Source organism: Paracoccus ravus, assembly GCF_004522175.1.
Lineage (GTDB): Bacteria > Pseudomonadota > Alphaproteobacteria > Rhodobacterales > Rhodobacteraceae > Paracoccus > Paracoccus ravus.
In genome coordinates, this window is sequence record NZ_SDEB01000001.1 from 274603 (window position 1) to 331155 (window position 56553).

Below are 56553 nucleotides of genomic sequence, written 5' to 3' on the forward strand. Positions count from 1 at the left end.
GGTCGAGGGCGCGCGGAAATCTCCGATCACGCCACGCGCGATCAGCGCCTGCATCACCGCATAGGCGTTTTCATGCAGGAACGAGACCTGGCTTCCGCGGGCCTCGGCTTCGCGCGGGCTGTCCAGCGTCAGACCGAGGCCCGCGCATTGCGTCTCGACCAGACGGATGAAGAGATCGGTGAGCGACTGGCTTTTGCGCCGCAGCGCTTGCATGTCCACGTCATCCCAGATCGCCAGCGCGCCCTTGAGCGCCCGCAAGGACAGGATCGGCTGCGTGCCGCATTGGAAACGGCGAATGCCCGCATCACCCTCATAGCCGGGCTCGAAGGCAAAGGGCCGGGCATGGCCCCACCATCCGCTCAGCGGCTGCGCGACATGGCCGAGATGCCGCTGGGCGACATAGATGAAGGCCGGGGCGCCGGGCCCGCCATTGAGATACTTATACGAGCAGCCCACCGCGAAATCCGCCTTGGCGGCATCCAGTTCGACCGGCAATGCGCCAGCCGAATGGCACAGATCCCAGACCACCAGCGCCCCGGCCGCATGGGCGGCGCGGGTCAGCGCCGCCATGTCGCGCAGCGCGCCTGTCTTGTAATTCACATGGTTGACCAGAAGGACGGCGACATCATCGTCCAGCATATCCTCGAGCCGAGCGCCATCGCGGCCCTCGAGGCGGAGCGACATGCCGGGCAGGGTCGAGACCACACCCTCGGCCATATAGAGATCGGTCGGAAAGCTGCCCTCCTCGGCAAGGATCACCTTGCGGCCCGGACGCAGCCCGACCGCGGCATGCAGGGCCTTGTAGATGTTGATCGAGGTCGTATCCGCAACCACGACCTGTCCCGCAGCCGCCCCGATCAGCGCGCCGATACGATCGCCTAGTTCCACCGGCAGATCGAACCATCCGGCAGTGTTCCAACTGCGGATCAGATCGCGGGACCATTCCGCGCGCGCCGCGATGTCCAGCGCCGCCAGCGCATCGCGGCTGGCCACGCCGAGAGAGTTGCCGTCCAGATAGACCTCGCCCTCTGGCAGGATGAAACGGTCTCGCAGGGGGGCAAGGGGATCGCGTGCGTCAAGCAGCGCGATCTCTTCGGAAAGGGGGGCGGTCATGGGATCTCCTCGGGGTATTCGGCAAGGCCTTATCACCCCCGGCCCGGCCCGCGACAGACCCGCTAGCTCAACAGGGCGAAATTGTCGCTTTCTTGGTGATATTCCAGCAATGTCCCCTCGGCGATGTCATGCACGACGCCATGCAACGACAGGTTTCCGGCCTCGACATTCTCGCGCACGAAAGGAAAGCTCATCAGGTTTTCCAGCGAGACCAGCACGGCCTGACGCTCAAGCGCCGCGATCTGATCGGGTTGGGGCAATTCGCGCACCCGCTCATAGCCGGGGCGCAGAATGTCCATCCAGCGGCCGACGAAGCTGGTCTTTTCCTCAAGCTCGGGGGCCTGTCCGGAACACATGGCATGACAGCCCGCGACGCCGCCGCAATTGGTGTGTCCGACGACCACCAGATGCGCGACCTTGAGCGCGTTGACCGCGTATTCCACAGCCGCCGAGGTGCCGTGCTGCTCGCCATCCGGCAGGTAGGGCGGCACCAGATTGGCGATATTGCGATGGATGAAGAACTCGCCCGTATCCGCGCCAAAGATCGAGGTGACATGGACACGGGAATCGCAGCAGGCGATGACCATGGCGCGGGGATGCTGCCCGCCTTCGGCCAGCCGCCGGTACCAGCTGCGATTCTCGCCATAGGTGGTGGCCCGCCAGCCCTGATAGCGCTGGACAAGGTAATTCGGGAGCGGTCGAGCCTGTTTCATGGCATCCTCCTGGCGCGTTCGGATGTGTGATAGCATCGGAGAACGATAAAGTTCGAGTGGTTTTGCGGATCCAATTCAACCATTTCTTGAGGGAATGCTGCGATTCCTCGCATGCAGGTCGTATTGTTACGGGTTAGGCATATGGCAGAGATTGCGCGGCTGGCACTGGAAGAGCAGATGACGATCGACAGGCAGCGGCTCGACGCCATTGTGGCCGAGCTGGGAAATGTCGCCGCCATGCAGATCATCTCGGCCGCGCTTGAGCAGCTTGCATTGGCCATGACCCGCACGGTCGAGGCCGTGGACAAGGGCGATCTTGCCTCGGTGACACGGGATGCGGATCGGCTGGCGCGGCTTGCCTGGCAACTGGGTCTCGTGACCATGGCCGGGGTGGCCGTGGATGTCGGGCGCTGTGCCGAAGGGCGCGATCAGGCCGCCCTGCTGGCGACCGCGGCGCGGTTGCGCCGGATCGGCGGCCTGTCGCTGACCCGGATCTGGGACCCGCCCGGGTAATCCACCGCGTAATCGACCGGGGGGACTTGCGGTCAGAAGTCGCTGCGCTACCCTGCCGCCGACGACTGGATAGGCCCCGCATATGACCGAACTTGCGCAATTCGCATCGCCCTCTGACCTTGCCCTGCCACTCTGGCTTGTTCGCCCCGGCGCCGACGGTCCCGACCTGCCCGCCGAAATCGGCCAAGCCGCGACCCTTTGGGCGCAGGCTCAGGGCTTTGGCGGGAAAGCTGGCCAGATCTGTCTGTTGCCGACGCCGCAAGGCGCGATTGCCGGGGCGCTTTACGGCATCGGCCCCGCCGTACACGCTGCCTCGCGCCCCGCGCGCGAACGCCATGTGCTGGCCAAGGCCGCCGAAACCCTGCCCAAGGGCGATTGGTATCTGGCCAATGCTCCGCAAGGGTTCGACCTGTCCCTGGCGGCGCTTGGCTGGCTTTTCGCGCAATACCGCTTCACCCGCTACAAGGCGGGCGAGGCCGCCGCCGCAAGGCTGGTCGCGCCACAGGGCGTCGATGCCGCACGCGTGACCGCGCTGGCGGCAGGCGAATTTCTGGCGCGCGACCTGATCAACACCCCCGCCTGCGACATGGGGCCCGCCGATCTCGAGGCGGCGGCCCGCGCTCTGGCCCAACGCCACGGCGCGGAGATTTCCGTGATCGCGGGCGAGGATCTGTTGAGCCAGGGCTTTCCGATGATTCATGCGGTCGGGCGGGCCGGGGCGCAGGCACCGCGTCTGATCGACCTGCGTTTTCCGGGCAGCGGGCCCCGGTTGACCCTGGTCGGAAAGGGTGTCTGCTTTGATACCGGGGGGCTGGACATCAAGCCTGCCGCGTCGATGGCGCTAATGAAGAAAGACATGGGCGGCGCCGCCAATGCCCTTGGCCTGGCCGAGACGTTGGCCCGGCTGGGGCTGACCCGGAACATGCGGCTGCGCGTGCTGATCCCGGCGGTCGAGAATGCGATCTCGGCCAATGCTTTCCGCCCCGGCGACGTCCTGACCAGCCGCAAGGGCCTGACGGTCGAGGTGAACAATACCGATGCCGAGGGACGGCTGGTTCTGGCCGACGCGCTGACCTTGGCCGATGAGGAACAGCCCGCGCTGCTGATCTCGATCGCCACCCTGACCGGCGCGGCGCGGGTGGCTTTGGGCCCGGATCTGCCGCCGTTCTTCTGCGACGATGACGGCGTGGCGGAGGCGGTTCACGCGGCCGGGCGGGACAATGCCGATCCGGTCTGGCGCCTGCCCTTCTGGGAACCCTATGAGGCGATGATCGAGCCGGGCATTGCTGATCTGGACAACGCCCCTGGCGGCGGCTTCGCGGGAGCGATCACGGCGGCGCTGTTCCTGCGCCGCTTCACCGAACAGGCCCGCCACTACCTGCATTTCGACATCTATGGCTGGCAGCCCGCCGCCATGCCGGGCCGCAGCAAGGGCGGGACCGGTCAGGCCATGCGCGCGATTCTGCACGCTTTGCCGGAAATCCTGAAATGAGCGATCTCGCTTCGCCGCCTGCGGGGGGGTTCGACCGCCGCCTGACGCCCGCGACCGAGCGCGTCGCGCATGAAAGCCTGCGTGGCCGGATCGAGCGCCCGGCCTATACTGCCGGTCGCCACGCCAGGCTGTCCGCCGCGCTGGCGGATCTTTGCCGCGCCCCGGATGGTGCGCGCGACCGGCAGGTGAATTTCGGCGCGGATCTGACGGTGATCGACGAGTCCGGCGGCTGGGCCTTTGTGCAGGCCCATGCGGATGGCTATTGCGGCTGGCTGCGCGCCGATGCGCTGGGTCCGGACGATGCGCCGATCACCCACCGTCTGGCCAGTCCCGCCACCCATCTCTATCCTGAACCGAACATGAAACTGCGCGAGATCGGCAGCCTTTCGCTGGGCGCGCGGCTCTCGCTGGTCGAGTTCCGCGACGGTTTCGCCCGGCTTGCCACCGGCGGCTGGGTTCCGGCCCAGCATGTCAGCGACCGACCCGCCCCCGACCCCGCCGAGATCGCGCTGTCCCTGATCGGCACGCCCTATCTCTGGGGCGGAAACAGCCGCTTCGGGATCGACTGCTCGGGGCTGGCGCAGGCCGCGCTGGGGGCCTGCGGTGTGGCCTGCCCGGGCGACAGCGACATGCAGCGCGACGCCTTTGCGCCGGTCGAGGGGCAGATCCGGCGCAATGACCTGCTGTTCTGGCCCGGCCATGTCGCATTGGCGCTCGATGGCGCGCAGATGATCCATGCCACGGCTTGGCGCATGAGCGTGATCATCGAGCCCATTGCTGCGGCAATCGCGCGCATCGATGCGGCAGAGCAAGGACCGTTCCTGGGCGCGCGACGGCCCTCGCTTGTCCCGGACGCGGCCTTTCCCTAGCCCCGGATGTGAACGCAGGGGAAAGTAAATGACGCATCTCTGGATCCGATCCGAAAGCCGCGCGAACGAACGCCGCCTTGGCATCACCCCTGACGGGGTCCGCAGTTTACGCGCCCGGGGTTTCCACGTCACCGTCGAGGCAAGCCCGCACCGGATCATGCCGAGCGACGCCTATGCCGCCGCCGGGGCCGAGATCGCGCCCGAGGGAGCCTGGACGGACGCGCCGCCCGAGGCCTTTGTCTTTGGGCTCAAGGAACTGCCCGAAACCGGCGATCCCTTACGGCATCGCCACATCATGTTCGGCCATGCCTATAAGGGTCAGGCGGCGGGGCGCGTGCTGCTCGACCGGTTCCGGCAGGGCGGAGGGCGGCTCTATGATCTGGAATATCTCACCGGGCCCGATGGACGCCGACTGGCGGCCTTTGGCTATTGGGCAGGCTTTGCCGGGGCCGCGGTGACGATCATGGCCTGGAGCGCGCAGATTCGCGGCGGGATCTGCGGCCCGGTAAGCGTGGCAACATCGCAGCAGGCCATGACCGAGAACTTGCGTGCCGAGCTTGCAGAGGCCGGACGGCCCCTGCCCCGCGCGATCGTCATCGGGGCCAAGGGGCGGGTGGGTCGCGGGGCCTCGGACCTGATGGCGCGGCTCGGGATTCGGGTCACCGCATGGGACATGCCTGAAACAGCGCGCGGCGCGCCCTTTCCCGAGATCCTGGCCCATGAGCTTTTCATCAACTGCATTCTGGCCCAGCCCGGCGCGCCGGCTTTTGTCGCGCGGGCGGATCTTGCCCGGCCGCGCGCCTTGCGCGTGATCGGCGATGTTGCCTGCGATCCGACCAGCGATTTCAACCCGATCCCGCTTTACGACCGCCCCACCGACTGGCAGCGCCCGGTCTTGCGGCTGTCGGGCGAGCCCCCTCTCGACATCATGGCGATCGACAACCTGCCGTCGCTGCTGCCGCTGGAAAGCTCGCTGGATTTCGCGGATCAGCTTTTGCCGGTCCTGCAAGCCCTTGATCGCCCCGATGAGGACGCATGGGGCCGGGCAGGCCATCTCTTTGACAGCCATCTCGCCAAGCTCTGACGCCGGTTCACGTGAAACATCCGGCTTTCAGACCGGGTGGTGCAGATCGTCCTCGGCCTCTTCCGGGGAAATCCCCAGCGCCTCCATTCCGGCCTCGAGATAATCCGCAAGCCGCGGCTCGCCCATCAGGTAATTTTCCGTCGGAGAGCGGTTCTCGACCTTGGCCGTGTGTATGGCCTCGGCCAGATCTTCGGCCCCGAACGTGTCGCGGCCGATCCACATCACGGCGACGAGGCTGGCCTTTTCGTCCTCGTTGAGCGCGGCGATGAATTCGGCAAGCTCGGTTTCGGTGCCATGTCCGACGCGCTGGCCGGAATGCGCCCAAGCATTCACGCCGCTATCATATTCGCGGGCCCGGATGATGACATGGGCGATCTTGTCGGGGCTGATTTCGAGCATGGCAGGGCTCTCCTTTGGCCGAGTGTCGCGCCCCAGAGCGGCTGCGTCAATCCGCTATGAAACGATAGCCGAAACGGGCGATATCCTCGGCGGCGCTGGTGCCGAGTGGCGCGGCGGCTTCGGAGACGTGCCGGATCGGCACACCCATCTGAAGCAGGATCAGTGGGTGGGGATAAAGGCACGAAAATCCAGATTGCGCGACAGGGCGACCACCGGATGCGAGAAGGTCTGGAGCATATGGACAAAGACATATCTGTGCCGGTGCGAGATGATTATCCGCTGCGCCCGAAGAGCCGCTCGATATCGGTGAGCTTCAATTCGATCCAAGTCGGGCGGCCGTGATTGCATTGGCCCGATTTCGGCGTGCGTTCCATCTCGCGCAAAAGCGCGTTCATCTCATCGCCATTCATCCGCCGCCCCGAGCGGACCGAACCGTGGCAGGCCATCGAGGACAGGACCGCATCGACCCTTGCTCGCAGCCGGTCCGATTGGCCCTGATCGGCCAGATCGTCGAGAATATCGCGGATCAAGGCGGGCGCGTCGATGCGCTTGATCAGCGCCGGAACCTCGCGCACGGCAACCGCGCCGCCGCCAAACGGCTCGATGACAAGGCCCAGTTCGGCCAGTTCATCCGCGATCCCTAGGATGCGCGCGGCATCGGCATCGGAAAGCTCGACGATCTCGGGGATGAGCAAAGCTTGGCTCGGGATGGCTTTTGCGGTGGCCTGCGCCTTCAGTCGCTCATAGACGAGGCGCTCATGGGCTGCGTGCTGATCGACGATGACGATGCCCGTGGCGGTCTGGGCGATGATCCAGTTTTCATGCAACTGCGCGCGGGCCGCCCCCAGCGGCGCATCGGGTTCGACCAAGGTCTCGGGTTCGATACGGGCGGTCGGGGTCTCGGCGAAACCCGGCGCTTGGAAGGCAAGGCTCGCCGCGATGGCCTGCGCCGAGGGGCGCTGGATTTGGGGCCGGTAATCGGCCTGATAGGCGCGCGACTGGGTGGGTTCGGGCCGCGCCGCCTCGAGCGCCGCGCTGGCGACCGTGGTCGAAGACCGATGCCCCGCCCCCGCCAGCGCATGACGCAGGGCGCTGACCATCAGGCCGCGCGCGATATCGGGCTCGCGGAAGCGGACCTCGGCCTTGGCGGGATGGACGTTCACATCGACCTGATGCGGGTCGCAGGTCACGAACAGCACCGCCGCCGGGTGCCGCCCCGAGGCCAGCACATCCATATAGCCCGCCCGCAGCGCCCCGGTCAGCAGCTTGTCGCGGACCGGTCGGCCATTGACGTAAAGATGCTGCGCCACCGCCGCGCCGCGCGAATAGGTCGGTAGCGCCGCAAAACCGGTCAGGGTGATGCCGTCCCGCGTGGCGTCGATCGGCAGGGCATTTTCGATGAAATCGCGGCCCATGACGCGGGACAGACGGGTCTGCAGCGCGCCGAACAGCTCGCCCTGCTCGGCATCGGCGCGGAACAGCAGGCGGCCCTCATCCTCATCGGTCAGGGTGAAGCCGACATAGGGCTCGGCCATGGCGAGGCGGCGGATGATCTCGGCCACGGCCTGCGTCTCGGCCCGGTCGGTGCGCAGGAATTTGAGCCGCGCGGGCGTCGCAAAGAACAGGTCGCGCAATTCGACCACCGTGCCGCGATTGCCTGCCGCAGGCTTCACCGGACCGATTCGCCCGCCCGCGACGGTGATCTGCGCGCCCTCAAAACCCTCGGCGCGGCTGGTGATGCTCAGGCGACCGACGGCGCCAAGGCTGGGCAAAGCCTCGCCGCGAAAGCCGAAGCTTCGTATATCTAGAAGGTCGCTGCCGTCGATTTTCGAGGTGGCGTGTCGCGACAAAGCCAGCGGCAGGTCCTCGGCGGTCATGCCGCAGCCATCGTCGCTGACCCGGATCAGCCCCTTGCCGCCCTTCGCGATAGCGACTTCGATCCGTGTTGCCCCCGCATCCAGGGCGTTTTCGACCAGTTCCTTGACGGCCGAGGCGGGGCGCTCGACCACCTCGCCCGCCGCGATGCGGTTGGCGGCGGATTCGTCGAGTTGGCGGATGATGGGACGCATATTGGGGGCATGAGAATTCATGCCCCCAGATTTAGCAGTATCGGACATATCAGGAAAGGATTCGTCAGTTCGACGCAGCGATCCCCTGCGGACGGCCGACCAGCACGAAGCGGATCTGATCCGAATGCAGCAGGCGCTTCGCGACGCGCTGGACATCCTCGGCGGTGACGGCCTCGATCTTGGCGTTGCGGGTATTTACATAATCGGCGGGCAGGCCGATCAGCTGCATCCCCGCCAAAATCCCGGCGATCTTGCCATTGCCGTTGAAGCGCAGGGGATATTCGCCGGTCAGGTAGGTCTTGGCCTCATTGAGTTCCTTATCGGTGACGAGGCTCTCGCCGAAACGGTCCCATTCCTGTTTGATCAGATCAACCGCCTCGGCAGTTTTCTCATTGGCGCTTGCCATGCCGCCCACCCAGGTCTCGCCATAGACGGCATTCGAAAGGCCGGTGCCGACGCCATAGGTCAACCCGCGCTTGTCGCGGATCTCATCCATCAGGCGCGAGGCGAAGCCGCCACCGCCAAGGATATGGTCAGCGACGAAGGCCGCGAAATAATCCGGGTCCGACATCGGCAGGCCGGGTTGCGCAAAGCTCACCACGGTCTGCGGGCTGTCCCAGTCGATCAGCGTGACGCCACCGGTCAGTTGCAGCTTGGCCTGTTCGGGCAGCGGAACCGAGCCTTTTTCCGGCAACCCGCCAAGGATCTTGTCGATCAGTTGGCCCAGTTGCTCGGCATTGATATCGCCCGAGGCCGCCACCACGACGCGGTCCCGCGCCAGAACGCGGTTCTTGGCGTCGATCAGGTCGTCGCGGGTCAGGGCCGCCACGGTCTCCGCCGTGCCATTGACCGAAGACCCATAGGGATGATCGCCCCATGAGAGCTTCGCCATCGCTTTCGAGGCGATGGAGTTCGGGTCGGTATCCTCATTGCGGATCACCGACTGGACCTGCGCGCGGACCCGCTCGACGGCGTCCTGATCAAAGCGCGGCTCTGTCAAAGCCTGACGCAGCAGATCGGCCGCGGCATCGCGGTTCTCGGTCAGGAGGCGGGCGCTGACGGTCAGCGCATCATCGCCCGCATCGAAACGGTTCGAGGCACCCAGCGCCTCGATCGCCTCGGCATAGGCGACCGAATCCATTTGCGCAGAGCCTTCTTCCAAAAGCGCGGTCATCAGGTTGATCGCGCCGCGCTTTTCGGGCGCATCAAGGCTCGCGCCGCCCTTGAACATCAGGGAAAGCGCGGTGAAGGGGATCGAGTGATCTTCGACCAGCCAGGCCTTGATGCCACCGGGCGAGGTGATCTCTTGAATCTCGATGGCCCGGACGGGCAATGCGGCAAGGGCGACGAAGACAAAAGTGGCGAGCGCGCGGATCATTGGACGTCCTCGGCGGCGGGAAGAGTTGCGGTGGCAGCCTGAGCCTGGTCGGCGGCGGGCTCGGGCAGCAGCCATCCGGTGACCGATCCGGGACGGGCCAGGACAAGCTGGGCGGCGGCGCGGATGTCATCGGCCGTGACCGCGCCCAGAATATCGGGCCAGTCGTTCACATCCTCGACCGTCAGGCCCACCGACAGGCCCTGGCCATAGTCATAGGCCCGGCCATGGGCGGAATCCTGGGCATAGATGCGCGAGGCCCGGATCTGGGTTTTGACCCGTTCGAGCTGCGCGGCGTCGGGTCCGTCCTCCAGGAACTTCGTCAGCGCGGCGTCCAGCGCGGCTTCGGCATCGGCATTGCTGATCCCCGGCCCCGGCACCAGCGAGATCCCAAAGGTCGTCGGGTCCACCGTCAGCCCGTCATAGCGGGCATCGACATAGAGCGCCTTGCCGGTCAGCACCAGATCACGGGCCAGAACCGAGGTCTGGGCCGAGCCGGCCAGCAATTCGGCCAGCACGCTCAGCGCCGCGGCCTGTTTCTGCTCGCCGGCATTGCGTTCGGGCGCAAGGATGCTACGGGTCAGGACGGGCTGGGCGACGCGGGGATCGCTGCGTTCGATCCGGCGGTCGGCGCGCTGCTCGGGCTCTTGCGGCCGGGGTTTGCGGGTGGTGTTTTCCTTGGGCGGAATGGGACCGTAGAATTGCTCGGCCAGTTCCTTGGCCTTTTCGGCGGTGACATCGCCCGCGATGATCAGAACCGCGTCATTCGGGGCATAATGCGCGTCATACCAGGCGATGGCGTCGTCGCGGGTCAGCCCCTCCATCTCTTGACGCCAGCCGATGACCGGGCGGCCATAGGGGTGATTATAGAACTGGACCGCGCTGCGTTCCTCGGCAAATTGCGCGCCGGGATCGCTGTCGGTGCGCTGCGAGCGTTCTTCCAGCACGACCTGACGCTCGGCTTGCCAGTCATCCTCGCCGATCCTCAGATTCTGCATCCGGTCGGCTTCCATCTCCATGACCAGAGGCAGGCGGTCGGCGGCGATGCGCTGGAAATAGGCCGTGTAGTCGTAGCTGGTGAAGGCATTGTCCATGCCGCCATTGGCGGTGACGGTCTTGGAAAGCTCGCCTGGGCCAAGCTTGTCGGTGCCCTTGAACATCAGATGTTCGAGATAATGCGCGATGCCGGACTTGCCCGGCTGCTCATCGGCCGAGCCGATCTTGTACCAGACCATCTGGACGACGACCGGGGCGCGGTGATCCTCGATCACCACGGCCTCAAGGCCGTTATCCAGTTTGAAATGGCTGATCCCCTTGGGCATTTCGGCCAGCGACGGGGTCGCGGCCAGCGCCAGCGCAAGGGGCGAGAGGCGCATCAGGATATTCATAAGCAGGCTCCGGTTCCGGGTCGCGTGACCGAAACTGCCCCGTGCGGGGCTGCCGCGCAAGTCAGCAGCCCGTCATCACCTCGTGATCGGGATCAATCCCGCAAAAGCGACTCGGCCGAGGCCCGCGCGTCTTCGGACATGCGGTACTCTTCGGCCCGAGGCGGCGCTGCGGGCAGCCGCACCCCGGTCGGGCGCAAGCGCTGCTGTTCGGCCCAGCTGTCCAACGTCATCGATTCATAGGCGCGGTAATAGACATCCGTGCCTGCTAGGATCTCGAGCGCCCGGCGCGAATGGCGGCTACGCCAGTCCAGATCTTCTCGGGCGGCGATGATGCGGATCGCGGGATCGCGGCCAAAACGCGAGGCATGGTTGACCAAGGCCCCGTCCGCCGCACCAATGCCCTGCTGCGCCAAAGCGCCGGGGTTCCCGCCCAGGGCCGCTACGGCATCCGCCTCGGGGGTCGGGTCGGTGATGTTCGTGCCGCCCGGCGTAGGCGAGGGCAGCACGGCCAGATCCGGCGGCATCGACAAGGCCTTGGTCGGAAGGATCGAGAACTCATCCGGGCTGGAACGGCCCGACTGCGTGTTCATCAGCTGCGGATCGTTGCTGCAAGCGCCCAGAAGCAGCATGGTCATTGTCAGCGCGATCGCTCGCATTTCCGGTCCCTCGCCTTGGTCTTGGGCCGTGTTTAACGTGAATTCCCGGCCCCGTCACGCGGCTTCTGGCCTGGCTCGTCAAGCCCCAGCTTGCCCTGACCTGCCTCGGTCGCGGCATCAGGCTCGGTCTTGGCGCGCGGTGCGGGGGCCTTGGGCGCGCGGGCCTTGGGCGGCTGTCGACGCGCGGTTTTCTTCTCCGCAGCCTCGGGCGGTTGAAACACCAGTCCAAGCGCGCCGATGAAGATCGCGATATCGGCCAGGTTGAAGCTATAGGGATTGCGCCAGCCCGGCAGCGACATGTTCAGGAAATCCGCGACCGCGCCATAGACCAGCCGGTCCACCACATTGCCGAGCGCCCCGCCGATCAGAAGACCCGCCGAGATCCGCGCCAGCCGCCCGGTCTTGGCGCGGCCAAGCCAGATCGCCACCCAAAGGCAGACCGCGAGGGCGATGCCGATCAGCACCCAGCGCATCACATCGATCTCGCTGGAGAACAGGCCGAAATTCATCCCCTGATTCCAGGCCATGCGCAGGTTCAGCCAGGGGTCGATGACGTCGATCTCGCGCAGCTGGTCCAGATGCAGCAGATGCACGACGACATATTTCAGAAGCTGGTCGGCCAGAAATATCGCCGCAGCGGTGATGCTCACCACCCTCCACGCCGAGGGCGCGGGCTTGGTGCCCGCCCGCCGGCGCGGCGCGGTTGGCGATTTCCGCGGTTTGCTTGCGGGAGGCATGGCCATCAGTGACGGAAATGCCGTTGGCCGGTAAAGACCATGGCCAGACCCAGACGGTCGGCGGCCTCGATCACCTCGGCATCACGCATCGAGCCACCCGGCTGGATCACGGCTTTCGCGCCAGCAGCAGCGAGGGCCTCGATCCCGTCGGCAAAGGGGAAGAACGCATCCGACGAGACCGCCGAGCCGTTGGTCAGCGCCTCGGACAGACCCAGCGCCTCGGCCATGTCCTCGGATTTGCGCTTGCCGATGCGGGTCGAATCGACCCGGCTCATCTGGCCGGCGCCGACGCCCACGGTCGCGCCGTCCTTGACATAGACGATGGCGTTCGACTTGACGTGCTTGGCGACGGTCCATGCGAAAAGCAGGTCGTCCAACTCCTCGGCAGAGGGCTGGCGCTTGGTCACGACCTTCAGATCGTCACGCGAGACACGGCCATTGTCGCGGCCCTGCACAAGGAAGCCGCCCGCCACTTGGCGGAACGAGGTCCCCGCCGCCGCCGGGTCGGGCAGACCGCCCGTGGTCAGCAGACGCAGGTTCTTCTTCGCGGCAAAGATCTCGCGGGCTTCCTCGGTCGCGTCGGGGGCAATGACGACTTCGGTGAAGATCTCGGTGATGGCGCGGGCAGTATCGGCATCCAGCGTGCAGTTCAGCGCGACGATGCCGCCAAAGGCCGAGGTGCGGTCGCAGTCATAGGCGCGACGATAGGCCTCGACGGCGGTTGCGCCACGCGCGACGCCGCAGGGATTGGCGTGCTTGATGATCGCGACGGCCGGGCCTTCGGCCGGGTCGAACTCGGCGACCAGTTCGAAAGCCGCGTCGGTGTCGTTGATGTTGTTGTAGCTGAGTTCCTTGCCCTGCCATTGCTTGGCGGTGGCAACGCCCGCGCGCTCGGAGCCGTCCTTGTAGAAGGCAGCCGACTGATGCGGGTTCTCGCCATAGCGCAGACCTTGGGCCAACTCGCCCGAGAAGCTGCGGCGGCGCGGGTTTTCCTCGCCAATGGCTTGCGCCATCCAGCCGGAAACTGCCGCGTCATAGGCGGCGGTGCGGGCATAGGCGAGCTGCGCCTGACGCTGGCGGAAGGCATAGCGGGTGGTGTCGTCATTCGCGTCCAGTTCGGCCAGCACGGCAGCATAGTCCTGGACATCGACGACGACGGTGACGAAAGCATGGTTCTTCGAGGCCGCGCGGATCATCGCCGGGCCGCCGATATCGATATTCTCGATGCAATCGTCGTAATCGGCGCCTTTCGCGACGGTCTCTTCGAAGGGATAGAGGTTCACGACCAGCAGGTCGATCATGCCGATGCCATGCGAATTCGCCGCAGCCATGTGCTCGGCATTGTCGCGCAGCGCCAGCAACCCACCATGCACGACCGGATGCAGCGTCTTGACGCGGCCATCCATCATTTCGGGAAAGCCGGTGACCTGCGCCACGTCGATCACCGAAAGCCCTGCCTCGCGCAGCGCCTTGGCGGTGCCGCCGGTGGACAGCAGCTCGACGCCGCGCGCGGCCAGCGCACGGGCAAAATCGATCAGGCCGGTCTTGTCGGAAACGGAAATCAGCGCACGCTTGAGCGGAATGCGGTCGGTCATCGGTCGGAGGCCCCGTAATGGATCGCGGATTTGGCCAGTCACCTAGCGCCGGAACGCGCCAAGGTCCAGCCGATCTGGATGGCCCGGCCGTGCAAACGCGCCGAAAGCACGATCTGGCGCGAGGGCCGCGGCTCGGCCTGGCTGCGATCCAAGAGGCAACTGGCCTCCAGACGGGCCACACCGACGCCGTCATGGCTGAACTGCCAGTGGTCTCCGCCGGGCAAGGTCAGATGAATCAAATCGCCCTGCGCAAGCGCCTCGATATCGGGGTGAAGGTGAAAGCGGATATCAAATCCCAGCCCCTCGGACGTTCGGGTATGGTCAAGGCGCGACTGCGCACTGGCATCCAGCGCCGCCAGCGAATCCTCGCCCTGCAAGGTTGCGCCGTCAGGCGCGAGCCAAAGTTCGCGCAAATGGGTCAGGCCGTGGCTCTCAAGCCAGCCATCATGGCCCGAAAGCAGATGCGCGGGTTCGGTCGAATGGGCCGGGCCGCAATCGGGCGCGGTCAGGTTCCCCAGCGCGTCACAATCCCCCGCCCAGACCAGCGTCGGGCGCTCGGTCAGGATATCGGGCTCGCCCTCTTGCCGGTTGGGATTGAGCCGCGACGACGAGAGACCTTCGAGGCACAGCGCGGAATGGCAGGGCGTGGCGCGGCTGGCCTTGGCCCAAAGCGGGCCGAACCCGTCGCCGGGGCCGCAATTCACGATCAGCGGCTGGCGCGCCACGGTCAGTTCAAAGGCCAGGGTCGAGGCATGGGCGCGGAACGCCGCGGGTCCCGCGGGCGGGGCCGCGGCGTCAAGGATCAGCGTCGTGCGGGCGCGCACCATGCGGGCAAATCCCATTGCCAACCCGTGGACGGGCAGCGCCGCGCCTTCGGCCGCGCGCAGGCAGCGGTCGAGCCGACCCGCGGCCCCCCGACCGCCGCCGTGGAAACTGGGCAAGGCCCCATCGGCATGGCGCAATCCGCGCAGGATCGGCGCAAGCTGCGCGATGACGCTGCGCAATTCCGGGGGCGAGGCGTGCCCGGCCTCGTCGGCGGTCTCCTGCGCCCAGACCAGCAGGGCCATGGCCTCGAGCAGATCCTCGGGCGAGCGCGTGGCCGAGAGTGTCTCGACCCCCATTGCATCGGCCTCTTCGGCCAGCGCGATCAGGGCAGGTGCCGCCACTGCCTGCCGATCGCGCAGCGACATCGCCCCAATGGCCAGCCCCGCCAATGCCTCGAGCCGGGGCAGCCCGTCGGGGCAGTCATACCATGTCGCGCGCAGATGGGTCAGATGCTGGTCCAGGGCGCGGAAATAGGGTTCCGCCCCGTCGCGATCCAGGCCCGGCAGGATCATCCCGGCGTGAAAGATCCAGTGCAACACCCGCCGCCCTGCGACCGAGGCCTGCCATTCGGGCGCGTCGCCATGCGCCTGCCTGTGCCGCCTCAGCCAATGCAGGACATGGTGCTGCGCCACCGCGCGGGCCTTGGGCGAGCCGACCGCGGCCAGATCGTCGAGCCAGCCAAAGCCATGCAGCTCGTCCGCCACCGAGGGCGGCATGTCATTGTCGAAGAAACCGCCCGTCAGCGTCAGACCGCCCAGATGCAGCTTGCCTTCCAGGATCTCTTCGCCACGACCGGAATGGCCGATGGCCTTGGGCTCGGGCCGGCGCAGGAAACCGCGAGGGGAAGGCGTGTCATTCATCTGTGTCGCATTCGCTGGAACACGACAAGATTAGGACTTCTAAACGGATTTTCGCAAGCGCGCGATAAAGAACCCGTCCATGCCGCCGCGTTCCGGCCACAGGTCGGGGCGCAGCCGCAACCCGCCTTGCGCGGTCAGCCATTCCGGCGCAATGCCGGGCGCGGTGGCAGGCTCGGCGGTCACCTCGGGATGACGGGCGAGCGTCGCGGCCAGTTGCTCTTCGCCCTCGGCCGGATGCAGCGAGCAGGTCGCGAAGACCAGCCGCCCTCCGGGTTTCAAGAGGCTCAGCGCATGGTCGATCAGGCGGGCCTGCAACGCGGCCAGTTCCGGGATCGCGCTGCCGTCGCGGATCAGCGGCAATTCGGGATGGCGGCGGATCGTGCCGGTGGCGGAACAGGGCGCATCGAGCAGGATCGCGTCGAGCGGCGCATCGGGTCGCCATTCCAGCGCATCCCCGGCGACAAGCGTCGCCGAAAGCCCGCAACGCGCCAGATTTTCGGCCACGCGGGCAAGCCGGGCTTCGGAAATATCGAGCGCCGTGACATCGGCCCCGGCTGCCGCAAGCTGCAGGGTCTTGCCGCCCGGAGCCGCGCAGATATCGGCGATGCGCTCGCCCGGCTTGGGGTCGAGAACCCGCACTGCCAGCGCGGCAGCCGCGTCCTGCACCCACCACTCTCCAGCCTCATAGCCATCGAGCGCGGTGACCTGCGTGCCCGCAGGCAGGCGGAACGAGCCGGTCGGCAGCGCCTCGCCCGGCGCGATGCCGGATTTCGCGGTCAGGTCCAGAGGCGCGCCAGCCTCATGGGCGGCCTCGATGGCGCGGGTGATGTCGCGACCCCAAGCGCCGACGACAGGGGCGCGCAGCCAGCCCGGCATTTTCTGCGGCGGCAGCTTTTCCCAAACCTCGCTGGCCGCCGAGGCCTTGCGCAGAACTGCATTCACCATGCCCGCCGCTGCCTGCCCCTTGCCGCCCAGCCCGCGGCAGATCGTCACGGCGGCATTGACCGCGCCATGCGGGGCCTCGCCCAGAGCCAGCATCTCGACGGTGGCAAGACGCAGAAGGCGGCGGATCTCGGGCCGGGGCTTTCGCGCGAGCATCGGCGCAAGCAGCGCATCGGCGCGCTCGCCCCGGCGCAGGACCTCCAGCGCGAGGCGACGCGCCCGCGCGCGTTCCGAGGGCGAAAGCCGCTCGTTCACCGCCGCTGCTTCGTCCAGCGTCGCGCCCTCCTCAACCGCCGCCAGCAGTCTCAATGCCCCCAATCGGGACGCATCACCGCGTTCCGTTTTGCGCGTCTTGTCCATCTGCGCCCCCTTGCCTAGATTGCCCCCGTCTAGCGTGATGCAGGGAAAACCGCCATGACCGACCGCAAGGATCTGCCCCCCGAGGCCCTCCGCGCCCTCGCCGAGGCCGAGGAACGCCGCCGTAACGCGGCACCGCTGAACCTCCCCGAGGAACTGGGCGGCCGCGACGGCCCAGAGCCCGTGCGCTATGGCGATTACGAGAAAAAGGGCATCTGCGTCGATTTCTGACGCGTTGCGCCCCGCCGCTGGCGATTGTGTGATCAGCCGCAGCCGCGTCGTTTACTTGCCATTGGGCTTTGCGGGCTAAACAGTCAGCAAGAAAGAACCGCAAGGAACGGCAGATGAGCAAAGGTGACAGGATGTCCGGATGGGTGGCGATGCTGCTTGTCGTCGGGCTGGCCTCGACCCCCGCATGGGCGCAACAGCGCGGCGCGCGCGGATCGCAGGGTCCGATCGAGGTTGGGGTGATGACCACGGCCGAAGAAGAGGTGCCCTATACGATCACCTTGCCCGGCCGGGCCATCGCCTATCAGCAGACCGCGATACGCCCGCAGGTCGGCGGCGAGATCCTTGAGGTCACCTATGATCCCGGCCAGCCGGTCAAGGCGGGCGACGTGCTGTTCCGCATCGACCCCGAGACCTTGGAAGCCGCGCTTGCCGCCGCCGAGGCCAGCGTCGCCGGGGCCGAGGCCAGCCTGACCGAGGCAGAGAACACCGTCACCCGCTATCGCAGGCTCGAAGGCTCGGGCGTCTCGGCCGTGGATCGCGCCGCCGCCGAGGTGGCGCTGAAACAGGCAGAAGCCGCGCTGAAAGCCGCGCAGGCCGCGCGCGACACCGCCCAGCTTTCGTTGGACCGGACGCGTATCCTCAGTCCGATCGACGGCATGGCGGATGTGGCGGATGTCTCGGTGGGCGATCTTGTGACAGCCAACCAGTCCGAGGCCCTGACCACCATCACCCAACTTGATCCGATCTACGTCGATGTCTCGCAATCCAGCGCCAGCATCCTGCGCAACCGGTCGCGCTTTGACAGCGGTGAATTGATCCGCAACCGCGAGGTGCAGGCCCATATGACGCTGGAAACCGGCGACGAATATCAGGGCGCGGGCCGGATCGTCAGCCCCGGCATCCTCGTCTCGCCGACCACGGGAACCGTGCCGATCCGGCTGCAATTCGACAATCCCGACCGGATGATTCTGCCGGGGCAGTTCCTGCGGGTGCAGATGACGCTTGGCTCGACGCGCGCGGTCCTGGTGCCGCAGCGCGCGACCAAACGTGGCTCGGATGGCACGCTGACGGCCTATGTCGTGCGCGACGGCAAGGCCCAGCAGATCACGTTGAGCGAGCAGGGCAGCTATCGCAACAGCTGGATCGTGACCCAGGGCGTCAGCCCCGGCGAAGCGCTTGTGCTGGACGGGCTCGACAATCTGCGCGCCGGGGCCGAGGTCAAGACAGTCCCGGTCCGCATCGACGAGCAGGGCGTCGTCCGCGAAGTCAAGGCCGCGTCGCAGGACAATTCGACGGTCAGCAACTGATGGCGCGCTTTTTCATTCACCGCCCGGTTTTTGCATGGGTGCTGGCCATCGTCACCATGCTCATCGGCGGCTGGTCGCTTCTGAGCCTGCCGGTGTCGCAATATCCCGACATTGCGCCCACCACCATTCGCATCACGGCGAATTATTCGGGCGCGACGGCGCGGGCCGTGCAGAATTCGGTCACGACCCCCATCGAGGATGCGCTGACCGGCCTTGACGGGCTGCTAGATACCGTCTCGACCTCGTCGCAGGGCCGCGCCTCCATCACCATGACCTTCGACGACAGCGCCGATCCGGTCGATGCGCTGAACGAAGTGCAATCCAAGGTCCGCTCGGTCGAAAGCCGCCTGCCCTCGCCGGTGCAGCGCGACGGCGTCTCGGTGTCGCGGTCAAGCTCGTCGATCCTGATGGTCGGCTCGCTCGTCTCGACCAAGGGCGAGCATTCCACCATCGAACTGGGCAACCTGCTGGAGCAGGTGGTCGAAGGCCCGGTCAAGCGGACCGAGGGCGTGGGCGGCGTCAACGTCTTTGGCTCGGGCTATGCCATGCGGATCTGGATGGACCCGCTGCGGCTGGCGCAGTTCCAACTGACGCCGACCGATATCACCAGCGCGGTCTCGGAGCAGAACAGCACCGTTTCGGTGGGCGATCTGGGCAGCCAGCCCGTGGTCGCGGGCCAGCAATTCACCGCGACGATCACCGCTCAAAGCCAGCTGACCTCGGTCGATGATTTCCGCAATATCCTGCTGAAAACCGGCTCGGACGGCGCGGCGGTGCGGCTTGGCGACGTGGCCGAGATCGAGATCGGGCAGGTCAGCTACGGTCGGGATTCGCGCTATAACGGCATGAATGCCTCGGGGTTTGCGGTGAACCTCGCGACCGGGGCCAATGCAGTCGAGACAGCGAATGGCGTACGCGCCACGCTTGACGGATTGAAAAGCGCCCTGCCCGAAGGCGTGGAAATCCATATCGCCTATGACACCGCACCCTTTGTCGAGCTTTCCATCGAGAAGGTCTATCACACGCTTCTGGAGGCCATTGCGCTGGTCTTCCTGGTGATCCTGCTGTTCCTGCAAAACTGGCGCGCGACGCTGATCCCGATCGTGGCGATTCCGGTCGTGCTGCTGGGCACGTTCGGGATGCTCGCGGCGCTGGGATATTCCGTCAATACGCTGACCATGTTCGCGATGGTTCTGGCCATCGGCCTTCTGGTCGATGACGCCATCGTCGTCGTAGAAAATGTCGAGCGCGTGATGTCCGAAGAAGGCCTCGGCCCGGTCGAGGCGACCGAGAAAAGCATGGGCCAGATCAGCGGCGCGCTGGTCGGCATCGCGCTTGTCCTTTCGGCGGTGTTTCTGCCCATGGCCTTCATGGCGGGTTCGACCGGGGTGATCTACCGGCAATTCTCGGTCACGATCATCACCGCGATGGTGCTGTCCTTGCTTGTCGCGCTGATCCTGACACCCGCGATGTGCGCCAGCATGCTGCGCCCCGGTCACGGGGCGGCGCGCTTTGCTCCGGCGCGATGGTTCAACGCGGGTTTCGACCGGATCACGCAAGGCTATTCCGCCAGCGTCAGGCGCACGCTGCGACGCCCGTTCCTGATGATCCTCGTGCTGGGGGCGATCAGCTATGGAGCCTTTGACCTCTTCAACCGCATGACCACGACCTTCATCCCGACCGAGGACCAGGGCGTGCTGCAATCGCGTATCGCCCTGACCGAGGGCTCGACCGCGCAGCAGACCGCCGCCGTGGTGCATGAGATCGAGGATTACCTTTTGACCAAGGAAAAGGATGCGGTGGAATCCGTCTTTGTCGCGATGGGCTTCGGCTATTCCGGCACGGCGCAAAATCAGGCGATGATCTTTGTGAAGCTGCGCGACTTCGATATGCGGGGCGGCGGCAACCTTGCGGCATCCGCCGTGGCACAGCGCGCGAACGCACATTTCTCGGGGCATCGGGCGGGGCGGATCTTTTTCATGCAGCCACCGGCGATTCCTCGGCTCGGGAATTCCTCGGGATTCACCTTCTACCTGATGGACCAGTCGGGAGGCGGGATCGAAGCCCTGACAGGTGCCGCCGATCTGTTGGAACAGAACGCAGCATCTGACCCGCGCGTCCAGAACACCGAAAGCGGCGGGGCCGAGGACGAAGCCGCCTTGCGCATCGATATCGACCAGCAAAAGGCCGAAAGCCTTGGCGTCTCGGTTCCGGCGGTGAATTCGATGCTGGCGACGATCTTTGCCGGCGATGAGGTGAACGACTTCGCCCTGGGTGCGCAGCTGCGCCCGGTGATCGTGCAGGCCCGCGCCGGAAACCGGATGCAGCCCGAGGATGTGAACAGCTGGTATGCCCGCAATTCGGATGGCGAGATGGTGCCCTTCAGCGCCTTCATGTCGATCCGCTGGGAACCGGTCGAGCCGCGCCTGTCCCGCATCGACGGCATCGACGCGATCGCGATCGAGGGCCAGCCCTCGCCGGGCGTCAGTTCGGGCACCGCCATGGACGCGATGGAGGAACTGGTGGCCGATCTGCCCGGAGGATATGGGCTCGCATGGACAGATTTGTCCTATCAGGAGCGTCAGGCCGGGAATCAGGCGCCCTTCCTCTTTGCCCTGTCGGCGCTGGTCGTGTTTCTCTCGCTTGCCGCGCTTTACGAAAGCTGGTCGATTCCCTTCTCGGTCATGCTGGCGGTTCCGGTCGGCGTGCTCGGCGCGGTGGTCGCGGCGCTGGCTCTGGGACAGGCCAATGACGTCTACTTCAAGGTCGGGATCCTGACCACCATCGGGCTTGCAGCCAAGAACGCGATCCTGATCGTCGAATTCGCCCGTGAATTGCAGGATAGTGGCCGTAGCGCCGTGGATGCGGCGACCGAGGCCGCACGCCAGCGCCTTCGTCCGATCCTGATGACCTCGCTGGCCTTCATCCTTGGCGTGCTGCCGCTCGCGATTGCCCAGGGGGCGGGAGCGGGGGCGCAGAACTCGATCGGGATCGGCGTGATGGGCGGGATGCTTTCCGCGACCTTCCTTGGGATCTTCATGGTGCCCGCCTTCTACGTTACCGTGCGTGAGCTGACGGACCGGCGCCGCAACAAGGAGCAGCTTGCATGAACGAACATCCCAGACTGACCTCGCTTGCGCATGGCGGGGGATGCGGCTGCAAGCTTGCGCCCTCGGTCCTGCGCGAATTGCTGGCGAACCAGCCTGTGGCGCAGGCCTTCCCGCAGCTTCTGGTCGGGACCGAAACTTCGGACGATGCGGCGGTCTGGCAAGTGGACGACAAGACCTGCGTGATCGCCACGACGGATTTCTTCATGCCGATGGTCGATGATCCGCACGATTTCGGGCGGATCGCGGCGACGAATGCGATTTCGGATATCTATGCCATGGGCGGTCGTCCCATCATGGCGTTGGCAATTCTGGGAATGCCGATCGACAAGCTTCCGCCCGAACAGATCCGCCAGATCCTGGAAGGCGGGCGCGAGATCTGCGCCGAAGCGGGCATCCCCGTCGCCGGCGGCCATTCGATCGACGCGCCCGAACCGATCTACGGGCTGGCGGTGATCGGCTTGTGCCACCCGTCCGAACTGCGCCGAAATGCGGATGCGAAACCCGGCGACGCGTTGATCCTGACCAAGGGGCTGGGCGTCGGCATCTATTCCGCCGCGATCAAAAAGGGCGCGCTGGATGCGGCGGGTCTGGCCGAGATGGTCGCCAGCGCGACCACGCTGAACCGGATCGGCATGGAACTGGCGAAGCGGGCGGATGTCCATGCGATCACCGATGTCACCGGTTTCGGGATCCTGGGCCATGGGCTCGAAATCGCGCGGGGCGCCGGGCTGCGGTTGCGGATCGACCTTGCCCGCCTGCCTTTGCTGGGCCGGGCCGCGGAACTTGCGCAGGCCGGGTTTGCCACCGGCGCCTCGACCCGGAACTGGGCCGCTTACGGCGCCGAGGTCGAATTGCCGGCAGGGCTTGCAGATTGGCAGCGCGCGATCCTGACCGATCCCCAGACCTCGGGCGGCCTGCTGATCGCCTGCGCCCCCGAATCGGCCGAGGACATCCTGGCTCAAATCCGCGCCGCCGGACTTCCGCTGGCCGCGATCATGGGCCGGGCCGAGGCAGGGCCACCGGGCATCTCGGTCATGTGACGGAACCTGTGGGGCAGCATCACGTTTCCTGCTGATGATGGAGGAACGCGCATGACCCGCCCCAGCCCGACTTGCCCGAGCCTGACCTGCCTCGCTCTTTCCGCCTTTGCGGTCCTTGCCAGCGCCGTCCCGCCGATGGCCCAGACAGCGCCTGCACAGGTTCAGGCGGAAAATCCCGTCCCCACCACCGGGGAATGCCCGCCCCCGGCCGGCATGGCCGAGCCCGCGACCCCCGAGTCCGCCAGTGCCGACGGGACCGCCCCCGCAAATTCCGGCTCGACCGGCTGGAGCGGCGGAACGGGCGGGTCGCTCATCGGAACCAATCCGCAAGGGGCGACGCGCCACACCAAGACCTGGCACGCGCCGACCGCCCGAGGGCTGGACCTGACCGGCCGGCCGGAACCCGCGCCCGCCTGCTGAGCAGGGCTCATGGTTGAGCGATCACGCCCTTTTTCAGGATGACATTGCTGTAAAGACGCGTGTCCATCGTCTGCAGGATGGCGAAACTGCCGCGCGCAAAGTCGTAAAAGCCGAACCGATCCACAGATTGCAGCGACGAGCCCGCCTTTTCGATGATCGGAATGATTTCCTGAATGGGTTCCGGGATCGTATCGGGATCCCCCACTACCTGCATCGACGTGGCCGCGGCCGAAACGAATGTGTCCAAAGGTAGCAATGACGTCACCAATCCGACGGTTCCCTGCAAGCGGGTCCCGATCGTCAGCACGCGGTCATAGGCAAGCCCACGGGCAATCGCGGCGGCCGGGAAGTTCCGGTCAACGATCGCCAGATCGTCGCCATGACCCATCTGGGCAAGCACATAGAGCAGTTCCGGCGAAATGTTGGGATTGATTCCCTTGAGCATCGGCTTTCCTCGAAAACGAACCCGGAATTATCGGGTCTATTTCCAAAAAAGCGCTGCCAACGCAAAGGTCAAGTCCCATCGGGGTCATATCATCTCGAGCGGCTCGGCCTGGCGCGGCGGAGGAAACAACTCTTCGAGTTCGGCCACGACCTCGCGGGTCAGCCCCAGTTCGACGGCGCGCAGATTCGTGCCGACATGGGCGGGCGAGGCCGCCTTGGGAATCCCGATCATGGCGGGACGGTTCAGGACCCAGGCCAGCGCCAGTTGCGCCGCGGTCAGCCCCAGCTTGGCACCGATCGCCGACAGGCGGGGGTCGCGCGCCAATCGACCTTGCCCGATGGGGCTATAGGCCATCGCGGGGATCGAGCGCGCGGCGAGCCAGGGCAGCAGATCCCATTCCGGGCCGCGGCGCTCCAGATTGTAGAGGATCTGGTTCGTGGCGCAGCGCCACCCTCCCGCCGCCAGAAGATCTTCCATATCGGCCACGGCGAAATTGCTGACGCCCCAATGACGGATATGGCCCTCGTCGCGCAGCCGCTCCATTGCGGCGACGGTCTCCGCCAATGGGATGTCACCGCGCCAATGCAACAGGTAAAGGTCGATGCGGTCGGTCCCGAGCCGTCGGAGACTGGCGGCACAGGCCCGCGGCAGATCGCGGGCCGAGGCATTCCAGGGATAGGCCTTGCTGACCAGAAAGACCGAATCGCGGCAACCTGCGATGGCTTCGCCCACAAGTTCCTCTGCCGCGCCCTCGCCATACATCTCGGCAGTGTCGATCAGGGTCATGCCCAGATCAATTCCGCGCCGCAATGCGGCGAGTTCGTCGTCCCGGTCGCGTCGCCCCTCGGCCATCATCCAGGTGCCCTGACCCAGCGTGGGAACCGACTCGCCGTCGGGAAGGTTGGTGCGGGGGATCATGGCGGGGCTCCGGTCTCGCTGAATCCCTGAATGATGCATGCAATTCTCGAAGCTTTCAAAGAGACGGTGACGATGCAGCGCCTCGAATGCCCAGCTTGCAGACAGCGTGTCTATTTTCATAACACGACATGCGCCTGCGGGATGGCGCTGCAATTCGATCCGCAGCAGGGAAAATTCGTCAATGACGCGCCGCCCTGCCCGAACCTTGCGCCCTTGGGCTGCAACTGGCGCGCCGGGCCCGAGGGCGGATTGTGCCGCTCTTGCGCCATGACGCTCACCATTCCGGATCTTGCGGTCGAGGGGAACCTTGCCCTTCTGTCCCAAAGCGAGGCGGCCAAGCGCTGGGTGCTGGCCAATCTGGCCCGCTGGGGCTGGTTCACCGATAGCGATACCGGGCCCTGGCCGGTCTTTCACATGTTGTCGGAACATGCCCGCCACCAGGAGGTCGATGTCACGATGGGCCATGCCTCGGGCATCATCACAATCAATGTGGTCGAGGCGGATGACGCCGTGCGAATCGAACGCCAGCAGGAATTCGACGAGCTACATCGCTCGATGATCGGCCATATGCGCCACGAGATCGCGCATTTCCTGTTCGAGCGCCTCTCGGTGCTGCCGTGCTTTCTAGAGGCGTTCCGGGCCATGTTCGGCGATGAGCGGGCCGATTACGCACAGGCGCTGGCCGCACATTACGCCGCGCCGAAGGACAAGGGGACGAGCCATATCAGCAATTACGCGACCATGCATCCGCACGAGGACTGGGCCGAGAGCGCCGCGCATATCCTGCATCTGGTGGACCTGACCGACAGCCTGATGGCATCCGGACTGAATGGCCCGCAGATTCCTCCGCCCGGATATGACGCCTATGCCGATATCGACGCAGCGCATCTGCTGACCGTGGCCACCGCCGTCTCGATCGCGGTGAACGAGATCAACCGGGCGCTCGACAATCCCGATGTCTATCCTTTCGTGCTGACCGAAACCACGCGGGCGAAACTGGGTTTTGCACATCGCTGGCTGTCGCAAGGCGCAGCTGGGGCCAGCGCGCCCCCCGCTTGACCCCGCGCCACCGGCGGCCCAGCATTGCCGGAAAAAGGAGTGGCGATGGACGACGGCGCGCAGACGGACCTGGCCTATGACCAGCCGGAATACTCAAGATTTCTGGGAATGCGGATCCTGACGGCGGGGCCCGACGAGGTGACGGGCGAGATGCCCGCGACCCGCAACCTTTCGAATCGCAATGGCGTTCTGCATGGCGGCGCGATCATGGGTTTTGCCGACAATCTGGGCGGCACGGCAGCCACCATCAACCTTGGCGCAGGGCAGGCCACGACGACCCTGGAAAGCAAGACGAATTTCCTGCGCCCGATCCGCATCAGGGATGTCGCGCATGGCCGCTGCGTGCCCTTGCACAAGGGCAGGACCACGATGATCTGGCAGACCACCATCACCCGACAGGATGGCAAGGTGGCGGCGATCGTGACCCAGACGCAGATGATCCTGCAATGGCAGGACAGCTGAACCAGCCGGTCGTCCGCATCGCTCGCTGACGCCTGCCGTTGCCCAGACGGATGTTTCATGGCAAGAGACGCCAAAGCCAACCGAAAGCAGGTTTCCGAAAATGACCGATTTCGCGCAGCGCCGCACCATGATGGTCGACACGCAGGTCCGCCCGAACGACGTGACCAGCTATCCTGTCATCGAGGCGATGCTTCACGTTCCCCGCGAACAGTTCGTTCCCGAATTGCGCCGTGAAACCGCCTATGCCGGCGACAGTATCGTCCTGGCCCCCGGGCGCGTCCTGCTCGAGCCGCGCAGCTTGGGCAAGATGCTGGAGGTCTTGAACCTGCAATCCGGCGATCTCGTGCTCAATATCGCCAGCGGTTACGGTTACACCGCCGCAGTGATGGCCCGCATCGCCGAGGCCGTTGTCGCGGTGGAAGCCGACCCCGAGATGGCCGCCGAGGCGCAAAGCCGCCTTGCCGAGCAGGAGATATTCAACGTGGTCGTGACCCAGGGCGAACTGGCTGACGGCTTTGCCAGTCAGGCCCCCTATGATGCGATGCTGATCGAGGGCGCGATCGAACTGATGCCCGAATCCCTCGCTTCGCAGCTTCGCGACGGCGGGCGTGTCGTTGCGTTGTTTCAGGAGGGCAATCTTGGTATCGTCCGAATTGGACACAAGGTCGATGGCCGGATCAATTGGCGCTTTGCATTCAATGCCGGCGCGCCGGTGCTTCCGGGCTTTGCCAAGACGGGCGGCTTCGCCCTATAGAAGAAAAGAAAAGGGACCAGGGCATGTTTCGCAAAACCATGAGCAGATTGCGCAATCCATTGCTTGCGATGCTTCTGGCGGGCGGAACCGCCCTTCCCCTGCAGGCCGAAACCTTGGCGGATACCATGGTCGCGGCCTATCGTCATTCGGCCCTGCTTGAACAGAACCGGGCCGTGCTGCGCGCCGCCGACGAGGATGCCGCAGCCGCCCTTGCCGAGTTGCGCCCGGTCCTGCAATGGGTGGCGGAATATTCCTATCAGAATATCGAGGGTTTCGACGCGAATTCGTCATCCTTGTCGCTTCAGGCGCAGATGACGCTTTACGATTGGGGCCGCACCGCCATCGCGATCGACATCGCCAAGGAAAGCGTTCTGGCCACCCGTGCCGCTCTGGTCGGGATCGAGCAGGACGTCCTGCTGGGCGCGGTTCAGTCCTATCTGGATGTCCGCAGCGCCTCGGAGCAGGTCGAACTTCAGGCCAATTCGGTCCGTGTTCTGGGCGAGGAACAGCAGGCCGCGACCGACCGTTTCGACGTCGGCGAAATCACCCAGACCGATGTCGCGCAGGCAGATGCGGCGCTGGCCGAGGCACGGGCCGATCTGGCGACCGCCGAAGGCGATCTGCGGGTCGCACGCGAGGCGTTCCGCAATGCGACGGGCCGCTTTCCCGACAATCTTGCCCCGCCCCCGCCGACACCGAAACTGCCGGCCTCGCTGGCCGCCGCGCGCGATATCGGACAGCGGACCCATCCTCTGATCCAGCAGGCCAAGCGCGAGGCCGCAGCCTCGGAACTGCGCGTCGCGGCCGCCGCGGCCGAGCGGAACCCGGAACTAACGGGTTCTGCCGGGCTGTCGACGCAACGCAGCAAATCGATCAGCAGCGGCGGTGTCTCGAACAGCACCGATATCGGATCGATCTCTCTGAACATGAGCCAGACGATCTATTCCGGCGGGCGGCTGCCCGCCGCTCATCGCAAGGCGATGGCGCAGCGCGACTCGGCGCGCTCGTCGCTTTTGAATACCGCGCGCCAGGTCGATCAGGCGGTCGGCACGGCATGGGCCGGTATCGATGTGGCCCGGGCCCAGATCCGCGCCATCGACGAACAGATCGTCGCCGCGCGCCAGGCCTATTCCGGTGTCCGCGAAGAGGCGACTTTGGGCGCGCGCACCACCCTTGACGTGCTGGACGCCGAGCAGGTCCTGCTCGAGGCGATGGCGGACAAGATCACCGCCGAAGCCAATATGCAATTAGCACATTATCAACTCTTGTCGGCTATGGGTTTGTTGACGGTAGAAAACCTGAAACTGGGCATTCCGACATATGATCCATCAGCATATTACAACGCAGTGCGTGACGCGCCCTTCACCAGCCGGCAAGGGCAGAGCCTGGATCGCGTCCTGCGCGCGATTGGCAAGCAGTAAGCCCGCTCCCCTCCGGTTCGCGGGGGCATGTCATGCAGCCTGATCTCGTCGCCCGCTTCGGCCTGTCGGATGGGTCGGGCAATGTCGGGGACGTCCTTGCCTCGATCCGCCGCCTGATCGCCCAGGATCAGATCGAGGCCCCACCCGGTCCGACCGATCCGGCGGAACATGCCGCGCAGGCGGCGCTTTTGCTCGCGCCGGGGGACCTGGTCCCCGCGCAGAGCGCGCCTTTGTCCTTCGCCGAGGCGGTTTTCGATGAGCCGGCCCTGAGCCCGGATGAAGAGGCTGAGTTTGCCGAGGCAGAGGCGGCCTTGGCGCGGATGCTGGCACCGCAACGCGCCGCCGACCCGGTATCAGAGCCGGAATTCGACGATATGCCCCTCGTCTCGCCGGGATTCGAGGCCGTGAACCTCTTCGCGCCACCGGTGTCGAATGCGCCGCCGCTGCGCGATCTGCTGCGTGACATCCTGCGCGAAGAACTGCGGGGCGATCTGGGCATGCAGGCCAGCGCCCAGATCAGGGGAATGATCCGGGGCGAGATCGAATCGGTCATTCGCGACATGTGCAGGTCGGGTTGACCCCTGACCGGAGCGCTGCGATCTCTTCCGCCCGGTTCGCCGGGGCGGGGCGTCAGTTCAGATATTTCTCGGGATCGACGCTCTCAAACCCGTTGCGCACTTCGAAATGCACGACGCCCTGGCCCCGCGCCTTGCCCAGCGGGCTGCCGCCCGAGACGGTTTGGCCTTTTGCAACGCTGACTTGGTCCAGACCGGCATAGACCGTCATCAGATTACCGTCATGGCGGATGACGATGATCGGGACCTGATCGACATCGCGGGTAATGGCGGCAACGGTTCCCTTGCCCGCGGCGGAGACCGTGCTTCCCGGCGCCGCAGCAATGTCGATGCCGTCATTCTTGCCCTTGGAATAGGGCCGGATAATCGCGCCCTGGGCCGGCATCCGGAAGGGGCCGGCGCCGGATGCGGCGGTTCGCGTCTTGCCCAGATCCAGGCCCGCGGTCGTGGTCGCGGGCTTGTTGGCGGGCTGGGTCTTTTCCTCGGGCAAGGGCTCGGCGGCCGAAGGTGGCCGCGGCGTTGGGCTGCCCGTGCCGGGCGCCGTCAGAACAGCACTCGTGACCGCTTTTTGACCGCCGACCGGGATCAGCAGTCGCTGACCCGTGCGCACCGACATATTCCCCGGCAATCCGTTCCAAGAGGCCAGATCAGTTACCGACACGTCATATTTCCGCGCGATCGACCAGGCGGTCTCGCCCGCAGCGACGACATGCTGGCGCGGCTGGCTGGACGCGGGCTGGGTCGCAGTCGGCTGGGGCGCAGTCGACCGGGTCGCAGTCGGTGCCGAGGCACCTGAGGCGGGCGGAATGACCGGCATGCGCATGCCCTGTCCCGCGAAAGGATCGCTGACCTGTCCGGTCCCCGAGCGAATGACGCCGGCCGGCGCAGCCGCCCCGCCCGCAACCCGCCGCGGCAGCGCGACAACAGCGCCCGAATTCAACGCCGCAGAAGGGGCGATCGCGTTATAGCTGGCCAGTTCCGCCGCGTTCAGCCCCAGCCTGCCGGCGATCGTGGCGACAGTGTCGCCCGGCGCCGCGATCACCACCTGATAGCCGGGATAGGTGATGATGCCGCGTTGATCGGGGCTGGGACGCGGGGCCGCCACCGAGGCCGCGCCTGCCGTATCCAGACCCGTGCCAGACCATCTCCGAAGGTCCGGATCCAACTGCGTGAGATCCATGCCGCCCTGCGGGCTGCATGCCGCCACTGCCGCAAGAAGTGTCGCGGCTCCTGCAAGCCGCATTGCCATCGCCATCTGCCCGTTCCTCACCTTGCGCGGAAGGGGGTCATGTCTGTCCCAACCCCTCGACCAGCGGCACGAAGCGCACCTGCCGCAATTCGTCATAGTCAAAGCCGGTTTCGGTTCTGCGGACACGGATCAGGGTCTGAACCGCGTCCGATTGTCCGACTGGTATGACCATGATACCGCCGATCTTCAACTGGGCCAAGAGCGGGCCGGGCGGATCCTCGGCCGCAGCGGTCACCATGATGCGATCAAAGGGGGCCTGCTCGGGCAGACCGCGCGATCCGTCCATGACCATGGCGGTGATGTTCGAAAGGCCGAGATGGCGAAACAGCGCCTCGCCCTCGGTCACCAACCGGCGGTGCCGATCCAGCGTATAGACCCTGCGGCAAAGCAGCGACAGGATCGCCGCCTGATAGCCCGAGCCGGTGCCGATCTCGAGCACCTTGTCGCGCGCCCCGACCTCCAGCGCCTGCGTCATCAGCCCCACGACCGAGGGCTGGCTGATGGTCTGACCGCAGGGGATCGGCAACGGCGTGTCCTCATAGGCGCGATCCTCGAAATGCCCGCGCACGAATTCGCCGCGATCCACGCGCTCCATCGCCGCGAGGACGCGCGGATCGGTCACCCCGCGCTGACGCAGCGCGAAAAGGAAGCGCATCTTGCGTTCGGCGGCCTCGGACTCGTCGCTCATGCGCTGGTTCAGCCCTCTTCCAGGATGCGAAGCGCGTCCAGACTTGCATGACAGGTCAGGTCCGGCCGCATCGGGGTCACCGAGATATAGTCCTGCAAATTTGCGTCCACGTCACTCCCCGGCGTAGCGGGTGCCGTCTGGGAGCCGCCAAGAATCCACAGGAAGCGGCGGCCATTCGGCGCGTGATAGGGTTCGGATTCGAACCGCACGCCCTGCCGGCGGCCCTGCGGCGCGACCCGCACGCCCCGGACCGAGCCCGCATCGCAGGGCGGAAAGTTGATATTATAGAAAAGCCGGAAATCCGCACCGGCCTTCCATTCGCCGTGATCCAGCAACTGGCGGATCAGTCGGGGCGCATGTTGCCGGGAAGCCTGAAAGGGATCGGCCAGTTCATGGGTGCGCAGTCCCATATATTGCGACAGGGCGATCGCCGGCAGTCCCTGCAAAGCCGCCTCCATCGCGCCGCCGATGGTACCGGAATACATGACGTTCTCGCCGGAATTATTGCCCCGGTTCACGCCGGACAGGACCAGATCCGGCGGCGCATCGCGCATGACATCGCCCAAGGCCGCAAGCACGCAATCGGCGGGCGAGCCTTCGGCCGCGAAGCGGCGCGGGCCAAGCTCGGCGATCAGCGTCGGGTGAACATAGCTGATGCAATGGGCGACACCGGATTGCTCGAAGGCGGGCGCGACGGTCCAGACCTCGCCCTCGGGTCCCGCGATCTCGGCGGCGATCTCGGCCAGCGTCACCAGTCCGGGCGCGTTGATGCCATCGTCATTGGTGATCAGGATCCGCATTCCGCCCCCATCTTGTTCCCTTGCCTTGCCGGGCTGCGGCGATCGGACCGATTGCCCGGAAAGTCACATCCTCGTCAATGACATGCATATCCGGGCCACAGGTTTGCGACAACCCGCCGCGGACTCAACCAGAGCGTTTGACGCGCGAGTTATGGGCGGGCAGGATCAGAACGGGCAAACGGCCGGACACGACATGCAGATCTATCTTCCTATCGCCGAGGTGGTGGTCAATGCCTTTACCCTTGTCGGGCTTGGCGGCGTCGTCGGCCTGATGTCGGGCCTGTTCGGCGTAGGAGGTGGTTTTCTGATCACGCCCTTGCTGTTTTTCATCGGGATTCCCCCGCCCATCGCCGTGGCTACGGGGGCAAATCAGGTGGTCGCCTCGTCCTTTTCGGGTGTCCTTGCGCATGTGAAGCGGAAATCGGTCGATTTCCGCATGGGCTGGGTCCTGCTGGCCGGAGGGCTGGTCGGCTCATCCGCCGGGGTTCTGGCCTTCAATATGCTGTCCCGGCTGGGCCAGGTCGATCTGGTGGTCCAGCTATGCTATGTCGTATTTCTGGGCCTGATCGGCGCGATGATGCTGCAAGAAAGCCTGGGTGCGCTGCGCCGCGCCAAAAAGAGCGGCCCGATCAAGCCGATGCGGCGCAACCAGCATGGCTGGGTCCATCGCTGGCCGATGAAGGTCAAGTTCCGTGCCTCAGGCCTCTATATCAGCGCGATCCCCGTGCTGATGGTGGGCGCGGCCGTGGGCGTTCTGGGCGCGATCATGGGGGTCGGCGGCGGCTTCATCATGGTGCCCGCGATGATCTACCTGCTGGGCATGCCGACCAAGGTGGTCATCGGCACATCGCTGTTCCAGATCACCTTCCTGTCCGCCTATACGACGCTGATGCACGCGGTTTCATCGAACACGGTGGATGTCATGCTGGCGGTTCTGCTGATCCTCGGCGGCGTGATCGGCGCGCAAATCGGCACGACACTTGGCGCAAAGCTGCGTGCCGAACAACTGCGCATCCTGCTGGCGCTGCTGGTGCTGGCGGTTTGCGGGCGGCTTGCGCTGGACCTGTTCCTGCGCCCCGAGGATCTTTATTCGCTGACGCCGGGGATCATCGGATGATCGGGCGCGCCTTGATCCTGCTTTTCGCTCTGGCTTCGCCCCTCGGAGCACAGGAAAACTTGGCACAGGAAAGCGGGGCCCAGGAAACCGGGGCAGCGCGTTCGGGCGAACAGATCGTGGCGGATATGTCGCGCGATGATGTCGACATTACCACCAGCTTCGATGGCTCGGACATCATCATCTACGGCGCGATCAAGCGCGAGATGCCGATCCCCGAAACCGATCCGCTCGACGTCATCGTCACCGTCGAGGGGCCGCCCCGCCCCGTCACCGTCCGCCACAAGGAGCGCCGCTTTGGCATCTGGGTCAATACCGGAAAGGTCGGCGTGGCGGCGGCTCCGAATTTCTATGTCGTCGCGACCTCGCGTCCGCTGGGCCGGATCCTGGACAGCGCCGAGGACAGCCGGTACCGCATCTCGGTCCCACTGGCGATGCGCGCCTTTTCGGGTGCGTCCGAGGTCGAGGATGTCGTTCCCTATACCGCCGCATTGGTGCGCCTGCGCGAGGCGCAGGATCTGTACCGCCTTGACGATGGCGCGGTCAGGCTGGCCGAGCAGACACTGTTTCGCGCCGATATCCGGCTGCCCGCCAATCTGATGGAAGGGCTATACGCGACCCGCATCTTTCTTTTGCGCGACGGCAAGGTCCTGGACACTTTCCGTGCCCCGATCGAGGTCCGCAAGGTCGGCCTGGAACGCTGGCTCTATCGCCTCGCGCTGGATCAGCCGTTTCTATACGGGCTCATGTCGCTGGCCTTGGCGGTGTTCGCCGGTTGGGCGGCCTCCGCGGCCTTCAGGCGTTTCCAGAGCCGCTGAGCGCAGCGGCATCTGGGCTCAGGCCTGACGATCGCCGCGCCGGAAGGGCCCCAGTTCCGTCAGCAGCGCCATTTCCTGACTGATCGCGGCGCGCTCACGGCGCAGGTAATCGTCAATCGCATCGTGAAAGCCCTGATCGGCCAGCCAATGCAGCGAATGGGTCTGGGTCGGCAGATAGCCGCGCGCCAGTTTATGCTCTCCCTGCGCGCCGGCCTCGACCCGCGACAGGCCGTGTTCGATCGCCCAGTCGATGGCGCGGTGATAGCAAAGTTCGAAATGCAGGAACGGGTGATCCTCGATGCAGCCCCAGTAGCGGCCATAGATCGTATCCGGTCCCAAGAGATTGAGCGCTCCGGCAATCGGACGCCCCTCGCGTTCGGCCAGCACCAGCATGCAATCGTCGCGCATCGTTTCATGCAGCAGGTCAAAGAAGCGGCGCGTCAGATAGGGGCGGCCCCATTTCCGGCCGCCGGTATCCTGATAGAAGCGCCAGAACGCATCCCAATGCGCGGGCAGGATCTCGTCGCCACGCAGGCTGCGGATCGTGCCACCAAAAGCTTGGGCCCTTTCGCGTTCCTTGCGGATCGCCTTGCGCTTGCGCGAGGAGAGATCCGCGAGAAAATCGTCGAAGCTGCGATAGCCCCGGTTCAGCCAGTGAAACTGCTCGGTCGCGCGGGGCAGATAATCAGTGACTTCGGCAAGCTCAGCCTCGGCCTCGGTGCAAAAGGTCACATGCACGCCGGACAGCCCGCCTTGTTTGGCAACCTGGGCCATGGCTTGCAAAAGCGCGCCCTGCACGGCCCGATTGTCCGAGATCAGCCGGGGCCCCGTCACCGGAGTAAAGGGCACGGCGCATTGCAGCTTGGGATAATATTCACCCCCCGCCCGTTCGTAGGCCTGCGCCCAGGCGTGGTCAAAGATGTATTCCCCCTGGCTATGGGTCTTGATGTAGCAGGGCGCGACACCGGCAACCGCACCGTCGAGACGCGCGACAAGGTGGCTGGGATGCCAGCCTGTTCCCTGCCCGACCGATCCGGAGGTCTCGAGAGCGGACAGAAAACGATGCGCGGTGAAGGGGTTGGAAGCCGCTCCGCATCCGTCCCACAAAGCGGGTTCAATGCCGGAAATCGCAGGCAGGACCGAGACTGTCAATTCGTTCATGGCCCGACACTAGCGGCGCGGCTTTGGCTTGTCAGCGCCCGCCCGTCACTTCCAGGTTTGTGCCGGTGACATAGCTCGCCTGTTCGGATGCGAGCCACAATATCGCCTCGGCCACTTCCTCGGCGCTGCCCGGTCGGGCCATCGGCACGCCCGGCGCAAGCAGGCGCGCCCGATCCGGGTTGCCGCCCGAGGCGTGGATCTCGGTCTCGATCAGGCCGGGGCGGACCGCGTTGACCCGGATATTGTCGGGCGCAAGCTCCTTGGAAAGTCCGATATTCAGCGCGTCGATCGCGCCCTTGCTTGCCGCGTAATCGACATATTCGCCCGCACCGCCCAGCCGCGCCGCCGCCGAGCTGAGCAGCACGATCGAGGCCGAGGGCTGATCCATCGGCCGCTTCAGCCGTCGCGCCGCCTCGCGCGCGGTCAGAAGCGCGCCCATGACATTGACGTCGATCACCCGCTGCATCCGCTCGCGCGTCATCTGCGCAAGCGGCATCGCCCGCGACAGCATCCCCGCATTCACCACGGCGCAATCGATCCCGCCCAGTTCGGCCTCGGCCGTATCGAAAAGCGCGATCACCTGGGATTCGTCTGCGACATCCGCCTGAACGCCAACCGCGCGCCGCCCCATGCCACGGATACGCTCCAGAACGTCATGTCCGGCGGCGAAATCGTCGCGCCAGCTGATCGCCACATCCCAGCCCCGTTGCGCCGCGAGCAGGGCGACGGCGCGTCCGATCCCGCGCGATCCCCCCGTCACAATCATCGCTTTCCTGTCCCTCATGCGCCCCCCGGAAGGTAGTTTTCGAACGTGATATTGTCCGCGACCCGTCGCGCCAATGCCTCTTCGGCGGGCGAGCGGATGGTCCAGGACAGGACCGGCACGCCGCGCGCCCTGAGCGCCGCGACGGCCGGGTTTTCCAGATCCGTGCGATCATGCGAGATGAAGCTGGCCCCAACGCGGTCGAAATCGGAAATCGCGGCCAGTTCGCTGCGGGTCCGGGCGTCCAGATCGGGCCAGTCCGCTTCGTCATAGGCGCAGGTCGTCAGACCTACGGCAATATCGGGGATCGCCTTGCGGAGACCGGCAACGCTATGCGGGTTGAACGACATTACGGCCACCCGCCCAGGGTAATCCGCAAGCTGCGCCGCGACGCGTTCTGACAGATCGCCCACCTCATCCGCCGACCGCAAACTCTGATCCTTGATCTCGATCAGCAGGGGCACCTGCCCCGCCACCTCGGCCAGCAGAGCTGTAAGGGTCGGGATCGGCTCGTCCGTCCCCATGATCCGCAGCATGGAGAGCGCATCCATGCCAAGCGCCCGGACGAGACCATCGGCACCGGTCAGACGCGGCAGGTCGTCATCGTGAAAAACCACGGGCGTGCCGTCCGAAGCCGCCTGAATGTCGCATTCGATACCATAACCTGCGGCAATGGCGGCGCGAAACGCCGCCATGCTGTTTTCCGGCACGCCAGCCGAATGCAGCCCCCGATGGGCGATCGGCAGGCGCAGGAAATCGGGGTGAAGCCCCATCACGCGATCTCGAAGATCGCTTCGATCTCGACCGCGACGCCGCGCGGCAAGGCCGGCGCGGAAACCGCGGCCCGGGCATGGCGGCCCTTGTCGCCGAACACTTCGACCATCAGGTTCGAGCAGCCATTGACCACCTCGGGCTGGTCGGTGAATTCCGGGGTCGAATTCACGAAGCCGCCCAGCTTCACCACCTGCTTGACCCGATCAAGCGAGCCGAGCGCGGCGCGCGCCTGCGCCAGCAGCGCAAGCCCGCATGTCCGCGCCGCCTCGGCCCCGGCCTCGACGGCAAGATCCGCGCCAAGCTTGCCCTTGGCGGTGCTGATCTGGCCCGAGACGAAAAGCAGGTTCCCCGAGATCACATAGGGCACATAATTGGCGGCAGGCGCGGGCGCGTCCGGCAGCGTGATCCCCAGTTCGGCAAGTTTCGTCTCGATGCTCATGTCATCCCCTAATCTGTGATGGCGGCGCGGAAATCGCCCAGGACACCACGCCAGGTTTCCAGCGCGTCCCTGAAGTTCTCGCGCCCAAGCCCGCTTCCTGCAAGCCCGATATCCATTTCCAGATAGGGATTGCCGTCCGCAACCACCAGCTTGGCAAAGGGGTTCTCACGGTTCCAGTCATTGGCATCGGCGGCGGTCATCGGTTCGGTCATCTGGAAACCGGTGACGAATTGCATCCGGCGGCATCGCGGCGCGCAGTCATAGAAAAAGACATTGAACAGCGTGTCGTCGATCTCGCTTTCCAGCATGGGCAGGCCCTCGATGTCCTGCGCCTGCCTGACCTCCAGACCCATTTCGGTCATGAGATTGCTGATGATTTCGGGATCGTCTGTGACGGGGGCCGCCAGCAGCGGCAGAGGCTGCAGGATTGCAGCCACGAGGAAAGCGCGAAGCGCAGGCATTTGGGTCTGAAACTCCGAGGGAGGAATGCCAGACCTATTAGCCATTTGTCGTTCAGGCCACCAGAGCTTCCGCGCGTTTCAGATCAACGCTGACAAGCTGGCTGACGCCCTGTTCCACCATGGTCACGCCGAACAGCCGGTCCATCCGCGACATGGTCACGGCATGGTGCGTGATCACCAGGAATCTGGTCTCGGTCCGGCGGGTCATTTCGTCCATCAGATCGCAGAAACGCGTCACATTGGCATCGTCGAGCGGCGCGTCCACCTCATCCAGCACGCAGATCGGCGCGGGATTGGCAAGGAAGACAGCAAAGATCAGCGCCAGCGCGGTCAGGGTCTGCTCTCCCCCCGAAAGCAGGCTCAGCGTCGAGAGCTTCTTGCCCGGCGGCTGGCACATGATTTCAAGCCCGGCCTCCAACGGGTCGTCGGATTCGACCAGCACCAGTCGCGCCTCCCCGCCGCCGAAGAGATGCGTGAACAAATTGGAGAAATTCTGATTGACCGCATCGAAGGCCGCCAGCAGCCGTTCGCGGCCTTCGCGGTTGAGATTGCCAATGCCCTGCCGCAGCTTGCGGATCGCCTCGGTCAGGTCGGATTTCTCGGCCCCCAGGCGGTCGCGCTCGGTTTCCAGCTCCTGCTTGTCATCCTCGGCGCGCAGGTTGACGGCCCCAAGGGAATCCCTTTGCTGGCGCAGCCGCTGGATCCGGTCCTCAAGGGCGTCAAGCCGGACATCCTCAAGCTCGCCCAGCGAGTCATGCAGCGCCTCGGGTGTGGCCTCGGTTTCCTCAAGGATACGGGCGCGGGCTGCGGCTTCCGCCTCGATTGCGGCCTCGGCGCGGGCCTGCCGTGCGGCGCGGCTCTCGCGGGCCTGAGAGGCAAGGCGCTCGGCCTCGCGTTCGGCCTCGGCGCTGATGCGCAAGCTCTGGTCGCTGGCGGACAGGGCCGCGCGGGCACGGGCCAGCCGGGCGGCGGCACGGGCCTCGGCCTCGGTCAGGGCCGCGCGGCGCTCGGCCAGAACCTCGGGCTGGGCCTCGGCCGCTTCCAACTCATGCGCCGCCTGATCTCGGCGTGCGGTCAACTCGCCCGATCGCGTCCCGGCCTGTTCCAGCCGCAGACGCCATCCGGATTCCTCTTTGGCGATTTCTTGCAGGCGGCGGGCGCGGGCCGCGGCCTCGCGCTTCAACTCATCAAGCCGCGAGCGGCGGGTCAGCGTCGCGATCCGCGCGGCCTCGACCGCGGTCCGGGCATGCTCGAGGGCGGCAGTGATTGCCCCCCGGTCGGGAAGATCGGCGATGCTGCGCTCGGCCTCGGCAAGGCGCGTGCGCGCATCGCCCGCATCCGCCTGATGCCGCGCCAGTTCGGCCCGCGCCGATTCCGCGCGTCCCTGCACCAGCGCCAGTTCGGATTCCGCCCGCGTGACGGCACGCGCCGCCTCGGAAAACCCGCGCTCCGCGTCACGACGTGCGTCGCGGGCGCGTTTCTCGGCTTCCGTGGCGGCAGCGTGGCGCGCGCGCAGGGCCTCATGGGCGGCGGCGGTCGCCTCGGCGCGCTCACCCGCAATCTGGGCCTGACCGGTCAGTTCGGCAAGTTGGTTCACATTTTGCAGATGCAGCGCGGCCGCCGAACCCGCGTCCTTTGCCATCACCCGCATCCCGTCCCAGCGGAACAGATCACCCGCAGGCGTCACCAGACGCTGACCCGGCGTCAGCCGAGGCTGAAGCGTCGCGCCCATCTGGACATCCGCGACCAAACCGACCTGAGACAGCCTGCGCGCCAGTTCCAAGGGGCCGGAGACTTGCGCCGAAAGGGACTCTACCCCTTCAGGCAAGGGATAGGCCGTCTCGTAACCCGGCAGCCGGTGCCAGCCCGAACCGTCCTCGCAGAGCCCGGCCGAAAGATCATCGCCCAGTGCCGCGCCAAAAGCCGTTTCATGGCCGCGCGTCACGCGGACCTGATCCAGCAAGGCGCTATCGCTGCGATCGCGGCGTTCGACCAGCCTGCGCAGCGCCGCCATCTCCGCGGCCAGCGCGGCAAACTCTCCCTCGGCCTCGGCGCGGGCGGCGCGGGCGGCGGCTTCCTCTTGTTCCAGATCGGCGCGCGCTTCCTCGGTGGCGGCGAGCGTCTCTTCCGATGCCTCGAGCCTGTCGCGGGCCGCATCCTGCGCCTCGGCCGCCTTTTCGCGGGCAAGCGACGCCACGCCCCCGGCCTCACGCGCGGCTTGCGAGGCGGTCTCGGCCTCCGCAGCCGCGCGCGTTGCGCGCTCGAGCATCTGGCGCAGGTCATGGGCCAGACGCTCGGCCGATTGGTAGCGGGCAGCGAGGCGGGCGGATTCGTCGGTCAACTGGCCCAGCTTGTCCTCGACCTCGCGCAATGCATCCGAGGATTCCTCGGCCACGCCCTCGGCGGCCTCTAGCTTTTCCTCATGCCCCTGTCCGGCCTTTTCCAACTCGCGCCGCTCCCAGTCGAGACGCTGGATCACCTCGCCGGCGTCGCGGTTCAGCGCGGATTCGCGCTCGATGTCGCGGTCGAGCTGGGCGATGCGCGCCAGAAGCGTCCGGATTGCCTGCGCCGCCCGGGCCTCGGCCTCGTCCAGAGCTTCACGTTCGACGGTGGCGCGGGACAAGATCGCAGCCGCGACCTGCTCTTCCTCGCGCAGGGGCGGAAGCTGCTTTTCAGCCTCTTCACGGGCGGAGATGGCGCGCTTGGCGGCAGCCTCGGCCTCGGCGGCGGCGCGGATCGCCTCTTGCAGGATCGTGGCGGTCTGCGCCTTGGCCTCTTCGGCATCGGCCCAGCGGCGATAGAGCAACATGCCCTCGGCCCGGCGCAGGACGGCACCGATCTCGCGATATTTGGCGGCGGCGCGCGCCTGACGTGCAAGGCTTGCCGCCTGCGAGGACAACTGGTCCAGCGTGTCATCGACGCGGGTTAGGTTGGCCTCGGCGGCATTCAGTTTCAGTTCCGCCTCGTGGCGGCGCTGGTAAAGGCCCGAGATCCCGGCGGCTTCCTCGAGGATGCGGCGGCGCGCCTTGGGCTTGGCGTTGATCAGTTCCGAGATCTGCCCCTGCCGCACCAAGGCGGGCGAATGCGCTCCGGTCGAGGCATCGGCAAAGAGCATCTGCACATCACGGGCGCGGACTTCCTTGCCATTGATGCGATAGGCCGAGCCCGCGTCGCGGGTGATGCGGCGGCTGATATCCAGCGCATCGCTCTCATTCATCCCCGCCGGGGCAAGGCGGTCGCTGTTGTCGATGGTCAGCGTGACCTCGGCATGAGCGCGGGCGGAGCGCCGGGTCGTGCCGGCAAAGATCACGTCCTCCATCCCCTCGCCGCGCATGGCGGTGGGGCGGTTTTCCCCCATCACCCAGCGCAAAGCCTCAAGAAGGTTCGACTTGCCGCAACCATTCGGTCCGACCACGCCGGTCAGTCCCTCGTGTATGACCAGATCGGTCGGGTCCACGAAGCTCTTGAAGCCGTTCAGGCGAAGCCGGTCGAAACGCAACTGCTGGATGCCCCTTGATTGGTTCTTTTTTCTGAATTTCTGGCGAAAACCAAAGCAAAAGTCAATCTTTTGCACTATATGTGGATAAGTTCGCCGCGCCCGCCACAATATTTTCGGCCCGCCATGCGGATGAGCTGGTGATTTGCCCTGCATGCGGCGATCGCACATGAAAAAAAGGCCGCCCCAAGGCGGCCCATACTCATTCCCACTCGGGCTGCTTACGCCGCGTCCGCCTCTTCGGCGGCGTGGCGGCGTTCGCTTTCCTCACGCGACAACGCGACCGAGGTGCGCACGCCCTTGGCAACGAACTCCATCAGGCCCTTTACCACACGCTCATTCGGGTCGATCCCGGCGCAGGACAGAACCTCGCGCCCGTCGCGCGAGCGTGCCCAACGTGCAATTTGATCGGGCCCGTTGCCGTATTTTTTGTCATCCGCGATCGCGTCATCAAGCGCAGCCAGTACAACGGCAGCAAAAAGCTTGCGAGCACGTTGCCCCTGTTCAAAATTGAAAGCCGAACCATCCACGAAATCGCGCATCTACTTATCCTGTTTTTCTTGCAGTACCGCACCAATGCGACCGGGCCCATGCCGGGTCGACAGATCGCCTGAAGCGGCGAAGCACAGGGGGGATTAGCCGATCCCGCTGCTGATTCGGTATGCCTCAACCTACATGACAGCCATGCGTTCCATGCAAAGCCAGGCAAATCCCTTGCAGCCTGTGCATGTCGTCGCAGTGGCAACACCCCCGGAAAGCCACGCCGGACCTTGACAACGCCTGAAAGACGTTTCGGTTGCGGCGAAACATGCTCATGGATATAGGGTCGCGAAACCGCGGTTCAAGAATGAGAAACGCAGGTTTTGCTCAACTTTTCCAAGGTAAACCCCTATGGCCAAGATCAACGGCAATGAAATCAAGCCCGGCTTCGTGCTGGAACATGACGGCGGGCTTTGGGCCGCGGTCAAGGTCAACCATGGCAAGCCCGGCAAGGGCGGCGCTTTCGCTCAGGTGGAACTCAAGAACCTGCGCGACGGTCGCAAGCTGAACGAGCGCTTCCGTAGCGAGGACAAGATCGAGCGCGTCAGCCTCGACAACAAGGACCAGCAATTCCTGTATGAAACCGACGGCCGTCTGGTTTTCATGGATGCCGAAACCTTTGAGCAGATCGAACTCGACGCCGAACTGCTGGGCGACCGCCGGCCCTTCCTTCAGGACGGGATGACCGCGACGGTCGAATATTATGGCGACGAGGCGCTTTCCGTCCGCATCCCGCAAAAGGTCGTCTGCAAGGTCGTTGAAACCGAGCCGGTGCTGAACGGTCAGACCGCGGCAAAAAGCTTCAAGCCCGCCATTCTCGACAATGGCGTTCGCGTCATGATCCCGCCCTTCGTCGGGGTGGACGAGGATATTGTCGTGAACACCGAACTGTTCGAATATTCCGAGCGCGCCTGATCGCCGCAAGCTTGATGCGCAGAAAACTGCCGTTGTCCCGGTCCGATGGATCGGGGCGGCGCTGTCTTGCGTTTTTCCACATCAGGCAAGACGGAGCAGAACATGTCTCAACCCACCCTCAAGGTGACCCATGAGGACTATGGCAGCGCCGGCCGCTATGTCGCCACGCTGCCGGGGCAGGATGGTGAGGCGGAATTGACGTGGCGCGCGGGTGGTCCCGGCATCATCGTCGCCGAACATACCTATGCCCCTCCGGCAATGCGGGGAACCGGTGCGGCCAATGCACTGGCCCAACGGCTGATCGATGACGCGCGCCGTCAAGGGCTGCTGATCGTGCCGACCTGCAGCTTCATTCGCGCACAATTCGAACGTCATCCCGAATGGGCTGACCTGCGGGCCGGCGAAGTCTAGGCATCCGCCCCCCGGTTGCGCAGCGCATCCTGCAGAATGGTCAGGAACGTCTGTGCCGCCGATGTCGGCACGCGGTCGCGCAGGGTGACGATGGAATAGGCCGGAACCTCAAGTTCGGGCGCCACATCCAGACAGGCTATGCGCCCTCCCTGACCCTGCACCGAGGCAAAGAGCCGGGCGGCGGCGCGCGACGTGATGCCGATGGCATCTGATTGCATCACAAAGGCCATGGTCAGCATCAGCGAACTGGTATCGATGACCTTTCCCGGAACGCCCAATCCGCGATCCAGCAGGTAGCGCTCGACGCTGACGCGCATCATGCTGCCCGGCGGCTGGATGACCCAGTCGAAGCCAAGGCAGTCCCGCAAGGTGGCACCAGAGGCCGAAACCAGCGGATGATCGGCCCGGACGATGAGCGACAGCGGCTCGGGGCCGACCGGGGCCAGATCGAAAAGCGCCGCATCGACGCGATCGGGCACCCGCCCGAGATAGAGATCAAGCTGACCCGCCAGCAGCATCCCTGCCAGCCTGTCGCTGGTTTCGACATCGATGCGGACGCGCAGGTTCGGTTCGGCCTGCTCGAGCCCCCGGACGATCGGCAGCACCAGATCCAGCGACGGCCCGGTCACCGAGCCCAGATTGACCGAACCGACCATGCCCCGATCGATGTCCCGGACCTCGCGCCCGGCAATATCGAGATCGCGCAGCATCGAGCGTGCCCGGGCGGCAAGGCGCTCTCCGGCCGCGGTCAGGCTGATCCCCCGGCTATGACGCCGCGTCAGTTCCGCACCCACGATCCGTTCCAGATCCGACAGCAGCCGCGAGGCCGCGGGCTGGGTGATGTTCATCATCGCGGCCGCCATGCTGAGCTGGCCGCATCTTTCCACGGCAACGATCAGCGCCAATTGCCGCAACTTGATGCCGCGAGAGACAAGTTCGTCCCCCAACTCCCGGCTGGTCTTCATGGTTTTTCCGATATCCACATTTGGATGTTAGCGCTAAGATATACCACGAAAGGTATAACGTGCTACAGAAAGCGAAATTGACGCGGATAAGCGTGAAAATATAGCTTACGCAACAGGCAAGCTGCCCTATGGGCTGCTGCTGCGGCAATCGGATCCGGGACTAGGCCCGACCGACCGCATCGACGGGAGAAGCACCGGAAGATTTCACAAGGCGCCAATGAGCGCCATCTTCTGCCGTGTCCACTATATAACGGGAGGAATTATGTTCAGCCTTAAGAAACTTGCTCTTGCTGCGGTATCCGTAGCGGCCCTTTCGGCTCCGGGCTTTGCCCTGGCAGAAGGCATGGTCGGCATCTCGATGCCCACCAAGACCTCGGCCCGCTGGATCGACGACGGCAACAACATGGTCAAGCAATTCCAGGAAGCCGGCTACGAGACCGACCTGCAATATGCCGATGACGACATTCCGAACCAGCTCGCCCAGATCGAGAACATGATCACCAAGGGCGTGAACGTGCTGGTCATCGCCGCCATCGACGGCACCACGCTGTCGAACGCGCTGGCGAACGCCAAGGCCTCGGACATCAAGATCATCGCCTATGACCGGCTGATCCGCGACACGGGCGACATTGACTATTACGCGACCTTCGACAACTTCAAGGTTGGCGTCGAACAGGCCAATACGCTGGTCGCTGGCCTGAAAGAGCGCTTCCCGGACGTGAAGCCGTGGAATGTCGAACTGTTCGGCGGCAGCCCGGACGACAACAACGCCTTCTTCTTCTATGACGGCGCGATGTCGGTCCTGCAGCCGCTGATCGACGACGGCTCGATCGTGGTCGTCTCGGGCCAGCAGGGCATGGACAAGGTCGGCACGCTGCGCTGGGATCCGGCGACCGCTCAGGCCCGCATGGATAACATCCTGTCCGCGAACTACACCGACAAGCAGGTCAACGGCGTGCTGTCGCCCTATGATGGTCTGTCGATCGGCATCCTGTCCTCGCTCAAGGGCGTGGGCTACGGTTCGGGCGACCTGAAGATGCCGGTCGTCTCGGGCCAGGATGCAGAACTGCAATCGGTCAAGTCGATCCAGGCTGGCGAGCAGTATTCGACCATCTTCAAGGACACCCGCGAACTGGCGAAAGTCACCGTCGGCATGGTCGATGCGATGATCAAGGGCACCGAGCCCCAGATCAACGACACCGAGACCTATAACAACGGCGTCAAGGTCGTTCCGTCCTACCTGCTGCAACCGGTTCCGGTCACCGCGGCGAACCTGAACGAGGTTCTGGTCGGTTCGGGCTACTACACCGAAGACCAGCTGAAGTAATCTGATCAAAACGCGCCGCCGCAGGGGATGCCTCCCTTGCGGCGGCGTATTCCTTAGCTAGGGGCACATGGTAGCGATGGACGCCATTCTGGAAATGCGGGGGATCACCAAGGAATTCCCCGGGGTCAAAGCCCTCGACAACGTCAACCTGGTCGTCAGACCCGGCGAGATCCGTGCCCTTTGCGGCGAGAACGGCGCAGGTAAATCCACCCTGATGAAGGTCCTGTCGGGTGTCTACCCGCATGGCTCCTACGACGGCGAGATCCTGTACAAGGGCAAGCCGATGGCGTTCAAAAAGATCGCCGACAGCGAACATGAGGGCATCGTCATCATCCACCAAGAGCTTGCCTTGGTGCCGCATATGTCGATTGCCGAGAATATCTTCCTGGGCAACGAGATCGCCAAGAACGGCGTGATCGACCGCCACGAGACCAACCGCCGCACCGCCGAGTTGCTGGCCAAGGTGGGTCTGCGCGAAAGTCCGGAAACCAAGGTGGGCGAGCTTGGCATGGGCAAGCAGCAGCTGATCGAGATCGCCAAGGCGCTGTCGAAAAAGGTGGAACTGCTGATCCTCGACGAGCCGACCTCATCCCTGAACGAGCATGACAGCGCAGCGCTTCTGCGCCTGCTCGCGAGTTTCCGCGAACAGGGCATGACCGCCATCATGATCTCGCACAAACTCAACGAAATCTCGGAAATCTGCGACAGCATCACCGTGCTGCGCGACGGCGCGACCGTCTCGCATCATTCGGGCATGGTGCCGGAAAGCCAGATCATCAAGGACATGGTCGGCCGCTCGATGGACGACCGCTACCCGCCGCGCGAGCCGAAAATCGGCGAGACCATCATGCAGGTCCGCAACTGGACCGTGGCCGAAGAGGGTGGCGATGGTCGCCTGCTGGTCAACAACGCCAATTTCGACCTGAAACAGGGCGAAGTTCTGGGCATCGCCGGTCTGATGGGCGCGGGCCGCACCGAACTGGCGATGAGTCTGTTCGGTCGCTCGGTCGGCATCTTCAAGAACGGCACCGCCACGATCCACGGCAAAGAGGTCGATCTTTCGACCGTGTCAAAGGCGATCAAGGCGGGCCTCGCCTATGTCACCGAGGACCGTAAATCGCTGGGTCTGGTGCTGGACGATTCGATCCGCCGCAATATCCCGCTGGCGAATCTGCCGGGCGTGGCGCGCAATGGCATCATCGACCGCCACAAGGAAGGCAAGGTCGCGCAGGATTACCGCAAGGCAATCAATATCCGCGCGCCGTCGATCGATCAGGCGACCGTGAACCTCTCGGGCGGCAACCAGCAAAAGGTCGTGCTTTCCAAATGGCTCTTCTCGGAACCCGAGATCCTCATTCTCGACGAGCCGACGCGCGGCATCGATGTCGGCGCGAAATACGAAATCTACACCATCATCCGTGACCTCGCGGCCGCGGGCAAATCCATCATCGTGATTTCTTCCGAAATGCCCGAGCTTCTGGGCATCACCGACCGTGTCATCGTGATGAACGAGGGCCGTCTGGTGGGCGAGATGCCCACCTCCGAGGCGACCCAGGAACGCATCATGTCGGTCATCATCAAGTCGGGCCATGACCTGACCGAGGAAGACATCACCCCCGAAGAGATCGAGGCAGAGACCGCCCATGTCTGATACCACAACCGATCGCGGCAGCGACACGTTCGGCTTCATCCGCCGCAACATCCGCCAATACGGCATCCTTTTCGCGCTGGTCGTGATCATGGCCTTCTTCCAGGTCGTGACCGGCGGCATCCTGTTCCGCCCGGTCAACCTGACGAACCTGTTCCTGCAGAACAGCCATATCGTCATCATGGCGGTGGGGATGCTTTTGATCATCGTGGCAGGTCATATCGACCTGTCCGTCGGTTCGATCGCGGCCTTTGTCGGCGCGCTGGCCGCCATCATGATCGTCAAGATGGGCCTGCCGGTGCCGCTGGTCGTGGTGCTTGGTCTTGCCGCAGGCGCGCTGATCGGTGCGATCCAGGGCTATTGGATCGCCTATTGGAAGATCCCGTCCTTTATCGTCACGCTGGCGGGCATGCTGGTGTTCCGTGGCCTGACCATGTGGGCGCTGCAGGGCCAGTCGATCGGTCCCTTCCCCAAGGAATTCCAGATGATCGCCTCGGGCTTCATCCCGGATTTCTTCGGGCCGGACAAGCCGAACACCCTGTCTCTGGTCCTTGGCTGGGGTGCCGCACTCGTGATCCTGTGGCTGCAGATCCGCAACCGCAAGCGCGAGGAAGCGGTCGGCATCGCTGACGAGCCCTTCGCCTTTTTCGTCGGCAAGAACGCCCTGATCTTCGTCGCGCTGGCCGCGATGACCTGGGCGCTGGCGAACTTCCGCGGCCTGCCCAATGTCTTCATCATCATGGCCCTGCTGGTCGCGCTTTACGCCTTCATCTCCGAGCGCACGACGCTGGGTCGCCGCATCTATGCGATCGGCGGCAACGAAAAGGCCGCGAAACTGTCCGGCATCAATGTCGAGCGCATCACCTTCCTGACCTTCGTCAATATGGGGATGCTCGCGGCGCTGGCAGGCATGGTCGTCTCGGCCCGTCTGAACTCGGCCACCCCGAAAGCGGGCGTGGGTTTTGAACTCGACGTCATCGCGGCGGTCTTCATCGGCGGCGCGTCCATGTCGGGCGGCGTCGGCACCGTGGTCGGCGCAATCATCGGCGCCTTCATCATGGGCGTCATGAACAACGGCATGTCGATCCTTGGCATCGGCATCGATTACCAGCAGGTCATCAAGGGCCTCGTCCTCATGGCCGCCGTCATCTTCGACGTCTCGAACAAGCGAAAATCCTAATGACCTTCAAACCTGCAGAATGGCCCCGCAAACTTCGCTCGCAGCATTGGTATGGCGGCAACTCGCGCGACACGATCTATCACCGTGGCTGGCTCAAGAACCAGGGCTACCCGCATGACCTGTTCGACGGGCGCCCGGTCATCGGCATCCTGAACACCTGGTCGGACCTGACGCCCTGCAACGGCCACCTGCGCGAGCTGGCCGAAAAGGTGAAGGCCGGGATCTGGGAAGCCGGCGGCTTCCCGGTCGAGGTCCCGGTGTTCTCGGCCTCGGAAAACACCTTTCGCCCGACCGCGATGATGTATCGCAACCTCGCCGCAATGGCGGTCGAGGAAGCGATGCGCGGCCAGCCGATCGACGGCGCCGTGCTGATGGTCGGCTGCGACAAGACCACGCCCTCGCTGCTGATGGCCGCGGCCTCGGTCGACATCCCGTCGATCGTCGTCACCGGCGGCCCGATGCTGAACGGCTGGTTCCGTGGCGAGCGCATCGGCTCGGGCACCCATCTGTGGAAATTCTCGGAAGCCGTGAAGGCCGGCGAGATGACCCAGGACGAGTTCCTCGAGGCCGAGCAGGCGATGAGCCGTTCCTCGGGCACCTGCAACACAATGGGCACCGCGTCCACGATGGCCTCGATGGCGGAAGCCCTTGGCATGGCGCTGTCGGGCAATGCCGCAATCCCGGCGGTCGATAGCCGCCGCCGCGTCATGGCGCAGATGACCGGCCGCCGCATCGTGCAGATGGTCAAGGACGACCTGAAGCCCAGCGACATCATGACCAAGGAAGCCTTCGAGAACGCGATCCGCTGCAATGGCGCGATCGGGGGCTCGACCAATGCCGTGGTCCACCTGCTCGCCATGGCGGGCCGCACCGGGGTCGAGCTGACGCTGGACGACTGGGATCGCTGCGGCCGCGACGTCGCGACCATCGTGAACCTGATGCCTTCGGGCAAGTACCTCATGGAAGAGTTCTTCTATGCCGGCGGCCTGCCCGTCGTGCTGAAGCGCTTGGGCGAGGCCGGGCTGCTGCACAAGGACGCGCTGACCGTCTCGGGCGAGAGCATCTGGGACGAGGTCAAGGACGCCAAGAACTGGAACGAGGATGTCATCCTGCCGGTCGAGAAGGCGCTGACCCAGCAGGGCGGCATCGCCGTCCTCAAGGGCAACCTCGCGCCGCTCGGCGCGGTGCTGAAGCCCTCGGCCGCCTCGCCGCACCTGATGCAGCACCGTGGCCGCGCCGTGGTCTTCGAGGATATCGACGACTACAAGGCCCGGATCAACGATGACGCGCTCGACATCGACGAGACCTGCATCATGGTCATGAAGAACTGCGGTCCCAAGGGCTATCCGGGCATGGCCGAGGTCGGCAATATGGGCCTGCCGCCCAAGGTGCTGAAGAAGGGCATCACCGACATGGTCCGCATCTCGGATGCGCGCATGTCGGGCACGGCCTACGGCACCGTCGTCCTGCACACCTCGCCGGAAGCCGCGCGCGGCGGCCCGCTTGCGATCGTGCGCAGCGGCGACTGGATCGAGCTCGACGTGCCGAACCGCCGCCTGCATCTCGACCTGTCGGACGAAGAAATCGCCGCCCGCCTGGCCGAGTGGAAGAACCCGGTCGAGCCGCCGGCCTCGGGTTATGCCCGCATGTTCCACGAGCATGTCGAGGGCGCGGATACCGGTGCCGATTTCGACTTCCTGAAAGGATGCCGCGGCAGCGAGGTCGGACGTGACAGCCACTGATCTCGCCATCATCGGCTTCGGCAAGATTGCGCGCGATCAGCACCGCCCGGCGTTGGAGGCCTCCGAGGCCTTCAACCTCGCGGCCACGGTCGATCCGTTCAACACCGCCGAAGGCATCGCCGCCTACAAGGACGTGACGAGCTTCCTCGCCGAACGTCCCGAGGTCGGCGCGGTCGCGCTCTGCACGCCGCCGCAGGTCCGCTTCGCGGTCGCCCGCGAGGCGCTGCTGGCCGGTCGCCACGTGCTTCTGGAAAAGCCGCCGGGAACCTCGGTCTCCGAGGTGATGGCGCTGGAGCGCATCGCGAGGCAGCAGGGCAGGACGCTCTTCACCGCCTGGCACAGCCAATTCGCCCCCGGCATCCCCGGCGCGCGGGACTGGCTCGCCAGCCGCAAGATCACCGCGATCACGGTGACCTGGCGCGAGGACGTGCGGCGCTGGCATCCCGGCCAGGACTGGATCTTCGCCCCCGGCGGGACCGGCGTCTTCGATCCGGGCATCAACGCCTATTCGATCCTGACCTACATCCTGCCGGTCGGTCTCTACACCACCGAGGCCGAGCTGGAATTCCCGGAGAACCGCGATACCCCGATCGCCGCGCGGCTGAAGATGCTGACCGAGGAAGGCGCGCCCGTCGCGCTGGACTTCGACTTCCGCGAGGAAGGCGAGCAGACCTGGGACATGCGGATCGAGACCGACAACGGCGTGCTGGACCTGTCGCAGGGCGGCGCGACCGTCATCGCCGACGGCCAGTCGCTTGCCTCGGAAAGCTCGCTCGCCGGTGAATATGACCGCATCTATGCCCGTTTCGCCGAGTTGATCGCGGCGGGCGAAAGCGATGTCGACGTCGCCCCCTTCCGCCATGTCGCCGATGCGATGATGCTGGGCCGCCGGGTCGAGACGGACGCCTTCGAATGGTGAGTCCGGACTGGATCGCGGTCGATTGGGGCACCACCCGGCTGCGCGTCTGGGCCATGCAGGGTTCCGAGGTGCTCGAGCACCGCGCCTCGGACAAGGGCATGGGCAGCCTGACGCCCGAAGGGTTCGAACCGGCCCTTCTCGAACTGGTCGGGGACTGGCTGGGCGACCTGCCGGTCCCGGTCATCGCCTGCGGCATGGTCGGCGCGCGCACCGGCTGGGTCGAGGCGGAATACCGCCCCACCCCCTGCACGCCGCTGGACCCGCTGCGCGCGACGCGCCCCGTCGTCCGCGACCCGCGCCTTCAGGTGCATATCCTTCCCGGCCTGTCGCAGATCGACCCGCCCGACGTGCTGCGCGGCGAGGAAACCCAGATCGCGGGCTTCATCGCGCAGAACCCGGATTTCGAGGGCACGCTCTGCCTGCCCGGCACGCATTGCAAATGGGTCCGCGTCGCGAACGGCTTGGTCGAAGGCTTCCATACCTTCATGACCGGCGAGGTCTATGCCCTGCTCTCGCGCCAATCGGTGCTGCGCCTGACCGTTGGCGACGCCAAGCCCGATCTGCCGAGCTTCCTCGAAGCCTCGGCCCAGGCCGCGACCAATGCCGACATGGCGGCGGCCGGTCTGTTCCCTCTGCGCGCGGCGGCGCTCCTGAACGGGCTTACGCCCCAGCAAGGCGCGGGGCGGCTTTCGGGGCTACTGATTGGCGCGGAACTCGCCGCGGCGCATCCGCTCTGGCATGGTCGCCGAGTGATCATCATCGGCGCGCCCGAGCTTTCCGCCCTTTACGCGCAGGCCCTGACCCAAGCCGGGGCCGATGCCCAACAAATGGATGGCGGAGAGCTGGTCCTTGCCGGACTGACCGCCGCCGCCTCTGCCCTGACGAGGACGTAAATGACCCAGCCCATCATCGCCATCCTGCGCGGCCTGACACCTGTTGACGCTTTGTCTGTCGGCCAAACCCTGATCGATGCCGGCATCGACCGCATCGAAGTGCCGCTGAACTCGCCCGATCCGCTGGAGAGCATCCGGCTGATGGCCACCGCATTTGCCGGCCAGGCCACGATCGGCGCAGGCACCGTGCTGACGGTCGATGATGTGGCGCGCGTCGCCGATGCGGGCGGGCGCATGATCGTCTCGCCCAATGCCAATCCCGAAGTCATCCGCGAGACCCGCCGCCGGGGCCTCGAATCCTATCCGGGCGTCTTCACCGCCACGGAATGCTTCGCCGCGATCGAGGCGGGCGCGACCGGGCTGAAGCTCTTCCCCGCCGATCAGGGCGGCACGGGCATGCTCAAGGCGCTGCGCGCGGTCCTGCCCAAGGACATGCCGGTCTATGCCGTCGGCGGCGTCGGTCCGTCGAATTTCGCCGACTGGTTCGCCGCCGGGGCACAGGGCTTCGGCATCGGCACCTCGCTCTACAAGCCGGGCGACAGCGCCGAAACCGTCGGCCAGCGCGCCCGCGACATGGTCGCGGCGCTGCCGAAATGAAATATACGCTGTTCGATCCGCGCGCCTGCATCCTGGGCGAAGGCGCCTTCTGGCATCCAGAACGCCAGCAGGCCTTCTGGTTCGACATCCTCGGCCGCCGCATGCTCAGCCGCAAGGATGGGCGCGAGCTCGAATGGCGCTTCGACGAGCGCGTCTCGGCGGCGGGCTGGATCGACCATGACAGCCTGATCATCGCCAGCGAAACCGCGCTTTTCCGTTTCGATTTGAGGACCGCCGCGCGCGAGGACCTCGTAGCGCTCGAGGCCGACCGCCCCGAGACCCGCTCGAATGACGGCCGCGCCGACCCGCAGGGCGGGTTCTGGATCGGCACGATGGCGATTGATGCCAGCCCCGGAAAGGGCGCAATCTATCGCTACTACAAGGGCGAATTGCGCCAGCTTTACGCGCCGATCTCGATAAGCAACGCAATCTGCTTCTCGCCCGATGGCAAGCGCGCCTATTTCTCCGACACCGCCGAGCAGCTGGTCTGGGAGCAGGATCTGGACGCGCAGGGCTGGCCTCAGGGCGAGAAGCGCGTCTTCCTCGACTTCCGGGGGACCGAGGAATATCCCGATGGCGCGGTGACCGACGCCAAGGGCAATTTCTGGAACGCGCGCTGGGGCACGGGCCGATTGGTCTGCCATGCCCCGGACGGGCATGTGCTCGATGAGGTCGAGCTTCCGGTGAAACAGACCACCTGCCCCGCTTTCATCGGAGAAAAGCTGGACCGGATTCTGGTGACCAGCGCAGCAGAGGGGCTGGACGGGGCGCAAGACGGGCGCAGCTGGCTGGTCCTGCCCAACGGTCCGCGCGGGTGCGCCGAACCAAAGGTGATCGCATGAGCCGTGAAGATTTCGGCATCCACCCCGATGGCACGCCGGTCGAACGCCTGGGGATTGCCGCGCATGGTCTGCGCGCCTCGATCCTGACACTGGGTGCGACCCTGCAGGATCTGCGTCTCGATGGCATAGATCACCCGATGGTGCTGGGATTTTCGACCCTCGCCCCCTATCTGGATCAAGGCCGCTATGTCGGCGCGATCGTCGGGCGCTGCGCCAATCGCATCGCGCGCGGCCATGCCGAGATCGAGGGGCAAACCCTCTCCCTTGACCGCAACGAACGCGGCGTCACGACCCTGCATGGTGGTGCGGATGGAACGGGCCTGCGCAACTGGAAGATTGGCCATATCGCGGCCGACAGGCTGTCGCTGCGCGATGAGCTGCCCGACGGGCATATGGGCTTTCCCGGAGCGATGCAGGTGCAGGTCGACTATAGCATCCTGCCCGGCCCGGTCCTGCAGATCGAGATCCGCGCGACCTCGACCCGCACCACGCTGTGCAACTTCGCCCAGCACAGCTACTTCAATCTGGATGGTCGCGCCGATATCGCGGAACACCGCCTGACCATTCCGGCGGAAACCTTCCTTCCCGTCGATGCCGATCTGATCCCCGTGGGAGAGCCCGCGCCGGTAGCAGAAACGCATCTGAATTTCCGCGATCCGGTTCGGATGGGGGACCGGCTGGGCGGGCCCTTGATCGACCACAACCTCTGCCTGGCGGCGGCGCGAGCGGACCAGCCCGAACCGGCGGCAATTCTCGAGGCCGGAGCGGTCCGGATGCGGATCCTGTCGACCGAGCCGGGGCTTCAGGTCTATACCGCCGACCATATGCGGACCGGCGCGCCCGGGCTGGGCAACGCGCCCTATGGCCGCCATGCCGGAATTGCGCTGGAATCGCAGCTTTGGCCCGATGCGGTGCATCATCCGACCTATCCTTCGGCGCTGCTCAAGGCGGGCGATGATTACCGTCAGGTCACGCAACTGGGCTTTTCACTGCACGGTTGACGCAAGCGCCTCCTTGGCCCGAAATGGGAACGGGGAGGACCAAGATGACCACCGAGCCCGAGCGCCCGCACAACATGCCGCAACATCTTGCAACGCAAGTCGAACTGCCTGCGGCAAGCCAGATGTACCAGACCTTGCGGCAGCGCATCATCAGCTGCGACCTGCTGCCGGGAACCCGGCTTTCCGAGCAGGAGGTCGCGGACCGGCATGACCTGTCGCGTCAACCCGTGCGCGAGGCCTTCATCCGGCTCGCTGGCGAGGGGCTGCTGGATGTGCGCCCCCAGCGCGGTACATTCGTCTCGCGCATCGACATGGACTGGGTTCTGGGCACGCGGTTCATTCGCGAAGCGGTCGAGGCCGATATCGTCCGCCTTGCCGCGCGACTGGCCCAGCCACAGCAGGTCGTGACCCTGAACGAGCTTCTCGAACGGCAATCCCTGATCGCGCAGGGCGATGCCAAGGCCCTTGTCCCACTGGATGAGGAATTCCATTACTGCCTTGCCGCCATTGCGGGCCAGACCCGGGCATGGACGCATCTTCAGGGGTTGAAGATGCATCTCGACCGGGTGCGGCACCTGGTTTCGGCGGTCACGCCAAAGGATGTGATGCTGGACCAGCACCGCGCGGTCGTCGAGGCGATCTCGGCAGGCGACCCCGACCGCGCCGAGGCCGCCATGCGTCTTCATCTGCGCCGTGTTTTCGGGGATCTTCCGGCAATCATGCATCTTTCGCCGCATTATTTCGACAATGCCGGCCAGATCGAATCCTGCATGAACTATGACGCGGCAGCCCCGGTCTGAATTTCTCAGACCCGGTTCAGCATCGTTGACAATGTATACATGAGGCGTGATCCTGCGAGCCGGAGGAAGGGCGCGGCTCACGCGCCATCAGGGAGGAAATTCATGGACCGCAGAACTGTTCTGCCGCTGCTTGCGGCTGCGATGACGCTTGCCGGCTGGGCTTCGCCCGCGTTGGCCGAATACCCCGAACGTCCCATCGAACTGATCGTCCCCTGGGGCGCGGGCGGCGGCACCGATGCCGTGGGCCGCATCTTCGGCCAGATCCTTCAGGAAGAGCTTGGCAAGCCCGTGAACGTCGTGAACCGCACCGGCGGATCCGGTGTCGTCGGCCATACCGCCATCGCCAGGGCCAAGCCAGATGGCTACACGATCGGCGTCATGACGATCGAGATCGACATGATGCATTGGCAGGGCCTGACCGATCTGACCTACCAGGATTTCGACATTCTCGCGCTGGTGAACGCCGATCCGGGCGGGATCATGGTGGCCGAGGACGCGCCCTGGAAGACCGCCGCCGAATTGCGCGACGCGATCAAGTCCAGCCCGCCCGGCACGGTCAAGGCCTCGGGGACCGGACAGGGCGGCATCTGGCATCTGAACATGCTGGGCTGGATCATGTCCGAGGGCATCCCGATCGATGCCGTCCCCTTTGTACCCAGCCAGGGCGCGGCAGCCGGACTGACCGACATGGTCGCGGGCGGCGTCGGCATGGTTCCCTCGTCGCTGGCCGAGGGGCGCTCGCTGATCGAGGCGGGACGCGTGCGGGCGCTGGCCAGCATGTCGGATGAGCGCCAGGCGCTGTTCCCGGATGTGCCCACGCTGAAAGAGGCGACCGGATCGGATTGGAAGCTCTCGGTCTGGCGGGCCATTGCCGCGCCCAAGGACATGCCCGCCGAGGCCCGCGACAAGCTGATCGCCGCCATCGAAAAGGCCTATAACAGCGACACCTATCAGAACTTCATGAAAGAACGCGGTTTCGGCCTGCGTTGGGCTGGCCCCGAAGATGCGACGGCCGCCGTGGCCGCCGATGACGCGAGCCTGGGCGAGGTCATGAAAAAGGCCGGTCTGGCCAAGTAGTGCCAAGGGCTGGGGGAACCCCAGCCCTTTCACCACCCGGAAGAGGAAGGATCCGGCATGAGACTGGGGGATCGCGCGCTTGGCGTGCTGACTTTGCTGGGGGCGCTGGCGCTGTATTTCGCCTCGCGGCAGTTCTCGCCGCTGCCGGGCCAGAAATACGGGGCCGAGACGCTGCCTATGGTCATTTCGGGGCTGGCGGCCGCTGTCGGGATCTGGCTGATCCTGCAAGGCTGGGTCAGCGAAAGGGGCAAGCCGCTCGCCATGGTGACGGATTGGGCGTCAGAACCCGCCGCATGGGGGCGCATCGCGGCGGCCATCCTGCTGATCACGGGCTTCATCCTTGCCGTCGACTGGCTGGGATTCACCCTCTCAAGCCTGGTCCTGCTCACGGCATTGATGCTGCTGACCGGCGCGAGACCCCTGCCCGCGCTGGCCCTGTCGCTTGTCACAGTGCTGGTGGTGCAATTCGCCTTTGGACGGTTGCTTCTGGTGCCGCTGCCGCGCGGCGAATTCCTGTCTTTGCCGTGGTGAGGCGGAAATGAGCGTGCTTGCCCAATCCTTTGCGATGGTCTTTGATCCACAGGTCCTGATGGTGATGGTCCTGTCCGGAGCCTTTGGCCTTTTCGTCGGCGCGATCCCCGGCCTGACGGCGACCATGGCCACCGCGCTGCTGGTGCCGATCACCTTCTTCATGGAGCCGATCGCCGCCATTGCCGCGATCGTCACCGCCTCGGCCATGGCGATCTTTTCTGGCGACATTCCCGGCGCGCTGCTGCGCATTCCCGGCACCCCCGCCAGCGCCGCCTATGTCGAGGACGCCTATCGCATGACCCGCGACGGGCGCGGGCAGGAAGGGCTTGGCGCGCTTTTGGTCTTTTCGGTGATCGGCGGCGTCTTCGGCACGATCATCCTGATCCTCGCCTCGCCGCTCCTGGCCGAGGTGGCGCTGAAATTCTCGAGTTTCGAATATTTCTGGCTGGTCCTGCTGGGCCTTTCGGCGGCGATCTTCGTCTCGCCGGGATCGGTGCCGCGCGGGCTGGTCGCCCTGCTGATCGGACTGGTCGCGGCCTCAGTCGGGATGGACAACCCGACGGCCGAGCCGCGCTTCACCTTCGGGAACGTGGATCTTCTGGGCGGGATTTCCTTTATCCCCGCGATGATCGGGCTTTTCGCGCTGGCCGAGGTGCTGCGCTATCTGGTGCGC

General features: G+C 65.4%; 55 protein-coding genes (2 of these 55 cut by a window edge). 31 read left to right on the plus strand and 24 right to left on the minus strand.

Annotated elements, in window-relative coordinates; translation table 11 throughout:
- Positions 1-1113, minus strand: partial view of a kynureninase gene (gene kynU / locus ESZ60_RS01465; protein ID WP_134678622.1) — the 5' portion only. Its footprint begins 132 nt before the window's first position; only the first 1113 of its 1245 coding nucleotides appear in the window; its start codon is at positions 1111-1113; its stop codon lies beyond the left edge, outside the window.
- 62 nt (positions 1114-1175) lie between these two features.
- Positions 1176-1826, minus strand: coding sequence for a carbonic anhydrase (locus ESZ60_RS01470; protein ID WP_134678623.1), 651 nt, complete (start codon positions 1824-1826; stop codon positions 1176-1178).
- Between the two features lie 141 nt (positions 1827-1967).
- On the opposite strand from ESZ60_RS01470, the gene ESZ60_RS01475 reads away from it, so the two are divergent.
- The 4 genes from ESZ60_RS01475 (at position 1968) to ESZ60_RS01490 (ending at position 5784) form a co-directional block, all read left to right on the plus strand.
- Entirely contained in the window at positions 1968-2339 is a 372-nt protein-coding gene (locus ESZ60_RS01475; RefSeq protein WP_134678624.1) for a hypothetical protein, read from the plus strand.
- Positions 2340-2421: 82 nt separating this feature from the next.
- On the plus strand, positions 2422-3831 hold the full coding sequence (locus tag ESZ60_RS01480) for a leucyl aminopeptidase family protein (protein ID WP_134678625.1): 1410 nt from the start codon (positions 2422-2424) through the stop codon (positions 3829-3831).
- Entirely contained in the window at positions 3828-4700 is an 873-nt protein-coding gene (locus tag ESZ60_RS01485) for a C40 family peptidase (protein WP_134678626.1), read from the plus strand. Before ESZ60_RS01480 ends, ESZ60_RS01485 begins: the two co-directional genes overlap by 4 nt.
- A 28-nt stretch (positions 4701-4728) precedes the next feature.
- On the plus strand, positions 4729-5784 hold the full coding sequence (locus ESZ60_RS01490; RefSeq protein WP_134678627.1) for a saccharopine dehydrogenase: 1056 nt from the start codon (positions 4729-4731) through the stop codon (positions 5782-5784).
- A 27-nt stretch (positions 5785-5811) separates the two neighbouring features.
- Here the strand turns inward: ESZ60_RS01490 and ESZ60_RS01495 are convergent, their stop codons facing one another.
- The 9 genes from ESZ60_RS01495 to ESZ60_RS01535 all read right to left on the minus strand — a co-directional run bounded on the left by ESZ60_RS01495 (position 5812) and on the right by ESZ60_RS01535 (position 16990).
- Entirely contained in the window at positions 5812-6183 is a 372-nt protein-coding gene (locus tag ESZ60_RS01495; RefSeq protein ID WP_134678628.1) for a DUF3775 domain-containing protein, read from the minus strand.
- 272 nt (positions 6184-6455) lie between these two features.
- Positions 6456-8273, minus strand: a complete 1818-nt coding sequence (gene mutL / locus ESZ60_RS01500; RefSeq protein ID WP_134678629.1) for a DNA mismatch repair endonuclease MutL — start codon at positions 8271-8273, stop codon at positions 6456-6458.
- Positions 8274-8316: 43 nt separating this feature from the next.
- Positions 8317-9570 carry a M16 family metallopeptidase gene (locus tag ESZ60_RS01505; RefSeq protein ID WP_425331299.1) on the minus strand — a complete coding sequence of 418 codons (1254 nt, stop codon included), beginning with the start codon at positions 9568-9570 and terminating at the stop codon, positions 8317-8319.
- Positions 9571-9626: 56 nt separating this feature from the next.
- Positions 9627-11015, minus strand: a complete 1389-nt coding sequence (locus ESZ60_RS01510) for a M16 family metallopeptidase (protein ID WP_134678631.1) — start codon at positions 11013-11015, stop codon at positions 9627-9629.
- Positions 11016-11107: 92 nt separating this feature from the next.
- Entirely contained in the window at positions 11108-11671 is a 564-nt protein-coding gene (locus tag ESZ60_RS01515) for a DUF3035 domain-containing protein (RefSeq protein ID WP_134678632.1), read from the minus strand.
- A gap of 32 nt (positions 11672-11703) precedes the next feature.
- The gene (gene lspA, locus ESZ60_RS01520) at positions 11704-12321 is read right to left on the minus strand and encodes a signal peptidase II (RefSeq protein WP_245155544.1); all 618 of its coding nucleotides are present in this window, start codon (positions 12319-12321) and stop codon (positions 11704-11706) included.
- 92 nt (positions 12322-12413) lie between these two features.
- Complete coding sequence (gene purH / locus ESZ60_RS01525; protein WP_134678634.1) at positions 12414-14003, minus strand: bifunctional phosphoribosylaminoimidazolecarboxamide formyltransferase/IMP cyclohydrolase; 1590 nt, start codon at positions 14001-14003, stop codon at positions 12414-12416.
- Between the two features lie 38 nt (positions 14004-14041).
- A complete protein-coding gene (locus ESZ60_RS01530; RefSeq protein ID WP_134678635.1) occupies positions 14042-15688 on the minus strand; it encodes a heparinase II/III family protein in 1647 nt (548 codons plus the stop codon).
- A 39-nt stretch (positions 15689-15727) separates the two neighbouring features.
- Positions 15728-16990, minus strand: coding sequence for an RsmB/NOP family class I SAM-dependent RNA methyltransferase (locus tag ESZ60_RS01535; protein ID WP_134678636.1), 1263 nt, complete (start codon positions 16988-16990; stop codon positions 15728-15730).
- Positions 16991-17044: 54 nt separating this feature from the next.
- Between ESZ60_RS01535 and ESZ60_RS01540 the strand changes: the two genes are divergently transcribed.
- The 5 genes from ESZ60_RS01540 (at position 17045) to ESZ60_RS01560 (ending at position 23095) form a co-directional block, all read left to right on the plus strand.
- Entirely contained in the window at positions 17045-17218 is a 174-nt protein-coding gene (locus ESZ60_RS01540; RefSeq protein WP_134678637.1) for a DUF1674 domain-containing protein, read from the plus strand.
- Positions 17219-17331: 113 nt separating this feature from the next.
- On the plus strand, positions 17332-18525 hold the full coding sequence (locus tag ESZ60_RS01545; RefSeq protein ID WP_134678638.1) for an efflux RND transporter periplasmic adaptor subunit: 1194 nt from the start codon (positions 17332-17334) through the stop codon (positions 18523-18525).
- Positions 18525-21635, plus strand: a complete 3111-nt coding sequence (locus ESZ60_RS01550) for an efflux RND transporter permease subunit (RefSeq protein WP_134678639.1) — start codon at positions 18525-18527, stop codon at positions 21633-21635. The genes ESZ60_RS01545 and ESZ60_RS01550 overlap by 1 nt, the downstream gene beginning before the upstream one ends.
- Positions 21632-22675, plus strand: a complete 1044-nt coding sequence (gene selD / locus ESZ60_RS01555) for a selenide, water dikinase SelD (RefSeq protein ID WP_134678640.1) — start codon at positions 21632-21634, stop codon at positions 22673-22675. The genes ESZ60_RS01550 and selD overlap by 4 nt, the downstream gene beginning before the upstream one ends.
- Positions 22676-22726: 51 nt before the next feature.
- A complete protein-coding gene (locus ESZ60_RS01560) occupies positions 22727-23095 on the plus strand; it encodes a hypothetical protein (RefSeq protein WP_134678641.1) in 369 nt (122 codons plus the stop codon).
- 7 nt (positions 23096-23102) lie between these two features.
- On the opposite strand, the gene ESZ60_RS01565 is transcribed toward ESZ60_RS01560, so the two are convergent.
- Positions 23103-23540 carry an RbsD/FucU family protein gene (locus tag ESZ60_RS01565; RefSeq protein WP_134678642.1) on the minus strand — a complete coding sequence of 146 codons (438 nt, stop codon included), beginning with the start codon at positions 23538-23540 and terminating at the stop codon, positions 23103-23105.
- Positions 23541-23624: 84 nt separating this feature from the next.
- Positions 23625-24458 carry an aldo/keto reductase gene (locus ESZ60_RS01570; protein WP_134678643.1) on the minus strand — a complete coding sequence of 278 codons (834 nt, stop codon included), beginning with the start codon at positions 24456-24458 and terminating at the stop codon, positions 23625-23627.
- Between the two features lie 141 nt (positions 24459-24599).
- Between ESZ60_RS01570 and ESZ60_RS01575 the strand changes: the two genes are divergently transcribed.
- The 5 genes from ESZ60_RS01575 (at position 24600) to ESZ60_RS01595 (ending at position 28732) form a co-directional block, all read left to right on the plus strand.
- Positions 24600-25517: a putative zinc-binding metallopeptidase gene (locus ESZ60_RS01575; RefSeq protein ID WP_342365223.1), complete on the plus strand. Its 918-nt coding sequence runs from the start codon at positions 24600-24602 to the stop codon at positions 25515-25517.
- 45 nt (positions 25518-25562) lie between these two features.
- Positions 25563-25979: a PaaI family thioesterase gene (locus ESZ60_RS01580; protein ID WP_134678644.1), complete on the plus strand. Its 417-nt coding sequence runs from the start codon at positions 25563-25565 to the stop codon at positions 25977-25979.
- Positions 25980-26079: 100 nt separating this feature from the next.
- Complete coding sequence (locus tag ESZ60_RS01585; RefSeq protein ID WP_134678645.1) at positions 26080-26733, plus strand: protein-L-isoaspartate O-methyltransferase family protein; 654 nt, start codon at positions 26080-26082, stop codon at positions 26731-26733.
- A gap of 23 nt (positions 26734-26756) precedes the next feature.
- Entirely contained in the window at positions 26757-28154 is a 1398-nt protein-coding gene (locus ESZ60_RS01590) for a TolC family outer membrane protein (RefSeq protein ID WP_134678646.1), read from the plus strand.
- A 32-nt stretch (positions 28155-28186) separates the two neighbouring features.
- Complete coding sequence (locus ESZ60_RS01595) at positions 28187-28732, plus strand: hypothetical protein (RefSeq protein ID WP_134678647.1); 546 nt, start codon at positions 28187-28189, stop codon at positions 28730-28732.
- Between the two features lie 52 nt (positions 28733-28784).
- On the opposite strand, the gene ESZ60_RS01600 is transcribed toward ESZ60_RS01595, so the two are convergent.
- Genes ESZ60_RS01600 through surE form a run of 3 tightly spaced genes read right to left on the minus strand, consistent with a single transcriptional unit; the run spans position 28785 to position 31466 of the window.
- Positions 28785-29984 (minus strand): LysM peptidoglycan-binding domain-containing protein, encoded by a 1200-nt coding sequence (locus tag ESZ60_RS01600; protein ID WP_134678648.1) that lies wholly within the window; start codon positions 29982-29984, stop codon positions 28785-28787.
- A gap of 31 nt (positions 29985-30015) precedes the next feature.
- Complete coding sequence (locus ESZ60_RS01605) at positions 30016-30666, minus strand: protein-L-isoaspartate(D-aspartate) O-methyltransferase (RefSeq protein ID WP_134678649.1); 651 nt, start codon at positions 30664-30666, stop codon at positions 30016-30018.
- 8 nt (positions 30667-30674) lie between these two features.
- Positions 30675-31466, minus strand: coding sequence for a 5'/3'-nucleotidase SurE (gene surE, locus ESZ60_RS01610; RefSeq protein ID WP_134678650.1), 792 nt, complete (start codon positions 31464-31466; stop codon positions 30675-30677).
- Between the two features lie 193 nt (positions 31467-31659).
- Between surE and ESZ60_RS01615 the strand changes: the two genes are divergently transcribed.
- Together ESZ60_RS01615 and ESZ60_RS01620 are read left to right on the plus strand one after the other, a co-directional pair.
- Entirely contained in the window at positions 31660-32583 is a 924-nt protein-coding gene (locus tag ESZ60_RS01615) for a sulfite exporter TauE/SafE family protein (protein WP_134678651.1), read from the plus strand.
- Positions 32580-33398 (plus strand): TIGR02186 family protein, encoded by an 819-nt coding sequence (locus ESZ60_RS01620; RefSeq protein WP_134678652.1) that lies wholly within the window; start codon positions 32580-32582, stop codon positions 33396-33398. The genes ESZ60_RS01615 and ESZ60_RS01620 overlap by 4 nt, the downstream gene beginning before the upstream one ends.
- Positions 33399-33416: 18 nt before the next feature.
- Here the strand turns inward: ESZ60_RS01620 and ESZ60_RS01625 are convergent, their stop codons facing one another.
- From ESZ60_RS01625 to ESZ60_RS01655, 7 genes are all read right to left on the minus strand, one after another.
- Positions 33417-34559 (minus strand): GNAT family N-acetyltransferase, encoded by a 1143-nt coding sequence (locus ESZ60_RS01625; protein WP_134678653.1) that lies wholly within the window; start codon positions 34557-34559, stop codon positions 33417-33419.
- A gap of 31 nt (positions 34560-34590) precedes the next feature.
- Positions 34591-35325, minus strand: coding sequence for an SDR family oxidoreductase (locus ESZ60_RS01630; RefSeq protein WP_209021217.1), 735 nt, complete (start codon positions 35323-35325; stop codon positions 34591-34593).
- A 14-nt stretch (positions 35326-35339) separates the two neighbouring features.
- On the minus strand, positions 35340-36095 hold the full coding sequence (locus tag ESZ60_RS01635; RefSeq protein WP_134678655.1) for a glycerophosphodiester phosphodiesterase family protein: 756 nt from the start codon (positions 36093-36095) through the stop codon (positions 35340-35342).
- Positions 36095-36535 (minus strand): RidA family protein, encoded by a 441-nt coding sequence (locus ESZ60_RS01640; RefSeq protein WP_134678656.1) that lies wholly within the window; start codon positions 36533-36535, stop codon positions 36095-36097. The genes ESZ60_RS01635 and ESZ60_RS01640 overlap by 1 nt, the downstream gene beginning before the upstream one ends.
- 8 nt (positions 36536-36543) lie before the next feature.
- Positions 36544-36996 (minus strand): YbjN domain-containing protein, encoded by a 453-nt coding sequence (locus tag ESZ60_RS01645; protein WP_167620031.1) that lies wholly within the window; start codon positions 36994-36996, stop codon positions 36544-36546.
- 52 nt (positions 36997-37048) lie between these two features.
- Positions 37049-40495, minus strand: coding sequence for a chromosome segregation SMC family protein (locus tag ESZ60_RS01650; RefSeq protein ID WP_134678658.1), 3447 nt, complete (start codon positions 40493-40495; stop codon positions 37049-37051).
- Between the two features lie 218 nt (positions 40496-40713).
- Positions 40714-41034, minus strand: coding sequence for a DUF6280 family protein (locus tag ESZ60_RS01655; RefSeq protein WP_024842734.1), 321 nt, complete (start codon positions 41032-41034; stop codon positions 40714-40716).
- A gap of 349 nt (positions 41035-41383) precedes the next feature.
- On the opposite strand from ESZ60_RS01655, the gene efp reads away from it, so the two are divergent.
- Positions 41384-41947 carry an elongation factor P gene (gene efp / locus ESZ60_RS01660; protein WP_134678659.1) on the plus strand — a complete coding sequence of 188 codons (564 nt, stop codon included), beginning with the start codon at positions 41384-41386 and terminating at the stop codon, positions 41945-41947.
- 102 nt (positions 41948-42049) lie between these two features.
- Positions 42050-42358 (plus strand): GNAT family N-acetyltransferase, encoded by a 309-nt coding sequence (locus ESZ60_RS01665; RefSeq protein WP_134678660.1) that lies wholly within the window; start codon positions 42050-42052, stop codon positions 42356-42358.
- Here ESZ60_RS01665 and ESZ60_RS01670 read toward each other — a convergent pair.
- Positions 42355-43323 carry a LysR family transcriptional regulator gene (locus ESZ60_RS01670; RefSeq protein WP_134678661.1) on the minus strand — a complete coding sequence of 323 codons (969 nt, stop codon included), beginning with the start codon at positions 43321-43323 and terminating at the stop codon, positions 42355-42357. The two genes, ESZ60_RS01665 and ESZ60_RS01670, sit on opposite strands and share 4 nt — an antisense overlap.
- A 262-nt stretch (positions 43324-43585) precedes the next feature.
- Here ESZ60_RS01670 and chvE point away from each other — a divergent pair, with 262 nt between their 5' ends.
- The 13 genes from chvE to ESZ60_RS01735 all read left to right on the plus strand — a co-directional run.
- The gene (gene chvE, locus ESZ60_RS01675; RefSeq protein WP_134678662.1) at positions 43586-44650 is read left to right on the plus strand and encodes a multiple monosaccharide ABC transporter substrate-binding protein; all 1065 of its coding nucleotides are present in this window, start codon (positions 43586-43588) and stop codon (positions 44648-44650) included.
- A gap of 76 nt (positions 44651-44726) precedes the next feature.
- The gene (gene mmsA, locus ESZ60_RS01680) at positions 44727-46301 is read left to right on the plus strand and encodes a multiple monosaccharide ABC transporter ATP-binding protein (protein WP_134678707.1); all 1575 of its coding nucleotides are present in this window, start codon (positions 44727-44729) and stop codon (positions 46299-46301) included.
- On the plus strand, positions 46294-47478 hold the full coding sequence (gene mmsB, locus ESZ60_RS01685) for a multiple monosaccharide ABC transporter permease (protein ID WP_134678663.1): 1185 nt from the start codon (positions 46294-46296) through the stop codon (positions 47476-47478). The genes mmsA and mmsB overlap by 8 nt, the downstream gene beginning before the upstream one ends.
- A complete protein-coding gene (gene araD, locus ESZ60_RS01690) occupies positions 47478-49220 on the plus strand; it encodes an L-arabinonate dehydratase (protein WP_134678664.1) in 1743 nt (580 codons plus the stop codon). Before mmsB ends, araD begins: the two co-directional genes overlap by 1 nt.
- The gene (locus tag ESZ60_RS01695) at positions 49207-50139 is read left to right on the plus strand and encodes a Gfo/Idh/MocA family protein (protein WP_134678665.1); all 933 of its coding nucleotides are present in this window, start codon (positions 49207-49209) and stop codon (positions 50137-50139) included. Before araD ends, ESZ60_RS01695 begins: the two co-directional genes overlap by 14 nt.
- Positions 50133-51032, plus strand: a complete 900-nt coding sequence (locus ESZ60_RS01700) for a 2-dehydro-3-deoxygalactonokinase (RefSeq protein ID WP_134678666.1) — start codon at positions 50133-50135, stop codon at positions 51030-51032. Before ESZ60_RS01695 ends, ESZ60_RS01700 begins: the two co-directional genes overlap by 7 nt.
- Positions 51033-51629: a 2-dehydro-3-deoxy-6-phosphogalactonate aldolase gene (locus ESZ60_RS01705; RefSeq protein ID WP_134678667.1), complete on the plus strand. Its 597-nt coding sequence runs from the start codon at positions 51033-51035 to the stop codon at positions 51627-51629.
- A complete protein-coding gene (locus ESZ60_RS01710; protein WP_134678668.1) occupies positions 51626-52471 on the plus strand; it encodes an SMP-30/gluconolactonase/LRE family protein in 846 nt (281 codons plus the stop codon). Before ESZ60_RS01705 ends, ESZ60_RS01710 begins: the two co-directional genes overlap by 4 nt.
- Positions 52468-53472: an aldose epimerase family protein gene (locus tag ESZ60_RS01715; protein ID WP_134678669.1), complete on the plus strand. Its 1005-nt coding sequence runs from the start codon at positions 52468-52470 to the stop codon at positions 53470-53472. Before ESZ60_RS01710 ends, ESZ60_RS01715 begins: the two co-directional genes overlap by 4 nt.
- Positions 53473-53516: 44 nt before the next feature.
- Positions 53517-54272: a GntR family transcriptional regulator gene (locus ESZ60_RS01720; RefSeq protein ID WP_245155545.1), complete on the plus strand. Its 756-nt coding sequence runs from the start codon at positions 53517-53519 to the stop codon at positions 54270-54272.
- 102 nt (positions 54273-54374) lie between these two features.
- Positions 54375-55349 carry a Bug family tripartite tricarboxylate transporter substrate binding protein gene (locus ESZ60_RS01725; RefSeq protein WP_134678670.1) on the plus strand — a complete coding sequence of 325 codons (975 nt, stop codon included), beginning with the start codon at positions 54375-54377 and terminating at the stop codon, positions 55347-55349.
- Between the two features lie 57 nt (positions 55350-55406).
- Positions 55407-55880 (plus strand): tripartite tricarboxylate transporter TctB family protein, encoded by a 474-nt coding sequence (locus ESZ60_RS01730; protein ID WP_134678671.1) that lies wholly within the window; start codon positions 55407-55409, stop codon positions 55878-55880.
- Positions 55881-55887: 7 nt separating this feature from the next.
- Positions 55888-56553 carry the 5' end (the start) of a tripartite tricarboxylate transporter permease gene (locus ESZ60_RS01735; protein ID WP_134678672.1) on the plus strand. It continues 828 nt past the right edge of the window, so 666 of the gene's 1494 nt are visible here — the first part of the coding sequence; the start codon lies at positions 55888-55890; its stop codon lies off the right edge, out of view.

Bases quoted from the DNA above. Each gene is read 5' to 3' on its own strand.
- ESZ60_RS01470 (WP_134678623.1), bottom strand. From the start codon at position 1,826: ATGAAACAGGCTCGACCGCTCCCGAATTACCTTGTCCAGCGCTATCAG.
- ESZ60_RS01475 (WP_134678624.1), top strand. From the start codon at position 1,968: ATGGCAGAGATTGCGCGGCTGGCACTGGAAGAGCAGATGACGATCGAC.
- ESZ60_RS01480 (WP_134678625.1), top strand. From the start codon at position 2,422: ATGACCGAACTTGCGCAATTCGCATCGCCCTCTGACCTTGCCCTGCCA.
- ESZ60_RS01485 (WP_134678626.1), top strand. From the start codon at position 3,828: ATGAGCGATCTCGCTTCGCCGCCTGCGGGGGGGTTCGACCGCCGCCTG.
- ESZ60_RS01490 (WP_134678627.1), top strand. From the start codon at position 4,729: ATGACGCATCTCTGGATCCGATCCGAAAGCCGCGCGAACGAACGCCGC.
- ESZ60_RS01495 (WP_134678628.1), bottom strand. From the start codon at position 6,183: ATGCTCGAAATCAGCCCCGACAAGATCGCCCATGTCATCATCCGGGCC.
- mutL (WP_134678629.1), bottom strand. From the start codon at position 8,273: ATGAATTCTCATGCCCCCAATATGCGTCCCATCATCCGCCAACTCGAC.
- ESZ60_RS01510 (WP_134678631.1), bottom strand. From the start codon at position 11,015: ATGAATATCCTGATGCGCCTCTCGCCCCTTGCGCTGGCGCTGGCCGCG.
- ESZ60_RS01515 (WP_134678632.1), bottom strand. From the start codon at position 11,671: ATGCGAGCGATCGCGCTGACAATGACCATGCTGCTTCTGGGCGCTTGC.
- purH (WP_134678634.1), bottom strand. From the start codon at position 14,003: ATGACCGACCGCATTCCGCTCAAGCGTGCGCTGATTTCCGTTTCCGAC.
- ESZ60_RS01530 (WP_134678635.1), bottom strand. From the start codon at position 15,688: ATGAATGACACGCCTTCCCCTCGCGGTTTCCTGCGCCGGCCCGAGCCC.
- ESZ60_RS01535 (WP_134678636.1), bottom strand. From the start codon at position 16,990: ATGGACAAGACGCGCAAAACGGAACGCGGTGATGCGTCCCGATTGGGG.
- ESZ60_RS01540 (WP_134678637.1), top strand. From the start codon at position 17,045: ATGACCGACCGCAAGGATCTGCCCCCCGAGGCCCTCCGCGCCCTCGCC.
- ESZ60_RS01545 (WP_134678638.1), top strand. From the start codon at position 17,332: ATGAGCAAAGGTGACAGGATGTCCGGATGGGTGGCGATGCTGCTTGTC.
- ESZ60_RS01550 (WP_134678639.1), top strand. From the start codon at position 18,525: ATGGCGCGCTTTTTCATTCACCGCCCGGTTTTTGCATGGGTGCTGGCC.
- selD (WP_134678640.1), top strand. From the start codon at position 21,632: ATGAACGAACATCCCAGACTGACCTCGCTTGCGCATGGCGGGGGATGC.
- ESZ60_RS01560 (WP_134678641.1), top strand. From the start codon at position 22,727: ATGACCCGCCCCAGCCCGACTTGCCCGAGCCTGACCTGCCTCGCTCTT.
- ESZ60_RS01565 (WP_134678642.1), bottom strand. From the start codon at position 23,540: ATGCTCAAGGGAATCAATCCCAACATTTCGCCGGAACTGCTCTATGTG.
- ESZ60_RS01570 (WP_134678643.1), bottom strand. From the start codon at position 24,458: ATGATCCCCCGCACCAACCTTCCCGACGGCGAGTCGGTTCCCACGCTG.
- ESZ60_RS01575 (WP_342365223.1), top strand. From the start codon at position 24,600: ATGGCGCTGCAATTCGATCCGCAGCAGGGAAAATTCGTCAATGACGCG.
- ESZ60_RS01580 (WP_134678644.1), top strand. From the start codon at position 25,563: ATGGACGACGGCGCGCAGACGGACCTGGCCTATGACCAGCCGGAATAC.
- ESZ60_RS01585 (WP_134678645.1), top strand. From the start codon at position 26,080: ATGACCGATTTCGCGCAGCGCCGCACCATGATGGTCGACACGCAGGTC.
- ESZ60_RS01590 (WP_134678646.1), top strand. From the start codon at position 26,757: ATGTTTCGCAAAACCATGAGCAGATTGCGCAATCCATTGCTTGCGATG.
- ESZ60_RS01595 (WP_134678647.1), top strand. From the start codon at position 28,187: ATGCAGCCTGATCTCGTCGCCCGCTTCGGCCTGTCGGATGGGTCGGGC.
- ESZ60_RS01600 (WP_134678648.1), bottom strand. From the start codon at position 29,984: ATGGCGATGGCAATGCGGCTTGCAGGAGCCGCGACACTTCTTGCGGCA.
- ESZ60_RS01605 (WP_134678649.1), bottom strand. From the start codon at position 30,666: ATGAGCGACGAGTCCGAGGCCGCCGAACGCAAGATGCGCTTCCTTTTC.
- surE (WP_134678650.1), bottom strand. From the start codon at position 31,466: ATGCGGATCCTGATCACCAATGACGATGGCATCAACGCGCCCGGACTG.
- ESZ60_RS01615 (WP_134678651.1), top strand. From the start codon at position 31,660: ATGCAGATCTATCTTCCTATCGCCGAGGTGGTGGTCAATGCCTTTACC.
- ESZ60_RS01620 (WP_134678652.1), top strand. From the start codon at position 32,580: ATGATCGGGCGCGCCTTGATCCTGCTTTTCGCTCTGGCTTCGCCCCTC.
- ESZ60_RS01625 (WP_134678653.1), bottom strand. From the start codon at position 34,559: ATGAACGAATTGACAGTCTCGGTCCTGCCTGCGATTTCCGGCATTGAA.
- ESZ60_RS01630 (WP_209021217.1), bottom strand. From the start codon at position 35,325: ATGATTGTGACGGGGGGATCGCGCGGGATCGGACGCGCCGTCGCCCTG.
- ESZ60_RS01635 (WP_134678655.1), bottom strand. From the start codon at position 36,095: ATGGGGCTTCACCCCGATTTCCTGCGCCTGCCGATCGCCCATCGGGGG.
- ESZ60_RS01640 (WP_134678656.1), bottom strand. From the start codon at position 36,535: ATGAGCATCGAGACGAAACTTGCCGAACTGGGGATCACGCTGCCGGAC.
- ESZ60_RS01645 (WP_167620031.1), bottom strand. From the start codon at position 36,996: ATGCCTGCGCTTCGCGCTTTCCTCGTGGCTGCAATCCTGCAGCCTCTG.
- ESZ60_RS01655 (WP_024842734.1), bottom strand. From the start codon at position 41,034: ATGCGCGATTTCGTGGATGGTTCGGCTTTCAATTTTGAACAGGGGCAA.
- efp (WP_134678659.1), top strand. From the start codon at position 41,384: ATGGCCAAGATCAACGGCAATGAAATCAAGCCCGGCTTCGTGCTGGAA.
- ESZ60_RS01665 (WP_134678660.1), top strand. From the start codon at position 42,050: ATGTCTCAACCCACCCTCAAGGTGACCCATGAGGACTATGGCAGCGCC.
- ESZ60_RS01670 (WP_134678661.1), bottom strand. From the start codon at position 43,323: ATGAAGACCAGCCGGGAGTTGGGGGACGAACTTGTCTCTCGCGGCATC.
- chvE (WP_134678662.1), top strand. From the start codon at position 43,586: ATGTTCAGCCTTAAGAAACTTGCTCTTGCTGCGGTATCCGTAGCGGCC.
- mmsA (WP_134678707.1), top strand. From the start codon at position 44,727: ATGGACGCCATTCTGGAAATGCGGGGGATCACCAAGGAATTCCCCGGG.
- mmsB (WP_134678663.1), top strand. From the start codon at position 46,294: ATGTCTGATACCACAACCGATCGCGGCAGCGACACGTTCGGCTTCATC.
- araD (WP_134678664.1), top strand. From the start codon at position 47,478: ATGACCTTCAAACCTGCAGAATGGCCCCGCAAACTTCGCTCGCAGCAT.
- ESZ60_RS01700 (WP_134678666.1), top strand. From the start codon at position 50,133: ATGGTGAGTCCGGACTGGATCGCGGTCGATTGGGGCACCACCCGGCTG.
- ESZ60_RS01705 (WP_134678667.1), top strand. From the start codon at position 51,033: ATGACCCAGCCCATCATCGCCATCCTGCGCGGCCTGACACCTGTTGAC.
- ESZ60_RS01710 (WP_134678668.1), top strand. From the start codon at position 51,626: ATGAAATATACGCTGTTCGATCCGCGCGCCTGCATCCTGGGCGAAGGC.
- ESZ60_RS01715 (WP_134678669.1), top strand. From the start codon at position 52,468: ATGAGCCGTGAAGATTTCGGCATCCACCCCGATGGCACGCCGGTCGAA.
- ESZ60_RS01720 (WP_245155545.1), top strand. From the start codon at position 53,517: ATGACCACCGAGCCCGAGCGCCCGCACAACATGCCGCAACATCTTGCA.
- ESZ60_RS01725 (WP_134678670.1), top strand. From the start codon at position 54,375: ATGGACCGCAGAACTGTTCTGCCGCTGCTTGCGGCTGCGATGACGCTT.
- ESZ60_RS01730 (WP_134678671.1), top strand. From the start codon at position 55,407: ATGAGACTGGGGGATCGCGCGCTTGGCGTGCTGACTTTGCTGGGGGCG.